At 36.4% G+C, this 57,671-nt stretch carries 48 protein-coding genes (2 of these 48 cut by a window edge); 20 read left to right on the top strand and 28 right to left on the bottom strand.

What is annotated here, in order from left to right; all coding sequences use genetic code 11:
- From CQ022_RS17345 to CQ022_RS17330, 4 genes are all read left to right on the top strand, one after another.
- On the top strand, positions 1-742 hold the 3' portion of the coding sequence (locus tag CQ022_RS17345) for a DegT/DnrJ/EryC1/StrS family aminotransferase (RefSeq protein WP_105683570.1). 383 nt of this gene lie to the left of the window's left edge; 742 of the gene's 1,125 nt are visible here — the last part of the coding sequence; its start codon lies beyond the left edge, outside the window; its stop codon occupies positions 740-742.
- Positions 742-1,152, top strand: a complete 411-nt coding sequence (locus CQ022_RS17340) for a hypothetical protein (protein ID WP_105683569.1) — start codon at positions 742-744, stop codon at positions 1,150-1,152. Before CQ022_RS17345 ends, CQ022_RS17340 begins: the two co-directional genes overlap by 1 nt.
- 9 nt (positions 1,153-1,161) lie before the next feature.
- Positions 1,162-2,184 carry a UDP-glucose 4-epimerase GalE gene (gene galE / locus CQ022_RS17335; RefSeq protein ID WP_105683568.1) on the top strand — a complete coding sequence of 341 codons (1,023 nt, stop codon included), beginning with the start codon at positions 1,162-1,164 and terminating at the stop codon, positions 2,182-2,184.
- 144 nt (positions 2,185-2,328) lie between these two features.
- Positions 2,329-2,781, top strand: coding sequence for an adenylyltransferase/cytidyltransferase family protein (locus CQ022_RS17330; RefSeq protein ID WP_105683567.1), 453 nt, complete (start codon positions 2,329-2,331; stop codon positions 2,779-2,781).
- Positions 2,782-2,829: 48 nt separating this feature from the next.
- On the opposite strand, the gene CQ022_RS17325 is transcribed toward CQ022_RS17330, so the two are convergent.
- The 5 genes from CQ022_RS17325 to pnuC all read right to left on the bottom strand — a co-directional run bounded on the left by CQ022_RS17325 (position 2,830) and on the right by pnuC (position 8,835).
- The gene (locus CQ022_RS17325; protein WP_105683566.1) at positions 2,830-5,439 is read right to left on the bottom strand and encodes a TonB-dependent receptor; all 2,610 of its coding nucleotides are present in this window, start codon (positions 5,437-5,439) and stop codon (positions 2,830-2,832) included.
- A gap of 131 nt (positions 5,440-5,570) precedes the next feature.
- The gene (mltG, locus tag CQ022_RS17320) at positions 5,571-6,596 is read right to left on the bottom strand and encodes an endolytic transglycosylase MltG (protein WP_105683565.1); all 1,026 of its coding nucleotides are present in this window, start codon (positions 6,594-6,596) and stop codon (positions 5,571-5,573) included.
- A 31-nt stretch (positions 6,597-6,627) separates the two neighbouring features.
- On the bottom strand, positions 6,628-7,395 hold the full coding sequence (dapF, locus tag CQ022_RS17315; protein WP_105683564.1) for a diaminopimelate epimerase: 768 nt from the start codon (positions 7,393-7,395) through the stop codon (positions 6,628-6,630).
- Positions 7,396-7,484: 89 nt separating this feature from the next.
- Complete coding sequence (locus CQ022_RS17310; RefSeq protein WP_105683563.1) at positions 7,485-8,159, bottom strand: hypothetical protein; 675 nt, start codon at positions 8,157-8,159, stop codon at positions 7,485-7,487.
- Between the two features lie 4 nt (positions 8,160-8,163).
- Positions 8,164-8,835 carry a nicotinamide riboside transporter PnuC gene (gene pnuC, locus CQ022_RS17305; protein WP_105683562.1) on the bottom strand — a complete coding sequence of 224 codons (672 nt, stop codon included), beginning with the start codon at positions 8,833-8,835 and terminating at the stop codon, positions 8,164-8,166.
- Positions 8,836-8,999: 164 nt separating this feature from the next.
- Here pnuC and CQ022_RS17300 point away from each other — a divergent pair, with 164 nt between their 5' ends.
- The 3 genes from CQ022_RS17300 (at position 9,000) to hemN (ending at position 13,117) form a co-directional block, all read left to right on the top strand.
- Positions 9,000-10,517, top strand: coding sequence for an amino acid permease (locus tag CQ022_RS17300; RefSeq protein WP_105683561.1), 1,518 nt, complete (start codon positions 9,000-9,002; stop codon positions 10,515-10,517).
- Positions 10,518-10,566: 49 nt separating this feature from the next.
- Positions 10,567-11,580: a WD40/YVTN/BNR-like repeat-containing protein gene (locus tag CQ022_RS17295; RefSeq protein ID WP_105683560.1), complete on the top strand. Its 1,014-nt coding sequence runs from the start codon at positions 10,567-10,569 to the stop codon at positions 11,578-11,580.
- Positions 11,581-11,758: 178 nt separating this feature from the next.
- Positions 11,759-13,117 carry an oxygen-independent coproporphyrinogen III oxidase gene (hemN, locus tag CQ022_RS17290; protein WP_105683559.1) on the top strand — a complete coding sequence of 453 codons (1,359 nt, stop codon included), beginning with the start codon at positions 11,759-11,761 and terminating at the stop codon, positions 13,115-13,117.
- Positions 13,118-13,252: 135 nt separating this feature from the next.
- Here the strand turns inward: hemN and CQ022_RS17285 are convergent, their stop codons facing one another.
- On the bottom strand, positions 13,253-14,620 hold the full coding sequence (locus CQ022_RS17285) for a PQQ-dependent sugar dehydrogenase (RefSeq protein ID WP_105683558.1): 1,368 nt from the start codon (positions 14,618-14,620) through the stop codon (positions 13,253-13,255).
- 217 nt (positions 14,621-14,837) lie between these two features.
- Here CQ022_RS17285 and secD point away from each other — a divergent pair, with 217 nt between their 5' ends.
- The 5 genes from secD to CQ022_RS17260 all read left to right on the top strand — a co-directional run bounded on the left by secD (position 14,838) and on the right by CQ022_RS17260 (position 22,402).
- On the top strand, positions 14,838-17,747 hold the full coding sequence (gene secD, locus CQ022_RS17280; protein WP_105683557.1) for a protein translocase subunit SecD: 2,910 nt from the start codon (positions 14,838-14,840) through the stop codon (positions 17,745-17,747).
- A gap of 412 nt (positions 17,748-18,159) precedes the next feature.
- Positions 18,160-18,732, top strand: a complete 573-nt coding sequence (locus CQ022_RS17275) for a hypothetical protein (RefSeq protein ID WP_105683556.1) — start codon at positions 18,160-18,162, stop codon at positions 18,730-18,732.
- An 86-nt stretch (positions 18,733-18,818) separates the two neighbouring features.
- Positions 18,819-20,084, top strand: coding sequence for a hypothetical protein (locus CQ022_RS17270; RefSeq protein WP_105683555.1), 1,266 nt, complete (start codon positions 18,819-18,821; stop codon positions 20,082-20,084).
- A 160-nt stretch (positions 20,085-20,244) separates the two neighbouring features.
- Complete coding sequence (locus tag CQ022_RS17265) at positions 20,245-21,498, top strand: TCR/Tet family MFS transporter (RefSeq protein ID WP_105683554.1); 1,254 nt, start codon at positions 20,245-20,247, stop codon at positions 21,496-21,498.
- A 103-nt stretch (positions 21,499-21,601) separates the two neighbouring features.
- A complete protein-coding gene (locus CQ022_RS17260) occupies positions 21,602-22,402 on the top strand; it encodes an arylamine N-acetyltransferase family protein (protein WP_105683553.1) in 801 nt (266 codons plus the stop codon).
- Between the two features lie 86 nt (positions 22,403-22,488).
- On the opposite strand, the gene CQ022_RS17255 is transcribed toward CQ022_RS17260, so the two are convergent.
- The gene (locus CQ022_RS17255) at positions 22,489-23,433 is read right to left on the bottom strand and encodes a hypothetical protein (RefSeq protein ID WP_105683552.1); all 945 of its coding nucleotides are present in this window, start codon (positions 23,431-23,433) and stop codon (positions 22,489-22,491) included.
- A gap of 379 nt (positions 23,434-23,812) precedes the next feature.
- Here CQ022_RS17255 and CQ022_RS17250 point away from each other — a divergent pair, with 379 nt between their 5' ends.
- From CQ022_RS17250 to CQ022_RS17235, 4 genes are all read left to right on the top strand, one after another.
- On the top strand, positions 23,813-24,154 hold the full coding sequence (locus CQ022_RS17250; protein WP_105683551.1) for a twin-arginine translocase TatA/TatE family subunit: 342 nt from the start codon (positions 23,813-23,815) through the stop codon (positions 24,152-24,154).
- Positions 24,155-24,157: 3 nt separating this feature from the next.
- On the top strand, positions 24,158-24,724 hold the full coding sequence (locus CQ022_RS17245) for a phosphatase PAP2 family protein (protein ID WP_062670736.1): 567 nt from the start codon (positions 24,158-24,160) through the stop codon (positions 24,722-24,724).
- The gene (locus tag CQ022_RS17240) at positions 24,721-25,533 is read left to right on the top strand and encodes a tetratricopeptide repeat protein (protein ID WP_105683550.1); all 813 of its coding nucleotides are present in this window, start codon (positions 24,721-24,723) and stop codon (positions 25,531-25,533) included. Before CQ022_RS17245 ends, CQ022_RS17240 begins: the two co-directional genes overlap by 4 nt.
- A 69-nt stretch (positions 25,534-25,602) precedes the next feature.
- Positions 25,603-26,055: a tRNA (cytidine(34)-2'-O)-methyltransferase gene (locus CQ022_RS17235; protein ID WP_105683549.1), complete on the top strand. Its 453-nt coding sequence runs from the start codon at positions 25,603-25,605 to the stop codon at positions 26,053-26,055.
- A gap of 137 nt (positions 26,056-26,192) precedes the next feature.
- Here CQ022_RS17235 and CQ022_RS17230 read toward each other — a convergent pair whose 3' ends face one another.
- A complete protein-coding gene (locus CQ022_RS17230; protein ID WP_047376769.1) occupies positions 26,193-26,666 on the bottom strand; it encodes a 23S rRNA (pseudouridine(1915)-N(3))-methyltransferase RlmH in 474 nt (157 codons plus the stop codon).
- A 307-nt stretch (positions 26,667-26,973) separates the two neighbouring features.
- Here CQ022_RS17230 and CQ022_RS17225 point away from each other — a divergent pair, with 307 nt between their 5' ends.
- A complete protein-coding gene (locus tag CQ022_RS17225) occupies positions 26,974-27,987 on the top strand; it encodes a YihY/virulence factor BrkB family protein (RefSeq protein WP_105683548.1) in 1,014 nt (337 codons plus the stop codon).
- Here the strand turns inward: CQ022_RS17225 and nhaA are convergent.
- The 20 genes from nhaA to CQ022_RS17125 form a co-directional block, all read right to left on the bottom strand.
- The gene (nhaA, locus tag CQ022_RS17220; protein ID WP_105683547.1) at positions 27,984-29,162 is read right to left on the bottom strand and encodes a Na+/H+ antiporter NhaA; all 1,179 of its coding nucleotides are present in this window, start codon (positions 29,160-29,162) and stop codon (positions 27,984-27,986) included. The two genes, CQ022_RS17225 and nhaA, sit on opposite strands and share 4 nt — an antisense overlap.
- Positions 29,163-29,164: 2 nt before the next feature.
- Positions 29,165-31,375, bottom strand: a complete 2,211-nt coding sequence (locus CQ022_RS17215; protein WP_105683546.1) for a RelA/SpoT family protein — start codon at positions 31,373-31,375, stop codon at positions 29,165-29,167.
- Positions 31,376-31,484: 109 nt separating this feature from the next.
- Positions 31,485-31,850, bottom strand: coding sequence for a hypothetical protein (locus CQ022_RS17210; RefSeq protein WP_105683545.1), 366 nt, complete (start codon positions 31,848-31,850; stop codon positions 31,485-31,487).
- A gap of 237 nt (positions 31,851-32,087) precedes the next feature.
- Positions 32,088-32,447: an enoyl-CoA hydratase gene (locus CQ022_RS17205; RefSeq protein WP_105683544.1), complete on the bottom strand. Its 360-nt coding sequence runs from the start codon at positions 32,445-32,447 to the stop codon at positions 32,088-32,090.
- Positions 32,448-32,850: 403 nt separating this feature from the next.
- Positions 32,851-33,771 (bottom strand): RHS repeat-associated core domain-containing protein, encoded by a 921-nt coding sequence (locus CQ022_RS23350; RefSeq protein WP_410492644.1) that lies wholly within the window; start codon positions 33,769-33,771, stop codon positions 32,851-32,853.
- Positions 33,772-33,872: 101 nt separating this feature from the next.
- A complete protein-coding gene (locus CQ022_RS17195) occupies positions 33,873-34,202 on the bottom strand; it encodes a hypothetical protein (protein ID WP_105683542.1) in 330 nt (109 codons plus the stop codon).
- A 30-nt stretch (positions 34,203-34,232) separates the two neighbouring features.
- Positions 34,233-34,760: a hypothetical protein gene (locus CQ022_RS17190; RefSeq protein ID WP_105683541.1), complete on the bottom strand. Its 528-nt coding sequence runs from the start codon at positions 34,758-34,760 to the stop codon at positions 34,233-34,235.
- A 136-nt stretch (positions 34,761-34,896) separates the two neighbouring features.
- Positions 34,897-35,601 carry a barstar family protein gene (locus CQ022_RS17185; protein ID WP_105683540.1) on the bottom strand — a complete coding sequence of 235 codons (705 nt, stop codon included), beginning with the start codon at positions 35,599-35,601 and terminating at the stop codon, positions 34,897-34,899.
- Positions 35,592-39,182 (bottom strand): DUF6443 domain-containing protein, encoded by a 3,591-nt coding sequence (locus CQ022_RS17180; RefSeq protein ID WP_228421763.1) that lies wholly within the window; start codon positions 39,180-39,182, stop codon positions 35,592-35,594. The genes CQ022_RS17185 and CQ022_RS17180 overlap by 10 nt, the downstream gene beginning before the upstream one ends.
- A 5-nt stretch (positions 39,183-39,187) precedes the next feature.
- A complete protein-coding gene (locus CQ022_RS17175) occupies positions 39,188-41,995 on the bottom strand; it encodes an RHS repeat domain-containing protein (protein WP_105683539.1) in 2,808 nt (935 codons plus the stop codon).
- Between the two features lie 5 nt (positions 41,996-42,000).
- Positions 42,001-43,641, bottom strand: a complete 1,641-nt coding sequence (locus CQ022_RS17170) for a T9SS type A sorting domain-containing protein (RefSeq protein ID WP_105683538.1) — start codon at positions 43,639-43,641, stop codon at positions 42,001-42,003.
- A gap of 272 nt (positions 43,642-43,913) precedes the next feature.
- Entirely contained in the window at positions 43,914-45,821 is a 1,908-nt protein-coding gene (acs, locus tag CQ022_RS17165; RefSeq protein WP_105683537.1) for an acetate--CoA ligase, read from the bottom strand.
- A gap of 407 nt (positions 45,822-46,228) precedes the next feature.
- Entirely contained in the window at positions 46,229-48,115 is a 1,887-nt protein-coding gene (locus tag CQ022_RS17160; RefSeq protein ID WP_105683736.1) for an AMP-binding protein, read from the bottom strand.
- A 113-nt stretch (positions 48,116-48,228) separates the two neighbouring features.
- Positions 48,229-48,588 carry a response regulator transcription factor gene (locus CQ022_RS17155; RefSeq protein ID WP_105683536.1) on the bottom strand — a complete coding sequence of 120 codons (360 nt, stop codon included), beginning with the start codon at positions 48,586-48,588 and terminating at the stop codon, positions 48,229-48,231.
- A gap of 9 nt (positions 48,589-48,597) precedes the next feature.
- Positions 48,598-51,300 carry an ATP-binding protein gene (locus tag CQ022_RS17150; RefSeq protein WP_165791685.1) on the bottom strand — a complete coding sequence of 901 codons (2,703 nt, stop codon included), beginning with the start codon at positions 51,298-51,300 and terminating at the stop codon, positions 48,598-48,600.
- Positions 51,293-51,487: a hypothetical protein gene (locus CQ022_RS17145; RefSeq protein WP_034696262.1), complete on the bottom strand. Its 195-nt coding sequence runs from the start codon at positions 51,485-51,487 to the stop codon at positions 51,293-51,295. Before CQ022_RS17145 ends, CQ022_RS17150 begins: the two co-directional genes overlap by 8 nt.
- Positions 51,488-51,549: 62 nt before the next feature.
- The gene (locus CQ022_RS17140) at positions 51,550-51,777 is read right to left on the bottom strand and encodes a DUF6814 family protein (RefSeq protein WP_034696261.1); all 228 of its coding nucleotides are present in this window, start codon (positions 51,775-51,777) and stop codon (positions 51,550-51,552) included.
- A gap of 43 nt (positions 51,778-51,820) precedes the next feature.
- Entirely contained in the window at positions 51,821-53,401 is a 1,581-nt protein-coding gene (locus CQ022_RS17135) for an MFS transporter (protein WP_105683534.1), read from the bottom strand.
- Positions 53,402-53,579: 178 nt separating this feature from the next.
- Positions 53,580-54,959, bottom strand: coding sequence for a porin (locus CQ022_RS17130; RefSeq protein WP_105683533.1), 1,380 nt, complete (start codon positions 54,957-54,959; stop codon positions 53,580-53,582).
- Positions 54,960-55,178: 219 nt separating this feature from the next.
- The gene (locus tag CQ022_RS17125; protein ID WP_105683532.1) at positions 55,179-55,595 is read right to left on the bottom strand and encodes a helix-turn-helix domain-containing protein; all 417 of its coding nucleotides are present in this window, start codon (positions 55,593-55,595) and stop codon (positions 55,179-55,181) included.
- Between the two features lie 160 nt (positions 55,596-55,755).
- On the opposite strand from CQ022_RS17125, the gene CQ022_RS17120 reads away from it, so the two are divergent.
- The 3 genes in view from CQ022_RS17120 to argC are tightly spaced (at most 52 nt apart) and all read left to right on the top strand, a layout consistent with a single transcriptional unit that may run on beyond the window.
- Positions 55,756-56,442, top strand: a complete 687-nt coding sequence (locus CQ022_RS17120; RefSeq protein WP_105683531.1) for a GNAT family N-acetyltransferase — start codon at positions 55,756-55,758, stop codon at positions 56,440-56,442.
- Positions 56,414-57,610, top strand: coding sequence for an argininosuccinate synthase (locus CQ022_RS17115; protein WP_105683530.1), 1,197 nt, complete (start codon positions 56,414-56,416; stop codon positions 57,608-57,610). The genes CQ022_RS17120 and CQ022_RS17115 overlap by 29 nt, the downstream gene beginning before the upstream one ends.
- Positions 57,611-57,662: 52 nt before the next feature.
- Positions 57,663-57,671 carry the start of an N-acetyl-gamma-glutamyl-phosphate reductase gene (argC, locus tag CQ022_RS17110; RefSeq protein ID WP_105683529.1) on the top strand. Its footprint extends 957 nt past the window's final position, so only the first 9 of its 966 coding nucleotides appear in the window; it begins with the start codon at positions 57,663-57,665; its stop codon lies beyond the right edge, outside the window.

Here is a 57,671-nt window from a genome sequence, read left to right as displayed (position 1 = left end):
AATTATTCCTGTACATATTTTCGGACAGTGTGCCAATATGGAAGAGATTTTGAAAATTGCTGAAGAGCACAACTTATATGTTATCGAAGACAACGCTCAGGCAATCGGTTCAGAATATACATTCTCTGATGGAACCGTAAAGCAGGCAGGAACAATGTCTACGGTAGGAACAACATCTTTCTTCCCTTCAAAGAATCTTGGATGCTACGGAGACGGAGGTGCTATTTTTACCAATAATGATGAGCTTGCTCACCGTTTGAGAGGGATCGTTAACCATGGTATGTATGAAAGATATTACCATGATGAGGTAGGAGTAAACTCCCGTTTGGATAGCATTCAGGCTGCGGTTTTAAGAAAAAAACTTCCTCACCTGGATTCTTACAACGAAGCAAGAAGAAGAGCTGCAGACTTTTATGATGAAGCATTTGAAGGAAATCCAAATATTCTTACTCCAAAAAGAGCAGAAAATTCTACGCACGTATTCCACCAGTATACTTTAAGAATTCTGAACGGAAAACGTAATGAGCTTCAGAAGTTTTTGACGGAAAAAGAAATTCCTGCAATGATCTACTATCCGGTAGCATTAAGAAAACAAAAAGCTTACTATCAGGAAAGTAATGATGCCGATTTTGTGAATACAGACAAACTTTTGGATCAGGTAATTTCGTTGCCAATGCATACAGAATTAGACGAAGAACAGCTGAAGTATATTACGGATGCAGTGCTTGAGTTTATGAAATAATGAAAAAAAAGATATTTAAGTATAAGTTGGTATACTATTTAGCAGTAATCACAAGCTTATTACTTTTTATAATATCAGCTTTTTTGATTCTTGATATATTTAATGATTTTAGTTTATTTAAAACATTATTTGTAGGTATATCGTTAGTTATTAATTCATTTGCATTTGTCAATTTAGCTGAAAAATATGATAAAGCTATTTTGTTCCTAAATCTTAGTTTATTTTTATCCATAATGAATTTAGGTTATCCTTTATTACTTGGATTTTTGAATGGATATTATGTTGTAGGGCATTTTACCTTTAAATTTTTAATTGTATTGATATTGAGTTTACTGATTGTAAACATGTTTAAGGTGAACAGATATAAAGATGCTAACGAAATAGAAAATATAGGAAAACGCGAAGATTAAAAAATAAAAATGGCAATACTTGTTACCGGAGGCCTTGGATATATTGGTTCTCATACCGTAGTAGAACTTCTTAATAACGGCTTTGAAGTAGTTATTATAGATGATTTATCCAATTCGGAAAGGTTTATTTTAAAAAATATCGAGGAAATTACAGGTAAGAAGCCGGTTTTTTATCCTTTTGATTTGAGAAGAAAAGAACTTCTTACTCAGGTTTTTGATGCTCATCAGATTGATGGATGTATCAATTTTGCAGCTTCCAAAGCGGTAGGAGAGAGTCAGGTAAAGCCTGTGGACTATTATGAGAATAATTTGTTCTCTTTGATTAATATCCTTAAGGAATTTAAGGAAAGAGAGATTTCTAATTTTATTTTCAGTTCATCCTGTACAGTATACGGACAGGCAGATGAAATGCCAATAAATGAAAATACTCCGTTAAAAGTACCTGAAAGTGTATATGGGAAAACAAAGCAAATGGGAGAACAGATTCTGATTGATTTTGCCAAAGCCTATCAAAGTAAAATATCATTATTAAGATATTTTAATCCCATCGGAGCGCATCCTTCCGGAAAACTGGGGGAATTACCAATCGGGATTCCTAATAATTTAGTGCCTTATGTGATGCAGACGGCTTCGGGTGTGCGTGAAAAACTGAACATCTGGGGTGATGATTATGCTACAGAGGACGGAACGGCCGTTCGTGATTATATCTATGTTGTAGACCTGGCGAAGGCACATGTTGCAGCATTAAAAAAACTGATGGAAGATCCATCAACGGATGCTGTGATAGATACCTACAATCTGGGAACAGGAAATGGTTCATCTGTGCTGGAAGTGGTAAAGGCATTTGAAAAGGCCAATAATGTAGAAGTACCTTATCAGATCTGCGCCAGAAGAGAAGGGGATATTACTATCGCATATGCCAATCCTGAAAAAGCGGAGAAAGAACTCAACTGGAAGTCTGAAACGTCTCTGGAAGAATCTTTAAGAACCGTTTGGGAATGGCAGAAATATTTGAACAGTAGAAATTCATAGACTTACGTATTGAGAAATAGTAATGTCATATGAAATAATAATTTAAACGATCATAAAACAAATTACAAAACACCTTCCCTGAATATTCAGTGTTTTATTTTTTTAAGAACATGTATTTCAGCGGAGCTTTAATTTACAATTAGTATGAAGACACAGAGAATAGGTATTACATTTTCATCATTTGACTTATTACACGCAGGTCACATCAAAATGCTTGAAGAAGCTAAAACGGTATGTGATTATTTAATCGTAGGGCTTCAAATCGACCCGTCACACGATCGTCCTAACAAAAATAAGCCAAGCCAGACTATTGTTGAAAGATATATTCAACTGAAAGCAGTGAATGCTGTAGATGAGATCATTCCTTATTATACAGAAGAAGATCTTTTGGATATTCTTAAATCATTTGTAATTGATGTAAGAATTATCGGAGATGATTATATGGACAGAGATTTTACAGGTAAAAAATACTGTGAAGAAAAAGGAATTGAGCTTTTTTACAACAAAAGAGACCATAGGTTTTCCACCAGTGATCTGAGAAGAAGAATCTACGAAGCTGAAAAAGAAAAATACTCGAAAGCAGAACCTGTAAAATAACAGGAATAAAAAAAATCCCGAAAGTTACTTTCGGGATTTTTTGTTGTATTACATTGGACCGCCTTGCTGGTCGTCTCCTGCTGCATTGGAATTGATATCCTTTTTCTTTTTAGGCTGTTCAATTTTCTCTCCCTGCTTGAATCTGTAAGTTAATGATATAGCAAACTGTCTTGGCTGCCATTGCATATAGTTTCTTCGTGTATAATCCTCGTTGAAACTGAATACTTCTCTGCTTCTTGTGTTGAATATATCCTGAATATTGAAGGAAATTGTTCCGTCTCCTTTCCAGATTGTTTTAGAAGCACCAAGGTTCAGCGCATACATATCCTGAGTATTTTGGTTGGCTGATTTCTGTGCTCCTCTATAGAATCCTTGCAATTGTACGCTTAACGTTTTGTCAAGCCTAAATGTTGTATTCAGACGTGCTCTGGTAGAAAAGCCGTTTCCTGTAAAATCCATATTACGGGTTTGCTGCTGCTTATTTTTATCAATAGCATCATAATAAGCAATTCCGCTGGTTTTATATCCGAACATGTCAAGACTTCCCATTATTTTCAACCAGGCGAAAGGATCGTAGGTGAAGTTCAGATCCAAACCGTAACGATCATCACTTCCTAAATTGATAGGTTTCGTATAGAATACTCCCAGGCTTTCATCAGGTCTGTAGACTAACATTTTAGTATCATCAGTAGCATGTCTGTAGTATAGGGTAGGATTAATGGTAAACTTTTTTCTTGTAATATTATATCCTACTTCAAATGAATCTACATATGATGGATTCAAATCTATGTTTCCTTCAAAAATATTCTGGCTGTTGCTGTAATTCGGGAAAGGAACCATGAAGAATGATCTTGGTCTGTCTATTCTGCGGGAATAATTAAGCAAAATCTGATTGTTTTTAGAAACATCATAGCTTAAGAATACACTCGGAAATAAATTATTGTAGTTTTTAGTTTTATCAATCCTTTTATCATTAGGATTTTGATTGATATAATTGATGCTGACATTTGAAATCTCATCTCTTAACCCCAGCTGATAAGCAAATTTTTCTCCGATTTTACTTTTAAACTGCAAATAGAAAGCATTGAAAACTTCCTTATAGTCAGTATTATTGTTATAACTAGGAATATAAGGATTGTTGGAAGTACTGCTTACAAAGTTATCATACGTATTATCATTGACATCCAATCTGTATCCTGCTTCAAGCTTTGATTTTTCTCCTATAGGTAGTTCATAATCAGCTTTACCAATAATTGTTTTGCTTGACGAATGTCTTCGTGTAACATCTTGCACGTCAGGACGAAGGTCATACGTTTCAAGAATGTCTGCATTATTATTACTTCTGTTCTTTTGCAAGCTCAATGATACGGCTAAATTCTGTCCTTTATCATCAAATTTGTGATCCAATCCCAAATCTCCCTGGAAAGCAAGATTATTGAATACACTTTTAGAATCTCTTCTTCCGGTAGGGTTTAATAAATTCCATTGCCCTGCAATAGTGCTTGGATCCGGGGAATCTCTGAAGAACCTGTAAAAGCTGTCATAAGTATCCAGAAGTTCATTCCCGTCTCCTTCAAATGTTCTCACCAATCCTGTGAAATTGATTGACGTCTTATCAGATAAGTCATGTACAAAACCTGCACTTACATTATAATTTTTATTATATGTTTTATTGGTTGAGTTCTGCAGCTGATGTGCAAGGACATCATTCGGCTGCTGAAAAGGAAGGATTTTAGGGAATGTAAGATTATGATAAGTCGTTTCCGAATTATTCTTGGTTTTATTTTCTGTGTAGCCACCACCACCGTTCAGAAACCAGGTCCAGTTGTTTTTTCTCCAGCTTAGGTTGGTATTAAGAGACGTTCTTGGAAAATATCCTAACGATCCTACCACGCTTCCATTAAATCCAACTTTTTTGCTCTTTTTAAGGATGATGTTCAGAATACCGGATGTTCCACTCGCTTCAAATTTAGAAGAAGGGTTGGTAATTACCTCAATTCTTTCAATCTGATCAGCAGGAATACTTTGCAATGCATTGGCTCCATCATCAATTCCCAATAGGGCAGAAGGTTTACCGTTGATCAGAAATTTTACATTGGTACTTCCTCTCATAGAAACGGTTCCGTCTGTATCTACAGAAACTGAAGGAACATTGGTCAAAACATCCTGAAGGTTTCCTCCTTTGCTCACGATGTCCTGTGAAGGATCATATGTTTTTTTGTCAAGTTCTACTTTATAAGGTTTGGCTGCTGAAGCGGTAATAACAACACCTTGTATTTCCTTTGTTTTACCATCCACAGTTGAGGTAGGCTCTGCTTCAATAGATAGCGCGCCGATATTCCCTGCTGTAGCAATATTTTTACTGACTACACTTTTTTTGTAATCAATCGCTTCTACGGTAATATCATAATCTCCCGGCATAAGCTGAAGCTGATACTGTCCCTTTTCATCAGTCAGTACAGCATCACTTAATGTTTTGTTCGCTTTATTACTGAAAGTTACAGAAGCGTAAGGAACCGGCTGATTTTTTTTGTTGACAATGATTCCTGAAACTCCAGCTTTCTCCTGTGCAAAAGCCATCGCTGCCGCTGAAAGTACTAATGTAAGTCCTAACGTTTTTCTGGTGAAAATATTGACAATTTCTGTCTTATTCTTCATAGGTTATTTTTTTGTATAAGATCGTGAAAGAATAACCCTTAATATTTTGAATATCCATATCAATTTGATCTTCAAAACATTATGGTTTTATGTTTTTTCTAACTGTATAAATTTTGAGGTGCTTTCTAAACTTATTTTATATTTTTTGAGTTGAGCCAGTTCTGGTAAGCTTTTGCGTTCACAGCGTGTTCTTCTGCACTTGCTGTAAACTTATGGTATCCAAATCTTGCCGGATCAGCACACATAAATATATAATTGTTGTTTTCAGCATTTAAAACAGCATCTATTGAATTTTTATCCACTACACAGATAGGTCCCGGAGGAATCCCAGCATTGGCATAGGTGTTATAAGGTGATGGTGTAGATAAATGCTTATATAATACCCTTTTTATAGGTTCTTTAAAATTAGTCTGCTTATTGATTGCATAGATTACCGTAGGATCAGACTGAAGTTTCATTCCTTTTCTGTAACGGTTTAAATATAATCCGGCAATCGTTTTCATTTCATCCTTTTTTCCTCCGGATTCCTTATAAACAATAGAAGCCATGGCATAAATCTGATCTCTTGTAAGGCCAGACTGCTGTTCTTTGTTTTTTCTTTCAGTCGTCCAGAAATCATTATACTGATTCTCGAACTTTGCAAAAAATTCTCTTGGGCTTACAGTCCAGAAAAAATTATAAGTATCAATGAAAAAGTATTTTTTTAAATCTTCAACATTTTTATAGCCTTTCTCCTGTGCAACGGCATCCAGATCATTCACAAAATGCAGTGAATCAATTTCTGTTTTTTTAGTCACCTTACCGATCATTTGATACATGTCCCCAAAATCACCGATTCTGTAAGAATTTGCGGCTTGGTTACCTGCTTTGATCATATTGACAAGGTTCTTGTTGCCTGTTCCTCTTTCGATATGATAACGCCCTGCTTTAAAATTGGTATCAAGACCTTTCTCTTTAGCTACCGCTTCAAAAGATTCTCTGTCTTTAATATAAGGAGCAATAGAGTCTAGGATCTGTTTAAAGCCTGCTCTGTGAGGAATCAGAACATAGCCGTCCTTTTCTACATTATTCCCTAAATATTTATTATAAAATCTCAAACCAAAAAATCCTGCGACTACAAAAATCAGCAGAATGACAATGAGAATTGCTTTTTTCATTCTTATAAATGTTGATTAAAAGTTTTTGTTTTTAAAGAAGATCACTCTTACCTCTAAAAACTTGCTTTGCTGGACCTTCCAGCCAAATATTCTGGAATGCGTCACCGCTTTTTTCAGCATATACTTTAAGATTTCCGCCTAAAGTTTTAACTTTTACAGAGGTTAGATTATGTTTTTGCAGAAAAGTTAAAGCAGAAGCTGTAACTCCGGTTCCACAACTGTAAGTTTCGTCCTCAACGCCTCGTTCATAGGTTCTTACAAAAATCTCATTATCGGAAATTTTTTCTACAAAGTTCACATTGATTCCTTTTTCTTTATATTTTTCAGAATTTCTGATGCCATATCCTTCGTCATACACGTGATAATCTTTCAGATTTTCTACATATTTTACATAATGAGGAGATCCGGTATTCAGAACGAAGTCATTTCCGTCATGTGAAACGGTATCTACATTGATCATTTTTAATTTAATGATCCCGTTATGGATTTCAGCTTCATGTTCACCGTCTGTTGCAATGAATTTGCATTTATCTTCAAAGATGTCCAGGAAAAAAGCAAAAGCAACAAGACATCTTCCTCCGTTTCCACACATGGTGCTTTCTCCTCCGTCAGAATTGTAGTACACCATTTTGAAATCATAGTCAGGATCGTTTTCCAATAGAATAAGACCGTCAGCACCAATTCCGAAGCGTCTGTCACATAATTTTTCAATAATGCCTTTATCTTTAGTAAACTGCAGATCACGGTTGTCTACCATTACAAAATCATTTCCTGTTCCCTGATATTTATAAAATTCCATATTTTTTTGTTAAATGAAGCAGCAAAATTACTATATTTAAAATGAAAAACGAACAGTGTTAACTGTTCGTTTTGTTATTTATAATCGTTTTATCTAAAGCCTCCGCCACTGCTTTGCTGTCTGCTGGAACTGCTGCTTTGGCTGCTCGAACTGTTTCTGAATCCACCACCGGAAGATTCTGACCTGCTGCTGCTGCTTCCAGAATTTCTGAAACCACTGTTATTCTGGCTTCCCTGGTTGCTCTGATTACCGCTGCTTTGATTTCTGAATCCGCTGTTACTGTTGGAGTTTCTGAATCCGCTGTTATTCTGATTACCCTGATTGTTTTGAGAACCACTATTTTGGTTTCTGAATCCACTGTTGCTGTTGGAGTTTCTATTATTATTGAATCCTCCGCTATTATTATATGAACCGTTACTATTCGTGGTACGTGTATTCTGGAATCCGTTTTGAGGTCTTGAAGAAGATGAAGATCTTCTTTCTACATAGACTTTTCTTCTGGAGTTATTATAATTGTCATAATAATATGGAATGCCATTATCATAGTAATAATTAACGTTGTTTCTGTAATAATAGCCGTCATTGCCCCAATATCCACCGTTTCCGTAGTATCCTGAAGGAGCATAGTAATACCCGTTGTTATAGTAAGGATCACCATAACCATAACCTCCATTATTGCTTCCGTATCCGTCGGTATATGCTAAACAAGATGTTAAACTGGCAATAGCAAAAATACTGACTGCTATTTTAAATAAATTTTTCATGACTTTATTGTATTTTTTTTTCTTTAAAACTTTTTTTCCAATTAAGGTATCCTAAGATAGCCATTATAGTAAATACCAAATATTGCACCGAAGTGATTCCAAGTCCCTTAAAAATCATCATAGGAATACAAATAATATCTCCGATAATCCAGAAAATCCAGCTCTCAATGCGCTGTTTGGCCATCAACCACATTCCTACTAAAAATATTGATGTGGTGACAACATCCATCCAATTGGCCCAGTCCAGATGATACAATCCGAGACTGGTTCCTTCCATAGAAAATTGATTATCAATATAAGGTTTGTAATAATAAACAAGAGTAACAAGTGCCAGACTCAGTATAAAAAGCAGGGCAGCATAGAACCATTCCTTTTTAGCAGCCCAGGTGACATCCACATGAATATGATCTTCGGAATTTTTGGCCCATAGAACCCAGCCATAAATACTCATGACGGTATAATAGAAGTTAATCATACAGTCTCCTAGCAGCCCGGCATTGAAAAGAAGGTATACATAGATCAGCGTTGAAATAATGCCGGTAGGATATACCCATATATTTTTCTTTATGGAAAAAAATACGCTCAGTATTCCGAAAATTGTACCTGATGCTTCCAACGTAATTTGTAAAGAATCATAGCTTTCATAAGGCTTTACAAAAAGATCATATAAATTCATGCAATCAAAAATAAGCAAAAATATGGACTTTTTAAAATGGATTATATAATGTGTTGCTCAGGTTTTTAAACCTTTAATGTAAAATAAATGAGGAAAGTTTAACGATAAACGTGGGAGTTCCTAAATTTTTTATATTTTCGTAAATCCTTAATAAATAAAAAAACATGTCGAAAATTTGGGTTAAAAAGCCACTAAGTGCCTATGAGGCAGATATGAAGAAAAGTGAGCTGAAAAAAGTCCTTGGAAAATGGAGTTTAACAGCAATTGGAGTGGGTGCTATCATCGGTGGTGGAATCTTTGTTCTTACGGGAACGGGAGCCTATTATCATGCAGGACCAGCACTTGCAATTTCCTTTATCATTGCAGGTATTGCCTGCGTTTTTGCTGCACTATGTTATGCAGAGTTCGCATCCATTATTCCTGTAGAAGGTTCAGCTTATGCTTATGCGTACGGAACTGTAGGAGAAATTTTTGCATGGGCCATGGGGTGGTGTCTCATCCTCGAGTATGCCATGGCAAGTATGGCAGTTTCCGTGAGTTGGTCCGGATATTTTAACAAGTTTTTGAAAATTTTTAATATTCATTTACCTGCCTATCTGACATCAGATCCCTCAAGTTATACGGGAGATGGTTTTTCAATGAACCTGCCTGCATTCATTCTTGTTCTTTTAATTACAGCATTATTGGTAAAGGGAACTAAAGAAGCTGCTGGCGCTAATAACCTGATCGTATTAATGAAAACTTCAGCTGTTATTTTTGTAATCATCGCTGGGGTGTATATTATTTTCTCTAATACTGATCTTTATAACGCTGTAGATGGTGTTAAAAACTGGAAGCCTTTTATTCCAGATCCAATACAGATTAAAAACTCTGAAGGAGATATGGTATCCGCTTATGGTATTAAAGGTATTATTTCCGGAGCAGCCGCTATTTTCTTTGCTTATATTGGTTTTGATGCTGTTTCTACACAGGCTGGAGAGGCTATTAATCCTAAAAAAGATGTTCCTTTCGCGATTATTGCTTCATTATTAGTATGTACGGCTTTGTATATCTGCGTATCTCTTGTATTGACGGGGATGATGCATTATACAGACTTTAACCCGGAAGGAAAATATCCTGATGCTATCAAAGCACCTGTAGCGTATGCTTTCGAAATTGCCGGAAAACACTGGGCGAGTAACGTTGTCACAATTGCAGCTACTGTTGGATTAATTTCTGTAGTAATGGTAATGATGATGGGACAGTCAAGAATATTCATCGGAATGGCAAAAGACGGATTGATTCCTAGATTCTTTGGTGATCTTCATCCAAAAACAAAAACCCCTTATAAAGGGATCATTTTGCTAGGAGTTGTAGTGGCATTGATCGCTGCATTTACACCGATTTCGACATTGGCAGATATGACAAGTTTTGGAACCCTGTTTGCGTTTACACTGGTTTGTATTGCTGTTTGGGTAATGAGAAAAAAAGAACCTAATTTGATCAGACCTTTCAAAGTTCCTGCTTATAAAATAGTAGTAGCATTGGGTGTATTCATCAATATTTACTTGATCTTTAACCTAAGTGCTCATGCATTGGAACTTTCTGCAGTATGGTTGTTCTTAGGAGGTTTAGTATATTTCCTTTACGGAAAATCAAATAGTAAATTGAACAATCCTGAAAAATATCAGAACCAAGATTAATAATAATATAAACCGCTTCGGCGGTTTTTTTTGTCCCAAATATTATAATATGAAAAATATTTTCACCCTTTTATTTCTGTCCATAGGACTTACTGCGTTTTCCCAACAGGTGGAAAGCCTTGAAACAATTCTTACTGATAAAATCAGTATCAGAGCGCTTGAGTTGTATGATCATAAAGTTTGGTACAGTGGTACAGACTCCAAATTTGGGTTTGTAGATCTTAAAGACTATAAAAATCAGAAGCAGATAAAACTAGCTGAAGAAAAGCTTCAGTTTAGGACATTAGGACAGAATAACACTCACTTTTACGCCATCAATATTGAAAGTCCCGGACTTTTTTTTAAGATTGACAAAAAAGATCTGAAGTATCAGGTTGTTTTTAAAGATACCGCAAAAACAGCTTTTTATGATGCTCTACATTTTGTGAATGATAAGCTTGCCTATACCTTTAGTGATGCTGATAAAGACAATGTGCTGAAGTTGGCTGTATTTAGAGACAGGAAGTGGAGTATGCTTAAAAATAATGTTTCTTTAAATGAAGGAGAAGCCGCGTTTGCAGCAAGCAATACCAATATTTCTTCCACTAAAAAATATCTATGGATTGCAACGGGAGGAAAGGCTTCAAGAATCTTAAGAATGAATCTGAAAGATGAAAAAATAGAAGTTTTCAATACCCCTTTTATTCAGGGAGAGTCTTCACAGGGAATGTATTCTATTGACTTTTTTGATGACCATTTCGGGATTGCTGCAGGAGGTGATTATACAAAGCAAGATGCCAATATCAATAATATTGCCACCACGAATGACGGTGGTGAAACCTGGCAGATTCAGGCTTCAGGGCAGAATGCAGGATATACAACCTGTGTGAAAATAAAACCGGGTTCCAAAGGGAAAGAGATTGTTGCAGTGGGAGACAGGCATATCAGCTATTCCTCCGATTTTGGGAAAACATGGAAGAAAATTTCTGATGAGAAAGGCTTCTTTGTCTGCCAATGGATTGATGGTAACAAGGTTGTTCTTGCCGGAAATAATAAAATTGCCGTTATGAAATTAAAATTTTAAATAGCAGAGATAGAATTTATCACTATTGGGCAAAAGCCTGATCATACGTATTTAGACTCATTATAAAATAGAACCTAATATAATTCATAGGTTAAAATTCATAACTAATGGTTAATTTTGTAAGATGAAATTTTAATGAGGTAAAATTTCATACCCTTATTAAATTTTAATTTTCAAAATGAACTCTTTAATAGATAAGTATAATATTCCCGGACCGCGTTACACTTCTTATCCTACCGTTCCATATTGGGATGAATCAACATTTTCACCGGAAAAATGGAAGGAAACCGTAATCAGGTCTTTTCATGAGAGCAATGCAGAGGAGGGGATTTCTATTTATATCCATTTACCTTTCTGTGAGGCTTTGTGTACGTTCTGTGCATGCCATAAGCGTATTACAAAACAACATAGTGTTGAAGTTCCTTATCTGGAAAGTGTTTTAAAAGAATGGAAATTATATCTTAATCTTTTCAACGAAAGACCCAAACTGAAAGAATTGCATTTGGGAGGCGGTACTCCTACGTTTTTCTCTCCTGAAAACTTAAGAACATTGTTAGAAGGAATCTTCTCAACAGTAGATATTGCAGAACACCCGGAATTTTCTTTTGAAGGACATCCTAACAATACCACAAAAGAACATCTTCAGACGTTGTATGATCTTGGTTTCAGAAGAGTAAGTTTTGGGGTTCAGGATTATGATCCTAAAGTTCAGAAAGCAATCAACAGAATCCAGCCTTTTGAAAACGTAAAAAATGTTACTGAATGGGCCAAGGAAATCGGGTATAGAGGAATCAGCCATGATCTGGTTTTCGGATTGCCACACCAGAATTGGGAGGCTATGGAATACACCATCAGAAAAACGATGGAATTGAAACCTGATAGATTAGCTTTCTATTCTTATGCACACGTTCCATGGGTAAAAGGAGTGGGACAGAGAGGTTTTGATGAAAATGACCTGCCAAGTGGTGAAGAAAAACGCCGTTTGTATGAAGATGGTAAAAAACTTCTTCAGGATTTAGGATATATTGAAGTAGGGATGGATCATTTCTCTCTTGAACATGATGATCTGTACCAGTCTTTGATTCATAGAAAACTTCACAGAAATTTCATGGGCTATACTTCAAGCAAAACCCAGCTGATGGTAGGGCTTGGTATGTCTGCGATATCAGATTCATGGTATGCTTTTGCACAGAATGTAAAAACTGTGGAAGAATATCAGAAGATGGTTGAAGAAGGTGAAATTCCTGTTGTAAAAGGACACGTTCTGAGTAAAGAAGATCTGATCGTAAGAAGACATATTCTGAATCTGATGTGTCAGCTTGAAACCACTTTTGATATAAACAACTCTTTCCCTGAGCTTGAAAATGCACTGGAAATGTTGAAAGAAATGGAAAATGACGGATTGGTTGAGATCAACGGAACTGAAGTTAAAATTACAGAAGCCGGGAGAGCATTCACAAGAAATGTGGCAATGGTTTTTGACCTAAGAATGATGAGGAATAAGCCGGAAACAAGAATTTTCTCAATGACAATATAAAACAAAAGCGGTTCAGATCTGAACCGCTTTTTTATTGACTTTACAATTTTATTTGAAGAGCCTGTTACCTACACAGGGGCTAATTGATTTACTGTCTGCTGAGCGAAGTCGAAGCTTTTTCCGCTAAGGGGCTCTTTATTTAATAATCAATTTCTGACTGTAAGACTTCAGTTCTCCGGATTTTAGATTGATATAATATACTCCGGCAGGGATATGTGAGATATTAATACTTTTACCATTCGTAATCTGATTGGTTTCCAGTATTTTTCTTCCTTCCGCACTGATGATTTCCAAGGTTGCTTTTTTATCTTTCATACCTTCAATAAAAATCTCTTTTGAAGCAGGATTAGGATAGATTTTAATGCTGGCTAACGTATTTTCCTGAGTAGCCAGAGTACCCGTTGATATTTTAAAGATTTTTCCACTGTTCACGGCAGCTACATATAATCCTTTTTGATAGTCTTCTCCGAAAGTAGAAAAGTTATTTCCGGAATAAGGAGTCGTCCAGGTGATGGCATTATTGCTATCCAATATTCCAATTTGGGTAGAACAGTAGTCCGCGAAGAAATATTTTCCCTGAAGTGAAGGATATTGAGTTCCTCTGTAGACATAACCGCCCGTTATAGAACATTTTCCTCCGGAATGATCATAAACTGCAATAGGAAAGGTCATGGTAGACTGCGCAGCGCATCCTGTTGGATTGTAAGAATTATTTCCTTCATAACAGCGCCATCCATAGTTTAGGCCAGCCTGAGTAATCGGCATTTTGTTGATTTCCTCAATAGCTCCTTGTCCTACATCGGCAATCATAGCATTTCCGGTGGTCAGATCAAAGGAGAATTTCCATGCATTTCTGAGGCCATATGCCCATATTTCATCGGCACCAGCTACTCCGGCTCCGGCAAAAGGATTGTCAGGAGGAATATTGTAAGGACCGGTAGCATCCACATCTATTCTCAGCATTTTTCCAAGCAGAACATTTTTGTTTTGAGCATTATTGTTGGGGTCGCCACCACTTCCTCCGTCTCCGGTGATGATCCATAGTTTTCCGTCAGGAGCAAAATGAATGCTTCCTCCGTTGTGATTGTCGAATGGTTTGGGAATATTCAGAAGGATTTTTTCTGAATTGGGATCGGCAACATTGGGATCTGCTGAACTTACACTGTACCTCGCGACGATAATATTTCCTGAAGGATTATTATAATACACAAAAAAATATCCGTTAGCAGGATATTGAGGATGAAATGCAAGACCAAGAAGGCCTCTTTCGCCACCAAAAATAATTTTCGTTCCGATATTCAGGAAATTTATGGCATTAATTGTCCCATTGGGTTGAATAATTTTAATGATACCATTCTGTTGTACAACAAAAAGTCGGCTGTCATTGGCGTTCGTAATCTCTACAGGACTGGTAAGTCCCGTGGCAAATTCTTCCAAATTAAGGCTTTGAGAATTAACAATTAAGGAAGAAAAAGTACTGATGCAAAAAAGTAGTTTTCTCATAATATTGTGATAGTTAGTGTGTTGATGGAATGAATGAAAATTTTATACCAATCATATTTTGAAAACTTCATTATGATAGCATGAAAAAATTGTTAAATCTTAAATAGAAATCACAATACCAATATATCTGGAAATAAACCATTTCTGTTGTTAAAAATTCATAAAATACAAGAAAATCATTATATTTGCCGACTTAATTTAACGTAGTTATAACAAAATGCAAGGAAAAGGACTTATTACAATTGTCGCTATTGTACTAGGGTTGATTTGCTTAAACGAGCTATTACCAACATGGTACGCCAGCAAAATTGAAAAGCAGGCAACTGCTATTGCAGGAGACAATCCGGAGAAGTATCAGAAAGAAATCGCAAGACTTTCTAAGGATACTTTGAATTTAGGATTCACAAAACTTTATTACACTAAAGCCAAAGACAAGGAAATGAAACTTGGTCTTGACTTGAAAGGAGGGATCAACGTTCTTTTGGAGATTAACCAAAGAGATCTTGTGAATGATTTAACCAATTATTCTACAAATCCTGTTCTGATTGAGGCTTTAAACAAAACTGATGAAGCACAGAAGAATTCTACAAGACCTTACATCGACAATTTCTTCGAACAGTTCGATGTAATTAACAAAGCTAAAGGAACAAACCTTAAGTTGGCAGATCCGGAAATTTTCGGAAACACAACCCTTACTGAGGTGAAGTACAACACTCCTGATGAACAGGTGAAAAGCATTGTTAAAAGAAAAATTGATGCGTCTGTAGGAACAGCTTTTGAGGTTATCAGAACGAGAATTGATAAGCTTGGAGCCATCCAGCCAAACGTTCAAAGAGTACCTGGTACGGCAAGAATTTCTGTGGAGATGCCTGGTATGAAGGATATCGACAAAGTGAAGAAAATGCTTCAGACTTCCGCAAAACTTCAGTTCTGGGAAGTGCAGCAGGTTCCTGAAATTGCACCTTATTTCCAAACATTGACCACTATGGTTGCTGCAAAAGGAGATTCTATGGGAGTAGCAAAGAATGTGAACTTCATGAGCCTTTTACAGCTTGACAAATTAAGAACGAATGGTGTTGCTAACGTAAAATTATCTGATACTGCAGTTGTAAATAAAATTTTAAACAGCAAAGTAGGGCAGTCTTTACGTCCGGCTAACATTAAATATACACAGTTCATGTGGGGTTACAAACCTGAAGCTACAGATGCTGAAAGCTTAGTATTGTATGCCATCAGAGGTAACATTAACCAAAAAGCTCCGGTAGACGGTGCTGTAGAAACTGCAAATATCAGCTACGACGAACTAAGCAGAGTAGTGGTAGATATGCAAATGGACTCCAAAGGAGCAAAAGAATGGAAAACATTAACGGAGAAAAACGTAGGGAAACCTGTTGCAGTAACTCTTGATAACAGAGTATACACTGCTCCAAACGTTGTAAATGCTATCCCTAACGGTAGAACTCAGATCTCTGGTAACTTCTCTCAGGAAGAAGCTAAAGAATTAGTAGATGTTTTAGGGGCTGGTAAACTGCCTGCAGGAGCAAAAGTAGTTCAGGCTACCGTTGTAGGTCCATCTTTAGGACAGGAGGCTATTGACTCTGGTTTAATGTCGTTTATTATTGCATTCGCGATTATTATTGTTTATATCATTTTCTACTACGGTGGAGCTGGTGTTTACGCTGTAATTGCAATGGTAATCAACTTATTCTATATTTTCGGTATTATGGATTCGGGTGACTTTACCCTTACGCTTCCAGGTATCGCTGGTATCGTTCTTACGATGGCAGTAGCGGTCGATACGAACGTTATCATTTATGAAAGAACTAAAGAAGAATTATTTGCAGGAAAAAGTATTCTTGAAGCTTACAAAGATGGTTTCAAACATGCATTGAATGCGATTATTGACGGTCACACGACAACATTCTTAACGGCGGTTGTATTGTTCTTCTTCGGAACTGGACCTATCAAAGGTTTTGCACTGACGTTAATGATCGGTATTTTAATGACCTTGTTTACGTCCGTATTGCTTTCAAGAGTAATGATCTTCTCAAGATTAAATAAAGGAAAAGGACTTTCTGTTTGGACTCCGGCTACGAAGAACTTATTCAGAAATACCTGGATTGATTTCATTGGAAAGAGAAAATATGCATACATTGTTTCTGCTGTTCTTACAGTTATTTGTGTTATTTCAATTGCAACTCACGGTTTCAAATACGGTATCGACTTTACTGGTGGTAGAAACTATGTGGTAAGATTTGATAAAGATGTAAAAGCTGAAGATGTTGAAGACAAATTAGTCGCATTATTCAAAACGGAAGATGGTAAAAACTCTTCTGTAGAAGCTAAAACTTTCGGAAACAATAAGCAATTAAAGATTTCTACGGATTACCTTATCGAGGATGAATCTTTAAAAGCTGACCAGATTATTGAACAGAAATTATTTGAAGGTTTAAAATCAAACTTACCGGCAGGAACTACATTGAAAGATTTCAAATCTGCTGATAAAGACCACGCAGGAATTGTTTCTTCTGAGAAAGTAGGACCTTCTGTTGCTGATGATATTCAGACTCACGGTATCTATGCGGTATTGGCTGCATTAGCAATGATCTTTGTCTATATCTTGGTAAGATTTAGAAAATGGCAGTTCTCTCTTGGAGCGGTTGCTGCTCTATTCCACGATGCGGTAATTATTTTAGGAGCGTATTCATTGCTTCACAAATATATGCCATTCAACATGGAGATCAATCAGGATTTCATCGCTGCGATTCTTACGGTATTAGGATACTCAATCAACGATACGGTAATTATCTTCGACAGAATTAGAGAATACCTGAGAGAGAAAAAATCTTTAACATTAGCAGGTCTTTTTGATGACTCTATTTCAAGTACATTGGGTAGAACATTCAACACCTCATTTACTACGATTTTGGTGATCCTTGCGATCTTTATTTTCGGTGGTGATAACCTGAGAGGATTCATGTTTGCAATGTTAATTGGTATTGGATTCGGTACTTACTCATCTATCTTTGTTGCGTCTGCAATTGCTTACGACTTCCTGAAAACAGGAAAAGAAGAAGAGGTACATGGAAAGTCTACTTCTGCAAAAGAAGAGCTAGCTTCAAAGTAATACAAACTACAATAAATTAGTAAAGACCGTTTCTTTTGAAACGGTCTTTTTTTATTGCTCCATTTTCTTTTTTGATATCTCACTATAACTATTTGTATGTTTCTGTTTTAATGGTTGAATTTTTATTGAGTTTTTAATTATTTTATCTCTTTTCTATTGGTAATTAGTTATTGGTATTTTTTCATTTTATTTTTGTTATTTTTTTTATTGAAAGTTGATTTTTAAAATTTCAATAAATTAGAATTATATACATTAAGTCTAATTTTAGAGAATAATTTGATTATGTGTAATCATTGAATAATAAAGGATATTTTTGAGTTTATATCAAAATTACCATTCTGTTTAAAAATTGTTAAAAAATAAGAGTTTTATGTAGTAAATTATTTTATATTTACATAAAACAAAAACAAAAATGAAAGCAGAAAAATTATTCGTTGCTGCGGCATTATGTGCTGGCAGTTTCCTTTACGCACAGGTAGGCATTGGGATTCCTGATCCTGATAAAAGCGCAGCATTAGATGTTACCAATACCACTAAAGGGGTACTGATCCCAAGAATTTCCAATCTGTCAACAATAGCCGCTCCAGCAAACGGTTTGCTGGTTTATGATCTCCAACGGCAGGCATTAACCCAGAATATCGGAACACCTTCCAGTCCCAACTGGATTCCGATCAGCGGTAATATTGTTAAATTCTTCTATATGCCGTCCATCAGTATTGATACATCTGCTTTAGGGACGGGAAGAACAAAAGACTTGTTCCAGCTTTATAAGACACAGTTTTCTACCCCAAAAGTCTCAAGTACGGGAGCTCCGGGTGCAATACCTTTCTTTGCCAATGCCTCAGATCTCTATTATTATGTAACCGATTTTGACAATACCGTATTAAGCAGTGTAAGTATTGATACCAACGGCATATTGAAATATGATGTGGTGGGAACGGCAACGTCCTGCTCTTTTGTCAATATTGTATTTGTAATCAAATAGTTTGAAATGACATGCAGTCATTATTATCATCCTTATCCAGGGATGAGTATTCTCCGTGTATAATTAACTTTAAAAAATTATTGATGATGAAAACAAATTTAATATTGCAGTATGTGCTTATAGCAATAGGTCTTCTGGTATCAGGTAAAATGACATCTCAGGAGATGGTAACCCTTCCCAATGGCGGATGTGGGAGAATATTGGATACTAATACTTCAAGTTCAAGTGATGGTGGTTTTCTTTGTTTCAGATTGGGAAAGGAAGCGGCTAATCCTAATAATATGACGGATACTGATGTCAATTCATTTGCCTCTTTGAAGCCGGGTACAGGCGCTGGCCTTTTCTGCAGTATGTATGTAGGAGTAGGAACCAGTGGAGCAGATTTTCAGGCAAATAAGCCGGTTTATATTGACTTTGCCTCAGATGGATTCAATTTTAACCCAAGTTTTAACGGTGGAAACTTTGTTTTCTATAACAATGGACAGGAGGTCTATCGTACAGGGATTAACGGACATTTTTTCTTTGATTTTGGTGATAACCAGGAACGAAGAATCATTAAAGTAATTCCTACGGCAGCCTGGGATGAAGTACAGCTTGCTTTTGGTGAAGCTATAGGCATTGGATTCTCATTCAGCCAAATGAGGGTGTACAATATCCTTTCTGAGTATTATCTTGCCCCGATGACCTTTCTGTCTCAGCCTACTGATAAAACGGTAGCTGTTGGCGGATCTACAACGATGACTGCTGTGATTAATAATACACCTACAGATGAAACACCGGATACTATAACCTACCAGTGGCAGGTTCTTATCGGAAGTACATGGACCAATCTGACCAATGGACCAAACTATGCGAATGTTACTTCATCAACCCTAACCATTAACAATGTTCCGGTAGGTTTTAATAATAATCAATACAGAGTGGTGGCCAACTCCAGTTTTCATACATGCTCCTTCCAGGCAATCTCTACTGCTGGTCGACTTTTTGTAAACTCCGTAAATGTTCCCGGGACTATTGCCGCAGACCAGACCGTGTGTATGGATATCAGTAATGATCCTGCAGCATTTAGCCAGACTGCTGCTGCACAGGTGAGTGGTGCTGCAGAATATCAGTGGCAAAGTTCCATAGATAATATAACATTCTCGAATATTACGAATGCAACATCTGCAGCCTATGATGCTCCGCCAGTTACCCAGTCCACCTATTACCGTAGAGGAGTGAGATCTGTACTGAACGGAAATACAACGGCTTATCAATACAGTAATGTGGTTAAGGTAACTTTAAAACAAAGCTGTCTGATCAAATGTATCATCACCAACAGAGTGCTCTATACAAAGCTGAACAGCAATTAATACATGTGGTTTCTAATTGATAATTACCTGCTTCAGCAATGAGTTTGAAGCAGGTATTTTGTTCTTATCAAATATATGGGCTTACTTTTACTATTATACTTCTTTAATACGATGCAATTTAGAATCATTATTTTCCAGATTTGATTAATTTTGCACCATCATGGAAAATTCAAAGAAAAAAGCAGCTATAGGCTTCATATTTATTACTTTACTGATAGATATTACAGGATGGGGAATCATCATTCCTGTTGTTCCTAAATTGATTGAGGAACTCATTCATGCAGATATCAGCGAAGCTGCAAAATATGGTGGCTGGCTGGGATTTGCCTATGCATTTACCCAATTTATTTTCTCTCCGCTTGTTGGAAACCTGAGTGATAAATACGGACGAAGACCCGTTATTCTGATCTCTCTCTTTGGATTTGCAGTAGATTATATCTTCCTTGCCTTAGCTCCTACCATCTGGTGGCTGTTTTTAGGAAGGGTTATTGCCGGAATTACGGGCGCTAGTGTCACAACGGCCAGTGCCTATATCGCAGATATTTCCACTGATGAAGACAGAGCCAAGAATTTTGGACTGATAGGGGCAGCTTTTGGACTTGGATTTATTATAGGACCTGTTCTGGGTGGAGTTCTTGGACATTATGGTGCCAGAGTTCCTTTCTATGCTGCAGCAGGTCTGTGTTTGCTTAATTTCCTTTATGGGTATTTCATCCTTCCTGAAAGTTTGGATAAAGATAAAAGAAGAGAATTTGACTGGAAGCGAGCCAATCCTATAGGTTCATTTAAGTTTTTAGGGAAGCACCCTGAAATTTCCGGAATGATCGTTTCATTAATATTAATTTATATTGCAGGTCATGCTGTACAAAGTAACTGGAGTTTCTTTACGATGTATAAGTTCGGCTGGACGGAAAGAATGGTGGGAATCTCATTAGGAGTTGTAGGATTATTGGTAGGCCTTGTACAAGGTGGTCTTATCCGGTGGACAACACCAAGACTGGGGGAACAGAAAAGTATTTATTACGGATTGGCTTTCTATGCGGTAGGAATGTTGTTGTTTGCTTTTGCATCAGAAGGCTGGATGATGTTTGTGTTTTTGGTGCCTTATTGTTTAGGAGGAATCTGCGGACCTGCTTTACAGTCTGTTATCACAAAAAGTGTTCCTTCCAATGAACAGGGAGAGCTTCAGGGAGCATTGACAAGTTTGATGAGTGCTACCTCTATTATCGGGCCTCCGATGATGACGAATCTGTTTTACTATTTTACCCACGATGAAGCACCATTCAAGTTTTCCGGAGCACCTTTCTTTTTAGCATTTATTTTAATGGCTGCCAGTGTAGTGATTACGTATTCTGCTTTTCAGAAAAAAAGGAAAGATGGAGTTGATTTAGCATCGAAAAAAGATTTTCATTAACAATAGATTTGCTCTATTCTGAACATGTCTACTGCTTTGGGTTAATCTATTCAATAATTTTACAGAAACAGTTTTGCTCACTTTTGAAACAAAAAAACAAATTATGAATATAGTAGACCTGGAAAAATATTTTGAACGGATTCATTTTACCGGAATTCCGGAGTTGAATATGGAGGTGTTGAAAAAAATACATCAGCTTCATCCTAAGTATATTCCTTTTGAGAATATTGATTCTTATACAGGAAAGGTTCCTTCTCTGAATTTAGATGATATTTTCAAAAAACTGGTTATAGAATCTCGCGGTGGATATTGCTACGAACAAAATCTGCTTTTAAGTGAAGTTTTAAAATATTTAGGATTCAACGTAAAGCTTCAGTTGGGAAGGGTGGTATGGGGCAGACAGGAAGACAGTGTTGCTGCGCAAACCCATTTGTTACTTATTGTTGATTTTGAAGGAGAAAAGTATATCATAGATTGCGGATTTGGAACGGCTACACTTACGGCACCGATTCTTTTAAATGAAGAAAAACAGCAGAAAACTCCCAATGGAATATTTAAAGTTTCCCATCAAGAAGAAACCTACACCCTCTGGATGTTAAAAGAACAATGGTTTCCGGTATATCGCTTCATTCTTGAGCATGTAGAGCCCATTGATCTTGAGATCTCTAACTGGTATTTATCTACTCATCCGGATTCTCATTTTAAGAACAAACTGATCCTTTCAAAAGTAGATGAGAATGTCCGCTATACATATACAGACCATGTGTTGAACATCCGTTCTGATCATGGTGAAAAAGAATCCATATCGATAGAAAATGATATGCAGTTGTATGAAATACTGACTAATACTTTTGGACTAAAAGAAAATGCAATAGAGGCTTTAAAATCAAAAGCAGGAGCTTAGCAGGATGTGATACAGCCTTTGTATAAAATAAAACGGGAAACTCAGCGAGCTTCCCGTTTCTGTTGAAATCTGATTTTTATGAAAAATTATGGATAAAGGGATTTTGTCCCGTTACTTACAATATTACTGCCTAATCCAGAGAATGAAACAGAAAAATTAGTAGAATTAAAGCTTAAAGAGCCCGTAGGCGTACAAAGTCCTAATGCATAACGACATTGCCCGTAAGCACCTGTTTTTTTGGTAATCTTACTTTCGCTTTTTGCTTTTCCTAAACTGATATATCCCCAGTCACTTACATCTGCATTGGAAACTGTAGATCCTGAATAATAAATGGTAATCTGATATCCTGCTTCACCTCTCTTAGAGCCCCATAGCCAGTTAGCAGTCCACCACTGCTTATACCATTTAGATGCTACCTTAGAAGCTTCGTCAGATGCTTCGGAATTTCCACGAGTATCCATCATAACAAGACCTCCAAAGAGATTATCCCAGATAATTCCCGAATCACCATAGAAACATAATGTGGTAAATTTCCCGCTTTTGCTGTTCCATGTTACTTCCATCACATTGATGCCTGGTTTTACTTCTTCAGTGACAGCCTCTTTTAATCCCTGTTGGGCAGTTGTCAGATCATCGCCGCTATATAAATCTCCAATTTTCCCGATTTTTACAGAGGATGGTTCCAGTATGTTTCCGGATGCAATGAACTGATCTTTATCTGTAATAAGGCTTTTGGAAAGTTCAATACCTTTCTGGCCTGAAATTTTTCCAAGGACAGTTACCCCAACAATCTGTAAATCATTTTTTAAATACAATTCAAGATTTTTGCCGGATTCATCCAATTGAATTTGTACCGCTTCAGGAACAGTCTGTGAAGGAAGAGAAGTGATCTCTTTTTTCAGGTCATTTACCGTTACCTTAGCCTGAACTATTTCCTGCTGGCTCATTTCGTTGTTTTCATTCTGGCAGCTGTTGAATGCCAATACCGATAACACGGCGAAAACTTTAAAGGTAGTCACTAGTTTTTTCATAATTAATATCTATTTGGTTGTGTGTTATAAATATACATAATTGTTGCGTAATTCTCATTGTTTTGAATTAAATATTTGTTAATTAGTAGGTAGGAGGTGGCAGATATTAGGCAGCAGGTTATAGGGACTAGAGAGTTTAAGGTTTTGAGCTAACGAGCAGCAAAAACAACCAGCAACAAAATAACGCTCAATCAGGCAACTCTTACCTCGTAACAAAATAAATTTGAAACTCGTACCAACATCAAAAACTCGCCACCAAACAACTCGCAACAAAATAAACCTCGTAACCCGAACCGCTAGAACTTTATAAAATCTTAAAATTTGTTTAAATTTTTAGTTTACAGTCCATAAATGCAATAATCTTTTGTAATTTTACGCCATGGAATTAAGCATTGGAGAAATGGCACTCATTGCCATTGCAATCGTTGTATTATTCGGTCCGGATAAACTGCCTCAGATTGCGCGTGACCTAGGTGCAGGCGTTAGAAAAATGCGTGGAGCAGTGGAAGATATTAAAACAGAAATCATGAAGGAAACAGATAATCCTGTTTCTGAAATCAAACGTGAGATTGAAAAGGTAAAAGATGCTGCAAAGGATTTCAACCCGATGAATGATATCAAGAAAGATATTCTGACAGAACCTACTTCTGTAGCTTCTAATGAGCCTCCAAAACCGAAGCCGGCAGATGATGAGACTTATGAAGGACCTGTAAGCAGATAATCTATGGAGGAAATTATTCAGGAAGATAAGAAGGTATTTCTTTACCTTAATAATCTAGGAGATTCATCCTTCGATCAGTTTTGGATGTTGATTTCAAGTACCTGGATCTGGGTGCCTCTATACATTATATTTCTTTATTTTTTATACAAAAATCATAAACTAAGATCTTTAGTTTTTATCCTTATATTTTTGGCTATTGGGGCAACGGTTTCTGACCAGTTGGCCAGCGTTTTCAAGTATGGTGTGGCAAGGCTGAGACCCTGTCATGATCCTACGCTGGAACATCACATGAGAATCGTGAAATGTGGCGGACAGTTTGGCTTTTATTCTGCTCATGCTTCCAATACATTCTTTTTGGCTTCCTTTTTAAGTATTTTATTAAAAAATAAACTTAAATGGTTTCCATATGCTATATTTGTGTGGGCTATAGTAGTTTCCTACAGCCGTATATATTTAGGAGTGCATTTCCCGATAGATATTTTGGTGGGGGCGTTTGTTGGATCTTTATTGGGAGTGATATTTGGTGCACTCGCCAAAAAAGTCATCAACAAACAAACTATAACTTCATGAAAAAAACTTTATTAGCAGTAACTTCCCTCTGTTTCTTTATTAGTTCTTATGCCCAGGATAAAAAACTGGCTGAAGAATGTTTTAACAAAGCCGACTATAAATGTGCTGAAGAGCAGTATTTAAAACTGGCAGAGAAAGAACAGATTCAAAAATTTCAATCGGAATATTACGACTACCTTGGTACAGCCCAGAGAAGACTTGGAAAAACGACCCAGGCTTTTAAATCCTACGAATCTGCACTGAAAGCAAATCCTATGTCGGTTTCCGTATATGCAAATCTCTCATCACTTTACAGTCAGAAAGGAAATAAAATAAAAGCATTGGAGTATATAGAAAAGGGACTTCAGGTGAATGCTGAAACTCCGGATTTATATCTTACGCGTTCCAAAATTTATGACAGTCAGGGAAAAAAAGATCTTGCTATCAAAGACCTTAATCAGATTCTGACCTTTGCTCCTGATAATCTTTTTGCAAAAACAGGATTGGCCAATCTGAAAAAAAATAATGGCGATCTGGATGGCGCTTTAAAAGATTATAATAAACTTCTTGCCGAAAAACCGGAATCATTGCTTTATAACGGGAGGGCAGATGTTTATTTTAAAATGAAAAAATATAAGGAAGCTCTTGCAGATGCCAACAAAGCGATCTCTATAGATCCTAAATTTGCTCAGTCTTATGTGAGCAAAGCCATGATTCTGATGGATACTTCCAAACTTAAGGAAGCCTGCGAAAATTTCGATAAAGCAGTAACTCTTGGGTATGAAAAAGCGGTATTGACGGATGTTTACGCTAAATGTATCAAGAAATAAATAATAGCACCCCATCATTTAAATAAATCCTTACCTAACAGTTTAAAAAACGAATAAAGAGATAGAGAGATGTTGAATATTGTTCTTGTAGAACCTGAAATACCTAATAATACAGGAAATATCGGAAGGCTGTGTGTAGGAACCGAAAGCAGATTACACCTGATTCATCCGTTTGGATTTGTAATTAATGATAAAAATCTGAAGCGTTCGGGATTAGATTATTGGGTACACCTCGATGTTTCTGAATATGCGGATGTTGATGAATGGGTTAAAACGATTCCTGATCAGTCACGCGTTTTTCTAATGAGCTCACATGCTGAAAAGTCATATCTGGAAACTGATTTTCAGGATGGAGACTGGCTGGTTTTCGGAAAGGAAAGTGTAGGTTTAAGCAAAGAGGTTCTGGACCGTTTTGAAAACCATTTAACAATTCCTATGTCGAAACTTATCAGGAGTTTTAATATTGCGAACTCCGTGGCATTCGTCGTAGGAGAAGCAAAGAGACAAATCAGTTTGAAATAGAGATAAGTTGGCTCAAAAGTCAAATTATTTGGCTTTTGTTATTCTGAACGAAATGAAATGTAGTGAAGAATCTCATCCTTTTGGTTATCAATGAGATTCTTCCTTCGTCAGAATGACATTCTTGAGAGCTTCTTTCTTTAATCGTTATGATAAGGTTTTCCCTGTAGTATCTGATCAGCACGGTAAAGTTGCTCTACGATAAACAGACGGATCATCTGGTGGGTAAAAGTCATTTTGGATAAAGACATTTTTTCATTCGCTCTGCTGTAGATTTCTTCAGAAAATCCATAAGCTCCTCCAATCAGAATATGTACTTTCTTTACAGAAGAATTCATCCAGGTATCAATTTTCTGTGAGAATTCACGGCTGGTAAACTGTTTTCCTTTTTCATCAAGAATGACCACCAGATCGTTTTTATCAATATGATTTAAAAATAGCTTAGCTTCTTCTTTTTTAAGAAGGTCTGGAGATAGGTTTTTGGCATTTTTAACATCCGGAATTTCAGTAATCTCAAAATTCCAGTGCTTGGGTAAACGGTTGAGATAATAATTGATTAAAGAGGTAATTTCCTTATCGTCTGTTTTGCCGATACAAAGTAAACTGATTCGCATTGTAAGAAGTTTCAGACCGTAAAGATAGGGTTTCGCAGTTAATTTGTTGCTGGTTTTTTGGTTGCGAGTATATTTTGTTGCTAGTTGTTTGGTTGTGAGTTTCGGGATTCAAGTTGCAAGTTATATTAGTTGCGGGTTACCTTGAACCTTGAACTTTAAACCTTAAAATTTAAAGCCCTCCGACTCTCAAACTCTCAAACTCACCCCCCTAATCCCTAAAACCTGCCACCTGCTACCTAACATCTGCCACCTATCTTTTCCCTATTTAATTTAATTCCCCTACATTTGTATAAAGACAAACAGATCGATGAGTGTAAAGGTTCCTAAATTTATTTTGAAGATTCAAGAGTTTTTTGACAGCATCCATATTCCTGTTTTGGGAATATCGCTTTGGCAGATGTTTCAGATTTATATCTCCGGGATTTTCAAAGGAAAAATAGGACGAAAAGCGGCGGCAATTTCCTGGAGCTTTACCATCAGTTTGTTTCCGTTTATTCTGTTTTTACTTTCCGTTTTACCTTATATGCCACATTATGATAAACTGCAGTTCTATATTTTTGATGTGCTGATGCATAATGTTTTTCCTTCGAATATGGAAGGTGATGTAAGAGGGTATATAGAGAATAATATTATCCCGAATATGAAAGGGATCAGTAATCTGACAATCGTTCTTGCACTTGTCTTTGCCACCAATGGTACCTTTTCTCTCATTAATGGTTTCAATGAGAATTCCGATGAGAAACTGAGTGATGTAAAGGAATTTATTCTCTCATTCTTTATTACGATAGGCTTTATCACCATTGTTTTTTTAGCGCTTTTTGGAGTATATTATGTAGAGGTTGTAATGAAGCTTTTTACCCCGGCTTATGATGTTTCCTGGCTTGTAGATAACCTTTCCAGCATTATTGGATTCGTTTCTTTTCCGCTTTTTTACTTTATACTTTTAACGTTATTTTACTGGCTGGGTACTGTGAAAATTACCAGATTCCGACAAGCGGTTCCCGGCGCTATTTTAACAACTGTTCTGTTTGTGGTTACCACTTATATTTTTGCCATTTATGTAAAGGATATTGCACGATATAACGTTCTGTACGGATCCATAGGAAGTATGATTCTGCTGATGGTTTGGGTGAATGTAAACGTATATCTCCTCTTATTCGGAAACGAACTGAATATGGCGATCAGAAAACTCAGAATAGAAAAGCTGCTGTCTGATGAGATCCAGAAAGAAGCCTCAGGATATCATGCCCAGATTGCTGAACCTGATTTTGAGGGTGATGAGGAACATAAAAGAAAGCTGGAGAACCAGAAGAAAGATTAATTCTCTTCCAGTTCAGGGTTTTCTTTAGAGCTTACACTTAGAATGGTAAATCCTGCAATTGCAGCAATAAAAGAAGCAATTAAAATGGCAAATTTCGCTTCATCCTGAATAGGGATTTCCCCTTTAAAGGAAAGGAGGGCAATAAATATGGACATGGTAAACCCGATTCCGGCCAATAAGCCCACTCCAATCATTTGAAGCCAGTTACTGTTTTGCGGAAGTGAACTCAGCTTTAATTTGATGGCAATCCATGAGAATAAATTGATTCCAATCAGCTTACCCAATACCAATCCACAGATAATTCCCAATCCTAATGTACTTGTTGCTCCTGCTACCATTTCACTGGAAAAAGTGATATTGGTATTCGTTAAAGCAAATATCGGCATAATCAGAAAACTTACCGGAATATGAAGCTGATGTTCCAGTTTTTCCAATGGTGAAATTTCTACATTAGAAGCATTGGTAGGAATGGAAAATGCAAGTAAAACACCTGCTATCGTAGCGTGGATTCCGGAATGATGAAGGAAATACCATAAAAACAGTCCCGGAATGATATAAAATATAGTTTTGGTTACTTTTAAGAAGTTTAAAATAAAAAGCAGAGCTGTTACCCCAAAAGATAAGAGAAGGTAGGTCCAGTGAATCTGGTCTGTATAGAATACGGCAATCACCAGAATAGCTCCCAGATCATCTACAATAGCTAATGCAGCTAAAAATATCTTGATAGAGTTAGGAATCTTTTTCCCCAGCATTGAAATGATCGCCAGAGAAAAGGCAATATCTGTAGCCATAGGAATTCCCCAGCCATTGCTGTATTCCGTTCCTGTATTGAAAATGCTGTAGATTACAGCGGGAATCAGCATTCCCCCTACGGCAGCAAAAATTGGGAGAGAGGCATTTTTAAAGGATGAAAGTTCACCTTCAACAAGTTCACGTTTTATTTCAAGCCCTACCAAAAGAAAAAATACGGCCATCAGTCCGTCATTGATCCAGATACTGACAGGATATTCCAATCCAAAAAGATGGGTGCCCACTTCCTGGTCTAAAAAATGCTGAAAGTTTTCTGCAGCGGACGAATTGGCAATAAGCAATGAAATCAATACACAGAAAATAAGAATAATTCCTGAGGACTGGCTGTTGTTGAAAAATTTTTTAAAATAAAGAGATAAATTCATGTCTATGATTGTACTCGTCTCACTCTGGAAACACCATTAATATTTTTAAGTTTTTTAAAGGTCTCTTCTAACTGACCTTTATTTTTGACTTCGAGGTTGATATTTCCTGTGAAAACACCATTGTTGGATTCAATAGACATGCTTTTCATATCCATTCCCATACTTCCACTGATGACCGTTGTAATATCATTGATCATTCCCATTCTGTCAAGTCCTTCAATTTCAATTTTCACTCTGTTTTTGAAGCTTTCCGCATTCACCCATTTGGCAGGGATGACACGGTAATCATACTGTGCTCTCAGATTGATGGCATTCGGACAGCTGTCACTATGCACCTTGATTCCATCTGAAATGGTAATGAATCCGAAGATTTTATCTCCGGGAATCACGGTACAGCATTTTGCATAGGTGTAGTTAAGCTTTTCTTCGTCCTTTCCAAAGACAATCATGTCAAGGTTTTCCTCTTTCGGATCCTCAAAATGCTGGTTTTTTGAAGGTGATTTTCTAAATCTTGAAAGTAAGTTATTGAATACGTTTTTACTTTCTATATATTTTCTCAGGCTGCTTACATCCAGTTCATTGCTTTGGAATTTAAGGAAGAGCTCCTGAGATGATTTTAAATTAAAGAATTTCTGAAGTTTATTAATTTCGTCATCATTGAAATTGATTTTTGCATGACGAAGTTTTCTTTGCAGGATTTCTTTTCCTTCTTCTACCAACTGGTTTTTCTGAGAGTTCAGATAACTTTTAATCTTTGATTTGGCTTTTGAAGTCACTACGAATTCCAGCCAGTCAGATTTGGGTTTCTGATTCTGTGAAGAAAGAATATCTACCTGATCTCCATTTTGAAGGATGTAGGAAATAGGAACCAGTTTTCCGTTGATTTTTGCTCCTAAACATTTCATTCCCAGATCGGAGTGAACAGAGAATGCGAAATCCAGAGCCGTAGCATTGGTTGGCAGAATTTTAATTTCTCCTTTCGGCGTAAAGACAAATACTTCTTTGGAATATAAGTTCAGTTTAATATTATCCAAAAGTTCCGAAGTAGAAAGGTTCTGCTGCTGTTCCAGTACTTCACGGATCTCGGTTACCCACTTTTCAAAATTTCTGTCATCAGAACTCTGTTTGTAACCTTCTTTGTATTTATAGTGAGCGGCAACTCCTTTTTCGGCAATTTCGTCCATTCTTTCGGAACGGATCTGTACTTCAATCCATTTTCTATCCGGACCTAAAACCGTTAAATGTAAACTTTCATATCCTGTAGAACGGGGCTGAGTAATCCAGTCACGCATTCTTGAAGGGTTACTGTGGTAAACATCCGTAACGATAGAGTAGATTTTCCAGGCGAGGAATTTTTCATTTTTTGCATCTGATTTATAAATAATCCTGATGGCATAGTTGTCAAAAACCTCTTCAAAGGAAACTCCCTGCTTCAGCATTTTTCTGTAAATGGAAGAGATGGCTTTTGCACGGCCTTTGATTTTAAAGTTTAAGCCTTCTTCATTAAGCCTTTCTGAAACTTCTTTTTTAAATTCTTCGATATATCTTTCACGACTTTCCTTGGCCAATTCCAATTTTTCCGTGATCTCGTTGTATACTTCGGGGCTGTTGTATTTTAAGGAAAGATCTTCCAGCTCAGATTTGATGTTATACAATCCCAGACGGTGAGCCATCGGAGCATAGATATAAACTGTTTCTGAAGCAATTTTTTTCTGCTTATCCGGTGCCATGCTTTCCAGAGTCCTCATATTATGAAGACGGTCAGCAATTTTAATCAGAATTACTCTGAAATCCTCAGATAATGTCAATAACAGTTTTCTGTAATTTTCAGACTGCACAGAAATATTCTGGTGGTTCATGATGGAGATTTTGGTCAGTCCATTCACGATATTGGCAATCTTTTCTCCGAAGATTTTTTTCAGGTCTTCGTAGGTATAATCAGAATCTTCAATCACATCATGCAAAAGGGCACAGGCAATAGAAGTTGCCCCCAGACCAATCTCTGTTGCTACAATTTTAGCAACAGCAATAGGGTGGTAGATGTAAGGTTCTCCGGATTTTCTCCTTTGATCCTTGTGGGCATCCAGCGCGATATCGAATGCCTTTCGGATGAGTTTATTGTTTTCCTCATCCAATGTTCTGTATGTATTAGAAATCAGGTCCTTATATCTTGCAAGGATCTCTTTATTCTCTTGTTCTAAATCGTAGCTCATTTGTGCACATGCCTATAATAAGACGAAAATACGAAATTTTTTAGTTTTTTCAAAGATAAAAGATCCGCAGCATACACTGCGGATCTTCGGCTATTAGATTTTATATCGATTAGAATTTCACTTCAGAATTCATACCATCGCTTGATGTTTTGATTTTAATATCAGGGCTGCTGTGGATTTCTGCTCTGTTTCTTGCATCAATATACTTTTTAATGGTATCGTAATTGGTTTCATGGATCTTCATGTTTTCAAATAAATAGGATTTCAATGCTGCATTCTGAACAAATACATTTCGTGCAAGGTCAATCTGATTAAGATCATTAACGGTAACACTTGCCAAATATTGGGAATTACCGGAACCATCATTAAGGTATACGATGTAATCTGAAGTTCCGAATCCTGAATTTTCCAGATCACTTTCCAGTTTTTTGTAGTCGCTGTGATGACCAAATACTCCAGCTAATATATGTGACATAGTTAATTGGTTTTAAAGTTCTCATTAAAGTTAGTAATAATTTTCTGATTATCATTGCGTTTAAGCCAATAAAATTTGTTAATTAATATTCTGTTTTCAATAGAGTGGAGCAATATTTAAGAATAATTATTGAACAGGTGTTTAATTTTAACAATTGAATAATGTTGACTGAGGTTGGATATTCTATTTTTATTCATACATATGAATATTTTTGTATGATCTTCAATGTTTATAATACTATCCTTGCTTCATTAAATCAAATTCGTTAGTATCAATTTCTCTATCTAGATATCCAATAACTTTATTAAAATCTTCAGTCAAATAGAAAATTCCATAATATTTTTCTCCTAGCAAGGTTACGAATCTTAATTTATTTCCAGGATAATTTTCTAAGTTTAAGATTAGAGTGCCTATTTCATCAGACAAATTATTATTTCCTGTTCGAATAGCAGTATATTGTCTTATTTTATATACTCCAATTAGATTTTCTCTTTCAAAATGATTACTATCGCTTATCTTAATTTTATAATTTTCAAAAGTTTCTAAAAATCTCCTTTTCTCTTTAATTAAATTAAAAATTTTTTCTTCAGTTAACATATTTTGAGATTTATATTTAGGTAAAATATACTCAACCTTTTACCTTGCAGAGTATTTTTATAATCATAATTTCCAATACATATTCATCAATACAATGTAAACTTTTGTTCTAGTTATACGTACTATTATTTTAAATTTCTATTCATATTTTGAAATTAGAGTATTGATTATCAATACTCTAATTTACTATTAGGACATATTATATATTTACTTATTTATATTATTCTTGGTTAGTTTTTTTGAGAAAAAACCTATAGTAAATATATACTATACTAAATAATATAATAGAAACAAGTGACACTAAATTGGTATTGTCTAAATTAAATACTACATTAATGACAAAAAATGTCATAAGATAAATTACTATGAAAGTAATTATAGAACTTATTAATAATCTCATATTTTAAGGTTTAATTGCTTTAATGTGTACATTTGAATTACTTGGATCATTTACATTAACATATCCCGTAAATTTATAAGGGAACTCAAAAATTGAAAACCCTCCTGAAACTCCGTTTTTAGAAAATGAAAAGTCTAACAATTTCAAAGTTCCATAAGTTTCGAAAAATATATAATTTCCTCTTACTGTATAAATAGGTTCTTCTTCCATACTCCCATTTACATTCTCACTCCACGAATCAAGCGGACTCCATTTATCATTAAGATTTGTATGCATTTTAATATCAGAAACTATAGTTTTACCATCTTTTACTTCATAATCATATGATATTGAAAATTTCCCAGTAAAATTTTTACTTTTCCCAGAAAGTGTTACTTTTTGTTGACTTTTTTCTTTATCCCCAGGTCCTCCTTCATCAGAACTGAATTCTGCAAAATTAATTCCTTTGAAATATTCAGTACGAGGCCCGGCGAGATAAACCATTATATCTCTATAAGCTTGTGTTTCTCCAAATGTCTTCGGAGTTGCCCCACCACCATTTCGTTTCCCAAGTCCACCTTTTTCTACATATTCGGGAGTGAAATTCCCATTTACCCCGGCAAACCACCATGAACCTTCAGAAACATTAGTACTAGGTCCTCCTTCATAAGGCACACTTCTCATTCCATCCGGATCAATAAACATTACAGGATTATCTGCTGCATAATGATAAGGGCTAAATCGTCTGAATGCTTCTGCAAAGGGATCTGTTACGCCCCATCTTCCAAGATCCGGCATATACGTTCTGGCTCCGTAGTCATACATTCCGCTTTCCTGGAGTTCTTTTCCATTGTATTTATAGCTGTAAAAGCTTCCGAAACCTGAATTGATGAACGAGTTCGAGATATGGTTAAGCCCAAAAGGGTAGTAGTTGTTGGTATCAATAATTTCAGGAGCACTTGTGCTGTTTTTTTAAATTAGAGTATTGAAAACCAATACTCTAATTTTCACTAATATGTTTGGAATATTTCCCTTATTTATATTCTTTAATTAGATTCTAAATTATTTTCAGTTGGAAATGTAAAATCAAAAAAAACCTTTGAATAATCTGCTGCAAAAACAAATAGCCTACTCGTAATATCATATCTTACAACAACAAATTTTACATATTCAATAGATTCATTTTTAATTAAAAGAAAGTTATTTAAAATATTAGATGTTAATTCTTTTATACTTTCACTTTTAGCCATCTTATTTCTTCCCTTATACAAGGAAACTAAATCATCAAGAATTAAATCATGATTTGAATATGAAATTTCAAATTCATTTAATTGAGGATCATATTCTTTTATTTTATGTTTTATCAATTCTTTCATTTTTATAGTAAATTATTAAATTAAATCTATTTATTGTCCAGATCTAGGGAGAACATATTCTACTTTTGCACCATAAACTACTCCAGGAACAAGCCATTCGCTTTCACCTAAAGTGTGGGGATTAGGATTTGCTACACCAATCTTAAAACTTTTTGACATTATAATTCCTGGTACTGCTTTTCCAAAAGCTATTCCTGTAGCAAAATCTCTAGCAGTTTCCTTACTAGTAGTCCAGCTTGTCCAAATACTAAGGTTATTTCCTGACGCATGATCAAACATATCACTATGAGGCCCTTCAAGTGAACTTACTTGATAATATCCTTTCGGAATAGCAATTCCAAAATGTGCATTTATATATTGGCTGTTATCATTATGAAATATTTTTGATGAAACCCCTCTATATAAAGTAATTGTTTCTTCTGGGTCTGATTCATCAACTGTTGTAGTAACAGGAATATCAATAGCACCTGTAATCGGTTTAGAATTAGCAGAAAACCCACTATCTCCATTAAGTATTAAAGGTAAACTCCATAAACTTAATCTTGCATAACCCGCCAATCTTGCTACAGTTGGACCAAATTCTACCGGAGGAGCAAAACCTTCAAATGTAGCAGCTCCTACAGAGAGAACACCAATAGTTGCACTTTTGTTAGCTGGGTGATTCTAAGTCTAAATTTTCTAGTATTTTAAAAGATTATTTGGAATTTATTATTTCAAAATTGCTCGTGGATAATTCTTTATAAAAATCATGATAGAAATTATTATTATAAAAATACTTTTTAAAGTTTGAATATCCTTTTATTTTTAAAATTGGCATTTTCTCTCTTTTCTTCATTGATTCATCAATATTACATAAACAATCTATAAATGAATTTATTTCGGTTCCAAAATAACCATATGAATTAAAAAAAGCCTTTCCAACTTCATAATATACATCTAGATCTGTTTTCACTTTTGATAAATCAATTATGATGATAGAATTAGTATTGTCAATAGCTTCCTTAACTCCACTTAGTAATGCCAATCCTCTTAAATAATAATACTTTTGTTTATTATTTAATTCATACCAGTCTATTTTACCCTTTTTATCAGTAATCAGTTTAAAATTATCTATATACCCCTGATTATATATGCCTAGGGGATCATTAAGACTTCCTATTAGAGTAATTGTTCTATTGTTATTGAATATATCTGAAATATTAAAAATATAGTCATTGGTAAAAGTTCTAAAAGAAACTCTAATTATTATATCTTGCTTATAAATTTCTCCAAACTGTAGATTGATATGTTTAATATCTTGTTTATTGATCATTATTTTGTCAAAATCTTTTTTATTAATGAGCTTTATATATTTAGTTTTCAATAATATCTTTTCCTTTAATAAAAATTTTATTTCCATTTTACTGCTGTACTTGTCGGTATTTGTATAATTTTTGTATAGTTGTGATCAATAACTAATCCCCATCTACCATCTGGATGTTGAACAATTCTACAGCTGTTTAATCCACTAGTTCCAGGAACATCTTTTATTTTCCATTCTAAAGCTCCAACCCATTTAGCATTATGTCTTACTGTTTCCTGTGCCCCATTTCTTATTATTGGGTTTCCTCTTCCCGCCAAAATTTCGATCATATCTTCTGTTACATTTTTTGGTAGGTTTTGTGGATCAATCCTGACATTCGTGGCACCACCCCTAATCGTGACCATTGCAGATCTTGAAAGAGCTTTTCTTTCTAACCCCTCAGCAGCAGCCTCGGGATTAATAAAGATCATAGCAGCCATACCTACATTTTCTCTTTCCTCGGCATAAGGTCCTACGCCACTATTTCCAATCGCAGAATAAGGGTCTGTGCTGTTAAACAACAAAGCACTAACAATTTGCCATGCACTAATCTCCTTTGAAAACTGTTCTTCAGAAATTTCTTCGGCGGGGCCAACTTCTACTTTGTTTTTGTTCTTACTTCCCCCAAATAATTTTCCGAAGAAACTACCTATCCTACTAAAAAGATTAGGTTTAGTTCCTTTTGCATTATCATTTTCACCTTTACGACTTCCACCACCGGTACGACTCCCTTGTTTAAATTCAGGAGTGGAAATAAAACTTCCATTCATTCCGGCAAACCAAAATGACCCCTCAGGAACATGATTGATAACCCCTCCATCATAAGGCACACTTCTCATTCCATCCGGGTCTACAAACATTACAGGATTATCTGCTGCATAATGATAAGGGCTAAATCGTCTGAATGCTTCTGCTAAAGGATCTGTTACGCCCCATCTTCCAAGATCCGGCATATACATTCTGGCTCCGTAGTCATACATTCCGCTTTCCTGAAGTTCTTTTCCATTGTACTTGTAACTGTAGAAACTTCCAAATGGAGAAAATGTATTTCCGATATGGTTTAATCCAAAAGGATAATAGTTGTTGGTATCAATAATTTCAGGAGCGCCTTCGCTGTCTTTTGCAAAACTTACCCTGGTATTTCCAAGATGGTCTTTATACTGGTAAATATAACGGTTTTCTGTGAAACTGTAATAGCCTTCTGCTGTCACTACAAAATCAGGTTTCCATTGTGGTGCGATTACTTTTCCAAGCTCAGAAATCCCTTTGTAGGCCTGCTGTTCATAAGCATTAGTGGTTCTACATGTTAGACAGGTACTTCCTTCTTCAATAGTATATTGAAACCCATCCAGATAATCTGTCGTTTGGATGGTAGTTCTTGCTGCCCTTCCTGTTGTTTTAGTGGTATAGATTTTTCTGAATTTAGTTCCATCAGCACGATACAAATAGGTAAGCGTATTATTAATAGGATTGCCAAATGCATTCTGTACAATATCAAAAGTATCGGGTAGGTTCAGAAAATTATAACTGATAGACTGTATTCCTTTGTCCAGCATATCTTTCATATTCCCATTCAGGTCATAGGTAATGGAATTATTCCCTCCTTCATATCCCGCATCATTCAGTGCATTCTCCGTCACTTTAGTCAGGCGATTTCCGCTATAATCGTAGGTCAGATCATCTACCTGTGTGGCAGTAGTTCCTGTGACCGGGAAGGCATTTCTTTTTAAAGTTTTAATATTTCCGTTCAGATCATAAGTCAGATATTCATTATAATAATTATTAAACGGTGCGGTAGAAGCAGGTTCAGAATAAACGGCATCCTTCAGTCTGTTCAGTCCGTCGTAGGTATAAGTATATCTTTTCTGAATATTTTCAGAAGCATTCTGCCAGTCAATTTCAGCAATATTCCCATTGTATTTTCCCGGGCCTACATTGCTGTATTCCGGATTGGTATATTTAATTCCGTATCCGAAAAGTTTTCCATTCAGATTAACAGGATCATTGATCTTAATAAGGGAACCTCTGATGTTGTAGGTATAGTCTATGCTTTGCAGAGGGGCAGCAGGTGCTGTTCCTCCTACTTTTTTTCTTTTCAGTTGGGATAATTCATTATACTCGTTTTGAGACAGAATTTCGACAGTATTATTATCAATCTGGTGTTTGTGTACCAACAGCCTATTTTGATTATCATATTCAAAAAACTGACTGATCACTCGTTCCGGGTCACTTTGCAGTCTTTTGTGGTAGACTTTACTTTGAATTGTAGTGCCTGCAAAATCCAGTTTTATTTCTGTTTTCGTATATCCTCCCAAATGATTGATTGTATGGCTTCCTATTACCCTGGATTTAGCATCATACCAGTTCCAGTTATAGGTCCAGTTATCATCATTAATATTCTTTATATAGGATGCTGTAGAAAGGTTTTTGGTATTCTGGGAATTACTCATATTATCTCCTGTAACTTCCTGTCCAAAAATAAGAGCAGGCTTTGTTGGAGAGCCTTGTGGATAAGTATCATAGTAATTGACACTTAAAATTACCGGTGTTTCGCCGCTGAAATAATTCTCAGTGTAATAAACGGTAGTCCCGCTTCTGGAAAAACCGGTTGTACTTCTTTTCTCTGTGATAATAAGGTTTTTCAGGTCGTTTTGCCTTGTAGCTCTGTCTCCTCCGGTTAAAAAACCCGTATAAACTGGTCTTCCCAATTCATCATATTTGGTCATCAGCCATTGATTGTTCTGCTTTATATTGGTATCACGGGAAAGAATCATTCTGTCTGCTTTATCATACACCATATATTCCCAATCTTTTCCCGGCAGCTTTTTTTCGACCAGTCTTCCTAAGCTGTCATAACGGTACTGATAGCAGAGGGTATTTAACGCATTCAGATCTACCGTAGTTTTTGCGGCTAATGGGGTAATGACAAAAACCTGCATTCCAAAGTCATTGTAAACGTAGTAGGTATCTACATTCTGGGTTCCATCATTTTTACGGATTAAAATAGTTTGTCCATCCGTGTTTTTAAATTCAGTGGTCGTATTGCCGTCACTATCTGTGGTGGAGGTCTTCATCAGCTGGTTAGCCCCATAGGTTCCATTTTCGTTCAATTCAGAAAGGGTGGCGTCATTTGCCCATGAATTGGTTGCGGTATATTTTTTCACCTCTCCGGCTATATTTGCACTATATCCCATTTGTATAGGATGGAGTGTCCAATCATTTCCTAAAGGCTTAATCTTGTCAATCCTGCTTAAAGGGGAATTTTCAAACTGGTTTTCAGAATAAATTTTTTCCTGTCCGAATATTGCCGGAGCATTCAACAGGGGAGAGGTATAGATTGCCCCGTTCTGAGTATTGTTTTGCGGGATTGGAAGGTACTCTTTTGCGATCCTTCCATATCCATCGTATTCTATATGATTAACGACATCGTTGCCGGATGGAGTGGCTTTGATGGCTACTGTTTGTTTTACTTTTCCCAGTCCGTCAAAATACTGTATAGCTTCCGACTTTTTAATGCAGTCTCCATCCAGACAGGTCTTCGTGTATACATAGTTTTCAGTAGTGGTAGCATTTAGGGTCTGGGCATACGAATATCCCGATATCCATAAAATACTGAGTATATTTAAAATTCTTTTCATCGGTATTAGTGTTTATAGTTATATTGATATTCTTTAATTGTTTTTCCCTCTGAATCTGTTGTTTTTATTAATCTGTTCGATGCGTCATACCCATAGGTTAGTTTGATTCCATTGGCAGAAACCGATTGTGTAATCCCAATGAATGGATCATAGGTATAAACTGCAACTGGTTTAGATTGTAATGCGGGATCTTTACGCAGGTTTTCCAAAGCTTGTAACAGGGATGTCTCATTGGCGGGATTATCTGCATCTGCATTGGATGCATTTATAGCAGCAATAACGGATGGCAGGTTAGCTATCTGATTATAAGTGACTCCTGTAATCTGTGCAATAGGCTGAGTCTGGTAATATCCCCAGATGGTAGTAGTAGGAATACCATTTTTTCCTGTAATTTCAACCAGATTTCCTTTACTGTCATATTTATTAAATGTCATCATGGTGATAGGAGTAAGGTTCTTCAAATCATAAGTAACCACAGAGGAAGGGTTCAGATGATCAGCAGAATCATATCTGGTTTCTCCTTTGCTGGTAACATTTCCGTTTATTTTGGTTTCTAACAGAAGAGGAACGGAAAGCATATTGGCATTGATTAAGCGGGTATTTGACAGATCTGATGGATATTTTATACTTTTTTCTGTAATTTTTCCATCCGGAGCTGTGTTTTTTGTATAAGCGGGCTGGAAGTTGGAAGCATTAAAAACTGTTTCGGTACGATCTTCCAGGCTACTTCCATTGGCATAAAATGTTTTGGATGTCGTTGTAGTTGATTTTAACCATGCACTTTTAGATTTGTAATACCCACAGATAATATATTCCTGTACGCCACTGATCTCATCAAGCACATAATCTGTACTTTCACTGGAAAGCACCTGATTCTGCTGATTATACATTTCTTTTTTTGTCAAAAGGCCAGTAGAGGTAATGTTATAATAAGGCTTATATAAATTTATATTACTTGTATAGTCATCGGGAGTTTTAAAATAATATTGGGTATATCCAAGGTTTCCGGCAGTTCCTTCGTAAATTTCCTTTACGTTTTTATATAATACTGTTTCGTTTAGATTTCCTAATTCTTCATTACAAACTTCTCCGGTAAATATGCTGCCGCTTGAACCGCTATTATCCAATGAATTATATTGATAGGACATTGCTTTTTTTACGGTATGATCAGCATCATAATATTTTATATTCGCAATGCGGGCTCCTGTTTTTGATTGAGAAGTGTTTTTATAGGGAGCAGCAAGGTTTTTGATTATATAATTTTGAATGTTTCCATTCCCGTTTCCGCTGATTGTAAAGGTATATGTTCCTGGCGTTAAGTCATAGTATTTCACATTTTCTGAACAGCCGTTAGCGACTCCATTGACTTCAGTTCCTGATGATCTTAACAATTTATAGGTGGGAGGAATAATAATATTGCCATGAATATTGATGATTTCATAGCCCTCAACAATTGAAAATTTGATAAAAAATCTTTGTGCCGCTGAAACCTGAAGCGTATAGCTTCTGCTATTATTTGTGTCGTAACTGACTATATTAACTAGGTTTAAATATTGTAAAGCTGGATCCGCAATCTGATTGGTGCTAAGTTGTACCGTACTTTTATTCTCATACACTTCATTGGCTTCAAAATTATATACAACATATCCGCCTTCCGGCAACGTCATTTTTTTGAGTAACCCTAGTGTGTAGGTTTGGGGATTGTTCTTTGTAGTATCAGGACACAGAAAGTTTCCATATTCATTAGGATTTGGAGATGCTCCGTAATGGGTTTCTGATCCTGTATCATCATAAGTGAATGCTCTGGCTTCTGTTACCGTTTGACTTCTGTCAAGTTTCTGAACATTTGATAAGATTCTTTTCCCTTTATTAACATTAACAGGGTAAGCGGAACTGTAAAAGCTATCATAAATCAATCTGTATTGGGTAATAAGATGAGAGGATTTATCCCATAAACTAAGACTTCTTATAATGTAAGGGTCATCATCACTAATACCGACATAAAAATTTTCAAAAGTAATTTTGCCGTAAGAAGTAGAGATACTTTCTGTTTTACAATTCTGATATAAAAGAATAGTACTCGTACTGCTTACATTTTTACTGTATTTCTGATAATTGAATGTGGCTATCGTAATATTATTTTCATCAATAACCTTTGTTAAATAGAATGCAGATTTATAATTAAAACCTTTAGAACTTGTATCAGCTCTTGCAACACTGTAATCCTCAAAAATATATTTAAATCCTTTGCTGTCAGTTATTTTGAAGGAATTAAGAATAAGTGTTGCTGTATTAGAATCTCTGGTATATTCTATTTTAACGTTGCTTCCCGAAATATTATTCAAGGTAAAAGTATTGTTAATGGTATCTCTGACAAATTTGAATTTTCCTGAATTACCAGGTAAATCATAGTAGTAAATATCATCAAATAAATTCTTTTTATAACTTGATTTCGTAGCATCATAGTTATACTCATCTACAGAACCATTAATTATCCTTGAAATGACAGCCCCACCTTTAAATAAAGACCAGCCAAGTCCTACTTCACTGGAAGGCTTACCTTCACCTGTATTATAGGGATGGTAGCTTAGTGATGTAGCAATCTCAAAATCTTTATTTCCTGTTGGTAATGATAATAAAGGAATGCCAATATTGGGAACTCCGGTAGATAAAGAGACCGGAGTATTTACATAGGATGAAAAAGATGAGGCTGATGGAACAGGTTGAGCCGTGTCCCCATAGTTCCTTTCAATTTGTGATTTTCCTAAGTTGAAAATCAGGAAAATTATAATTACAACAAATTTCTTACTCATGGTTTTTATTTCTTAATTAATTTGGCATTCGCCGTTTTGTTGGTATCAGTTTTTATCGTCACCAGATAGGCTCCCTGAACCAAAGCCTGGGTATTGATCTTCGTTACTCTGTTCTTTGTTTTTATACTCTGAAGCTGTCTTCCACTCATATCATACAAGAGAATATCAGCTTCCTTGAAATCAAAGCCGATTTCTACATAAGCATAATCTGATACGGGGTTTGGATAAATCTTGATATCATATTTTTCAATCAGTTGATCAACCTGTTTATCACCCAGTTTTACAATCTTCCAGTTTTCTTTGCCCAGTTCTTCTGCACTGGTTCCGGCCAAAATAATAGAGCCATCTCTGTTCAGTTTTAAATCTGAAAGTCTTTCTTCTTTTTGTCTGGATTCTCCTTTCACGTGTTTTCTCCACTGCTCATTTCCATTCTGATCCAGATAGAGCATCCAGAACGTTTCATCATCAGTCTGTATTCTTCCTTCAGCTTGGGTATAACCTCCCAACAATATTCCTTTTGTAAAGTCTTGATTCTTGGTTCTTGTATCCTGGCTCTGAATCACACTCATTCCCATCAGAATATCTCGGTTCTTGAAATTGTAGGATTTCTGCCACTGTTCATCCCCTCTTTCATTTAGGGAAATCAACCAAAGGTCTGTCCCTTCTTCCAGGCCTACCGTTTTATTGCCTGATCTTTCTGATCTGGATTCTCCACCAATGATAAAGCCCGTTGAAGTTAAGGCAAGAGTTCTGATGTGGTCATCACCTTTTCCTCCAAAGTTCTTTTCCCATTCTACTTTTCCGTTTTTGTCTAACTTGACAATCCAGTAATCGCCTTCACCGAAATTATCGCTTTGCTTTGAGGTTGCAGATAGTAGGTTATGGGTTGCCGTTCTGTCAGACGGAATATTAGTGTTAGTCGTTGATGGCTGATTATTTGTTTTAACAGATGTGCTTCTTGAATAAATTCCCAGCAATGCACCGCCGTCTTTCGTAGGAATCATTTTTTCAACTTCATCCAAGCCTTTTCCACCTAAGATTAATTGGGACAATTCTTTTCCGTTTTTATCCAATTTTGTGATCCAGACATCTTTGGAGCCGTAGCCTTTTGACGAGCCCTGTACATTCCCGGCGACAAAGAATCCTAAGTCTGTGGTTTGAATCACCGCTCTGGCTTCTTCATCAGAAGTGCTTCCTAAGGTTTTCTGCCATAATTCATCGCCAAATTCATTGATTCTGATCAGCCAGATATCTGAACCTCCTTTGGAATCTTCTTTTTTGTCTAATCCTTTTCCTGAATAGGATGTTCCGGCCAGTAAAAATCCGCCATCCTGAGTGGTGACAGTTGCGGATAAATAATCATGGTTGGTTCCTGAGAAATATTTCTCCCAGACTTCTTGTCCTTGTTGATTGAGTTTTACCAGATGGAAATCGTAACCGTTGTTTTGCTTACTTCCAGCCTCCAGCTTCCCGCTTCCTGACTGTATAGAACTTCCTGTGATCAGATATTGCTGATCGATGGTGGTGGTTACCTGGCTTAGAAAATCCTGGGTAGAGGATTTGATGTCTTTCTGCCACACCACTTCCTGAGCGAATAAGCCCAAGATTGTGCATAGGGTGAATGCACTGATGTAGAATTTTTTCATTCTATGTTTTTTGAGTTAGTAATTAGTTTCTTAAAACGTGACGAATTTAATATTTTTTAAGATGCGAAAATCACTTTAATGCAGTGTGAGGTAAATCCTACTATTAATAATTTAATTCCCGTTATTTATATTACATTTCATCTTATTCTGATGTAAAATTATCTACGTGGAGCGACAAAACTTGTCGCATTTTTTTTAATTATAAAGAGAACAATAAAAAAGCCCTGGAAAATAATTTCCAGGGCTTCTATTGGTTAAAAAATTGATTAAATTTAAATTCTTTCGTTTTTGATCTCCTCTACAATTTCAGGATTTAAAAGCGTACTGATATCTCCGAAATTACTGAAGTCACCTTCTGCAATTTTTCTTAAGATTCTACGCATAATCTTTCCTGAACGTGTTTTTGGAAGTCCTGAGACAAACTGAATTTTATCCAGCTTGGCAATCGGGCCGATCTGATCTGAAATGAGCTGGTTGATCTCTTTTTTCAGATTTTCTTTATCACGTCCTTCTCCGGTTTCTTTGAGCATAACATAACCATAGAGCGCATTTCCTTTGATATCATGAGGATAACCTACAATAGCAGATTCTGCTACAGCCGGATGTTGGTTGATGCTGTCTTCGATAGGTGCGGTTCCAAGATTATGTCCTGAAACAATAATTACATCATCTACACGGCCTGTAATTCTATAATAGCCTACTTCATCCCTTAAAGCTCCATCTCCGGTAAAATATTTTCCAGGGAACGCTGTGAAATAAGTTTCTTTATATCTTTGATGATCGCCCCAGATGGTTCTTGCAATTCCCGGCCATGGAAAGCGGATGCAAAGATTTCCGGTCACCTGGTTTCCTGTAATTTCATTTCGTTTATCATCCATTAAAACGGGCTGTACACCTGGCAATGGGAGCGTAGCATAAGTAGGTTTTGTGGGGGTTACAAAAGGAAGTGGTGAAATCATGATTCCTCCTGTTTCTGTCTGCCACCATGTATCTACGATAGGACATTTTTTCTTTCCAACATGATCGTTGAACCAGTGCCATGCTTCATCATTGATAGGTTCTCCTACAGATCCGATAACTTTCAGAGAGCTCAAATCATGTTTATCTACCCATTCTGCACTTTCTTTGGCTAAAGAACGGATGGCAGTAGGAGCAGTGTAAAACTGAGTGATTTTATGTTTCTCAATCACTTCCCAGAAGCGATCCGGTTCAGGATAGGTAGGAACTCCTTCAAAAATTACGGTGGTAGCCCCATTCAATAATGGTCCGTAAAGGATATAAGAGTGTCCTGTGATCCAGCCGATATCTGCAGTACACCAATAAATATCATTTTCTTTATAATTAAAGACATTTTTAAAGGTATAGGCTGTGTAAACCATATAACCGGCGCAGGTATGAAGCATTCCTTTAGGTTTTCCGGTAGATCCGGAAGTGTATAAAATGAAAAGCGGATCTTCAGAATCCATAATGACGGTGACAAAGTCAGGAGATGCCTTTTCATACAGGTCAGACATCCAGTAATCTCTGCCTTCCTTCATGGTAATTTCGTTGTGGGTTCTCTTTACGACAAGCACTTTTTCAACAGTCGGCGTTTTTTCCAATGCATCATCTACAATGCTTTTCAGGTCAAGAACCTTATTTCCTCTGTAGCTGCCATCTGAGGTGATGACCATTTTTGCCTCGCAGTCATTTACCCTTGAAGCCACTGCTGAAGCCGAAAATCCGGCAAAGATCACGGAATGAACAGCTCCCAGTTTTGCACAGGCAAGCATCGTAACGGCCAGCTCAGGAATCATGGGAAGATAAATGCAGACTCTGTCTCCTTTTTCAATACCCATATCACGTAAAACATTGGCTGTTTTATTAACGCGCGTGTATAATTCATTGTAAGAAATGTGTTGAGCTTCTTCCTTAGGATCGTTGGGTTCCCAAATAATTGCTGTTTTTTCTCCTCTTATGGTAAGATGTCTGTCGATACAGTTTTTGGTAATATTGAGTTTTGCATTTTTGAACCAGGTGATTTTAGCTTCATTCATATCGTACTTAACAACCTTGCTCCATCTTTGGTACCACACGAAGTTTTGATCCGCTACCTTATCCCAGAATTTTTTAGGGTTTTTGATAGACTTTTTATAGTCTTCAAAATATTGTGGTAAATCTTCTATTAAGTAATTTCTCATATCCCTTTCGTTTTTATTGATTTTATTTTGATAAATATTTTTATGTTCTGATTTTTAGGCCATTAAATTTTAAATGGAACTTGTTTAAATTTTTTTGAACCATTAAGATTGCATTAAGGTGTTTAGAGTATTAAGATGAGCTTCGCTTTAAGCTTAAAAATCAGAATGATTTCTCTTAACTTAACTATGCTTTACTATTTAAATCTTTCTTAATGGTTTAAGAAATATCCAATATTTTTGATAAGTTTAAACAACTCCATGATTTAATATCGTTAAGATCATAGAGTAAGCTATTTATTTTATTCATCTTTGATGAACTTAATCTTTCTTAACATCTTTATTTCTCTTAATAGTTTAATTTTTATATTGAATTAAACATGTATTTAAATTTATGTTTAATTTCCCGTTTAAGCCCTATATTCCTTGATTTTTTCCTGGATTTCATCAATGATTTTCTCGTCATCAATCGTAGATGGAATCTGAAAATCTTTACCGTCAAGTAACGTTCTGATTAATTTTCTCAAAATTTTCCCGGATCTTGTTTTGGGTAAGCGTTTGACAACCATTATGTTTTTCAGAAAAGCTACGGCTCCGATTTTGTCGCGAACCATCTGAATGATATCTTTTTCAATGTCTGTTTCAGAAATCGCTGAACCATTCTTCAACACCACCGTGGCAAAAGGAACCTGTCCTTTTAAATCATCATCAATACCTACCACAGCGCATTCGGCAACATCAGGATGTGAAGAAACAATTTCTTCCATTTCAGAAGTAGAAAGTCTGTGGCCTGCCACGTTGATTACGTCATCCACTCTTCCTGTAATGAAAATATAGCCGTCTTCATCCTGAATAGCGCCGTCTCCTGAGAAATAGTACCCTTTATACTGAGATAGGTAGCTGCTGTCAAAACGGGCATAATCTTTCCAGATTCCTAACATGGCACCGGGTGGGAGAGGGAGTTTGATCACCAGATAACCTTCATGGTGAGGATCAAGCTCCAATCCGTTTTCATCAAAGATTTTAATGTCATATCCCGGAACTGGTTTTCCGGCAGATGCTCTTTTGATCTGATAATTTTCATCGTGAGTAAGTAATCCAAGCATAGGCCAGCCGGATTCTGTCTGCCACCAATGATCTATTGCCGGAACACCAATATGCTCTGCAAACCAGTCCAGAGTGGCTACATCACATCTTTCGCCAGCCAGAAACTGTTTTTTGAAATGGGACAGATCATATTTTTTCACGAGTTCTCCGTTGGGGTCTTCTTTCTTGATGGCTCTGATAGCGGTAGGTGCGGTAAACATTACCGAAACTTTATATTCTGAAATAATTCTCCAGAAAGTACCAGCATCGGGAGTCATAATGGGTTTTCCTTCAAAAATTATCGTTGTGTTTCTGTTGATTAATGGCCCGTATACTGAAAAACTATGTCCTACAGCCCATCCGAAGTCTGAAGCTGCCCAATAGGTTTCACCGGGTTCTACTCCATAAACATAAGTCATTGAGAATTGTAATGCAGTAGCATATCCTCCGGTATCGCGAACAATACCTTTAGGCTTACCTGTAGTTCCGGATGTGTAAAGTAAATAAAGCGGATGAGTGGATTCTACAGAAATGCAGTCTGCCGGAGCTGATTTTTCTACTAATTCTTCATAATCAATTAATCCATCAAACATTTCGTCCTGATTATCTACCAGTTTTCTATTGTATACAACGATATTGTCTACTTTATCCTGTGCCAGTTCAATGGCCTTTTCCACTAACGGAAGGTAGGGGATTCTTTTTGCAATTTCTACTCCGGCAGTGGCAGTGATTAAAACTTTAGGTTTGCAGTCATCAATTCTCACAACAAGCTCATGAGGAGCGAAACCTCCGAAAACTACATTGTGAATAACCCCAATTCTTGCACATGCCAGCATCGCAAAAAGTGTTTGCGGAATCATAGGCATATAAATGACAGCGGTATCTCCTTTTTTTAACCCCAAAGAAACCAATCCTCCAGCTAATTTTGCAATTTCCTCTTTCGCCTGACTGAATGTATAGGTTTTCTTCTGATGGGTTACAGGGGAATCATAAACGATCGCAGTCTGATCTCCAAAACCGTCTTCAATATGTTTGTCAATACACAAATAGCACATATTGAGCTTCCCGTCGGAAAACCATTGGGGGTAATCATTTTCGTCTTTGGAAAGAATCTGGTGGGGAAAATCAAACCACTTTATTTGTCTGGCTTGTTCTTTCCAGAAGTCTTCTTTATTCTCTATGCTTTGTTTAAATAATATATCAGTATTCATATCAATAGTCTTGTGTTTGTTTTTTGCTTGCGGCACGCAGGCGAAGCCATAAGATTTTTTACTAAGTCGTTGTCTGAAGTCTTATATCTTGATTCTTGGCTCTAGATTCTTTTTTAAAACATTTCCTCAATCTGCTGCATCAGTTTCTTAATCGAGTAGGGCTTTGTGACATAAGCATCTGCTCCCATTTCCAATCCTTTTTCAATATCTCTGGGATTGTTTTTAGCACTCAGAAAGATGACTTTGGTGTCTTTCAGTTTCTCATCCTGCTTAATAAGATCCAGGGTGCTGTAACCATCAAGATTAGGCATCATAATATCGAGAAGGATTATGTCCGGAACCATTGTTTTCAAAAAGTCCAGGACTTCCATTCCGTCACGGGCAATATAGACATCATATCCGTTTTTCTTAAAACTGTATTCGAGCGACATTAATATTTTGTGTTCGTCATCTGCAATGATTATCTTTTTCATAAAAGTGGTTTAATGGTGTTCAACTTCATGGGTATTCTCTTTTTTTATTTCTCCGGGAATGCTTATGGTGAAAGTTACTCCTAATCCGCTGTTTTCGGCTTTTATACTTCCTCCGTGTGCCTGTACAATTTTTTTGGAAATGGCCAGGCCCAGTCCGCTTCCCGTAGGTTTTAAAATATTTTGGTTTTTCGACTGATAAAACTTGTCAAAAATCATTTCCAGATCCTCTTCCGGGATATGTTTCCCGGTATTGAAAATAGTAATGATCAGCTGTTGATCTTTTTCAAATAATTTGGTTTGAATTGTTCCCTGTTCTTCAGTGAATTTTAAGGCATTGCCCCAAATGTTCTGAAACAGCTGAATCATTCTTGCTTCATCATATTCAAATATAAATTGATTCAGAAGATTAACCTCACTTAAATGAATGTTTTTCTGCTGTATCAGATGAAGGAGCGGATTTAATGCTTTTTTATAGGTTTCAATAATGTTATTTTCCTGAATATGTAAAGAGATTTCACCATGCTGTAACTTGTCCAGATACAGAATATCATTGATGATTTCACTTAATCTGTCGGATTCTGTGATGATATTGTTCAAAAATTCCTGTTTAATGTCAAAGGGAATATCATCATCATCAGCCAGGATTTCTCCTGCAGAACGGATTGCGGTAATCGGAGTTCTTAATTCATGGGCAACAGAATCCAGAAAGTCGTCTTTTTGACGGTCTTTGATGATCAGGCTCTCGTTAGCTGTTCTGAGGTCATCGGAAAGTTTCTGCAGTTCTTCAGACTGTTCGGTAAGTTTTTTATTTAAGCTGATATTTTCTTGAGATTCTTCGAGGATATTTAAAACCTCTTTTAATGATATTTTATCTTCCTTCGTCACTCCTTCGATTAATATTTTGGCCGAAGCAGTACCGATTCTTCCAGCCAAAAGATTTTCTGAAAATTTAATAAACCTTGAATCGGCAGTTTCAGTCTTGGAGTCTATATTATATTTTAAATTAAAAATTCTTAATGCCTGCTCTGTTTTGCTTTTACCTAAAAAACGTTCCAGAATATTCTGAATATCTGAAATATAGGCTGTTCCCCGCCAGATAAAAGCATTTTCATGATTTTGAATGTATTTGTCAATGTCTACATACAGTTCAGCAAAGTTTCTTTCCCGGTAATTTCCTTTTGAACTTACGGAAACAATCGTAAACAGGCTTGTATTCACCAGCATTGACCAGAAAAAGATCTGCGGAATTCTCCCCAGATAAGGAATGGTGAAAAAGCCGAAAGCATCATACATATCCCTGATTACGCCTTTAAATTCCTGGTTATAGGAAAAATAATACTGTGGAATAATCAATCCGAAATAACAAATCACTAATCCGGCTATAAGCCCTGTTACAGCACCTTTATAACTTCCTCTTCTCCAGAATAAGGCTCCGAAAAAGGCCGGTGCAAGTTGGGCAATAACAACAAATGATATTAATCCTACGGAATCCAGTGAAGTCTTCAGGATGAAATATTTATAGAAGGCAAAAGCCATAATAATCAGGGCGAAAATGCTGAATTTTCTGATATTGGTAATACTTCTCGTATTTTGCTCCTCACTTTCAGATTTTAATTTTCCTAATAACCCATAGGGAATGATGAGGTTGTTGGAAAGCATGATAGATAAAGTAATGGCAGAGATGATAATCATTGAAATGCATGAACTTAATCCGCCAAGAAAAACCAAAACTGTAATTAAGGTATTATCAAAATGCTGCGGAATCAGAATAGAATAGAACTCCGGATTTACTTTTTGTCCGTCAAAAATCAACCTTCCTCCCCATGCAATCGGGAAAATAAATACAGTGAATATTAAAAGATAAAGAGGGAAAAACCAGATGGCGGTTCTGATATGTTTTTCCTGCCTGTTTTCAACAATAGCTGTGTGGAATTGTCTGGGAAGAATGCAGATGGCTGTTGCGGAAATCATACACAGAACCATCCAGTTCATTGCACCTTCAATTCCGTTGAAGGTGTTTTTTTCTTTAAAATCTTCAAATTTGCTGGCTTTCTCATAAATGTCTGAGAAGCCATCAAAAGCAAAATAGATCACGAAAAACCCAAGAATGATAATAAAAAACAGTTTTAAAAAGCTCTCCAGTGCAATAGCTGAGATGATTCCCAGACGTTTTTCTGAAGCATCTACATATCGTGTTCCATAATAAGAGGAAAACAGGGCAATTAAAACCACTACAAAAGTGGCGTTGTCTGTTAGGATATCTTTAGACATCGGAGTTTCCGTTACCAGATGAAAGGTTTCCGAAATGGCTTTGATCTGTAGTCCGATATAAGGAACAATTGCCAGAAGGCAAACCACAGTAATAATGGCACTCAGACTTCTGCTGTTTCCATATCTCAATGAAATAAAATCGGCAAGGCTGCTTATTTTGTTGACTCTTGAAATCCTCACAATCCGTGTGTTGATATAGATCCATGCCGGAATAATCATAATAGGGCCAATGTAAATCGGAAGATAATTTAATCCGCTTGTAGCTGCCACGCCAATACTCCCATAATACGTCCAGGCAGTACAGTATACAGCAAGAGACAAGGCGTAGATGTAAGGATTGTTGATCCAGCGTTTACTTCTTTTCTTCTCTGCTAAATGGGCAACTAAGAAAAGAAGAGCGAGGTAAAACAGAACTACAAAAAATAATGCGAAACTATTCATCATGCCTTTTTACAATTACAAAAGAAATCACAATGGAGATCATCCAGATCACGAACAGGTAGATCAGAATCATAGGATAGCCCAAAACTTCCCTGTCACTGTTAAAAAGCAATGAAATAGGAATGCTGAAAGCAATCATAAGTCCTACGCTCAGGATGATAAGTTTTTGTTCGTGTCTTTTTTTCATACATGATTTTTGATAAAAGATAATTGATGAATGCAACCATTCATCAATTATCCCTATTGTTTTTAAATTTTATCGTCAGAATATTCTCCTTTTAAGGCATAATACCCGAAAATGGCCATTCCGCCTGAGATAATCGGCATCAGTACAAAAAGGATGATAATGCCAAAAACCAGATCTTCCTGTTTTCCGGAAGCAATTTTTGGGATTCCCAATACTGTAATTCCGAAATATCCTACAATCACCGCAATAGCGATCCAGAGAATACCTAATATTTTTTTTAGTCCGTTCATTTTAGTTGTTTTAAAATTAATAAAAATTTGAGTGATTCAGTACCTAATCGTGAAGATTATTGTTCTTATTTTTAAGATAAAATAATCCGATAACCAAACATACTGTTGCAACCCCAATCGGGTACCAAAGCCCTTCCAGATACCATGTTGCATGTCCTGCTTCTTTTCCTGTGGTGACCAGATAAGTTGCCACTGCCGGAAGAAGCCCTCCGAATACTCCGTTTCCAATATGATAAGGCAATGACATTGAAGTGTAGCGGATTCTCACAGGGAACATTTCAACAAGAAAGGCTGCAATAGGGCCATACACCATTGTTACAAATAGAACTTGGATAAATACCAGGAAGATCAGATACCATTTCGTGTCATCACTGAGCTTTAAACTTTGAGAAACTTTAGGTTCTTCCGCTTTTCCATCTTTCATTACAACTCCCGAAGGTGACCAGTGAACGACACTGTCTTTTTTGATCAAGGTACCATCTGTATAAAGAGTTTCTTTGTGAAAAGTAACCAGGCTGTCTGTTGCGATAGCATTATGAATTTTGGCGGTTCTTTTTTCTGTAATTCCATTAGCGGCAAGAGTTTTACTTTCCAGATTCACACTCTTGAACATGCTGTCGTATATTGGTCTGTAGGCTAAAATAGCAACCAGCATTCCGGTCATCATTACTGCTTTTCTCCCGATTTTATCGGACAGCCATCCGAAGAATACAAAAAACGGAGTTCCTAAAAATAAAGCGGTGGCCATTAATGAATCAACCTGTGCGGATTCTACATTCATTACTTTTTGAAGGAAACTCATCGCATAAAACTGTCCTGTGTACCAGATAACACCTTGTCCCATGGCTGCTCCGAATAAAGCCAGCAATACAAATTTGAAATTGTATTTATTTCCAAAACTTTCTTTTAAAGGATTTTTGGAAGTTTTCCCCTCACTTTTAGCCTTGGCAAAAAGAGGAGATTCCTTCATGTTTTTTCTGATGACATAAGAAACGGCAACCATTAAAATCGAGATCCAGAAAGGAACTCTCCATCCCCAGGTATCAAATTCTTCAGCAGAAAGGGTTGTCTTTGTGATTAAAATAACGATTAATGAAATGAAAAGTCCGGCAGTTGCAGTAGTTTGGATCCATGATGTCCAGTAACCTCTTCGATGAGGTTGGGCGTATTCTGCAACATAGGTGGCGGCACCTCCATATTCTCCTCCTAGAGCAAGTCCCTGTAGTAATCTTAAAATCAAAACCAAAACAGGAGCCATAAATCCAATGGTTTCATAACTTGGAATACACCCGATCAGGAAAGTGGAAAATCCCATGATCAGTAAAGTGACAAGGAAGGTATATTTTCTCCCGATAATATCTCCCAGTCTCCCGAAAAATAATGCTCCGAAAGGTCGTACCACAAATCCGGCAGCAAAAGTAGCCAGCGTGGATAAAAATGCTGCGGTAGGATTATCAGCAGGGAAAAATTTTGTAGCTAAAACAACGGCTAAACTTCCAAAGATGTAGAAGTCATACCATTCTATCAATGTACCTAGGGAAGAGGCAGTGATCACGCTCCAGATGGTGCGGTTTTTCTGCCTGTCGGTCATATTTTCGTAGCTTTCGTGATGATTTTCGCTCATATTGATTAGTTTTTGATGTTATTGGAATAGGATGTTAATTTGAAATTGCTTTTAAACCATTAAGAGATTTTAAGTTGATAAGAATATTTAAGATTTTTATTAAGCGATAATCTTTTTATTCATCTTTGATGGTGCTTAACTTATCTTAATTTCTTTACTATTCTTAATGGTTCAAATTTTATAAGTAGATCTGAAACTGGACAATAAATTCCCCTTTTGAAGAAGGGCTTTCCGTTGGGCTGGTATACACCGGTCTTGTTGAATATTGTGTTGTTATTTTGGCATGATGTCCGTCTATGAACCAGTTGGCTCCCACATCAAACTGAGACGAAGATTTATCGAAGGCCTCGAAACTTTTGTGGGTATAGGCTGCAAAAGGCTGTATTCTGATTTTTGGCTTTTCTGCCTGACTCGGTAAAAGTAAACCAGCCTGTGCGTAGATAATATTACCTGTTCCGATAGTGGGTTGTAGATTTCCTGGTCCTGCGATGGCTTTATTTCCGATAAAATTAGGATCGGAGGCTGCGATATTCATTGTTCCCAGATTTCTTACATAATTAGGTCCGAAATTGTAGTTATAATATCCGGCATATGCAGAAACGGCCATTTTGTTTTTTGCTTCTCCCAAGGGAATATCTGCGAAAGCATCTACTGCAAAAAGAGTAATGTCGTGTTTCTCAATGTTTGCATTCACGGAAGTTCTTGTTCCGTCAGCCTGATGATAAAAACCTGCGCCCACATTGAAAACCTTTTTTGTCCCAAGGTAAGAGCCTACTTTGAAAGGTAATGTGTTGGATTCTTCGTCAAGAAATTGATATTCAACATATCCTGCTTTTGAAAAACTGGGATTTCCGTTGTTGTCTACTGCGATAGCCTTTGAAGGATCTGTTACATTCACAGGCGTAAGATCAGTAGCGAAAGGTTTATTTAAGCTGAAACGATATTCCAGCTTTCCGTATTTACCTTTGGCAAACATTCCCAGTTGTCTTGCGAACTGGTCTGAATTATCAATCAGTGGCCATGAAAAAACGGGTGAATCTAATGTGAGGAAATTAAGGGTAGAAGCCATGGTCATACGGGAAAGCCCCATGTAGTAATGAAGACCTGCTCCTAAAGATAAACTGAATTTTCCTGCTTCTCCAGGTAAAATAACTGCATATTCATTCCATGCGTCATGAAAAAATAACTGGGTTTTCTTTCCATTTCCATAACCTCCTGTACCCGAGGTTCCTGTAGCTCCGCCATTGATAAAAGTCTGGTTGTTGATTCCGAAGTGAAGGAGAATCATATATCTTTTAGAGATTTGTGCATAGGTCAGAGCACGTAAACGTCTGTTTCCTAAGCTCCAAGAGTTGTCAGTAGGTTCGCCTCCTACCATACTTCCCGGGTTCATGGAAGTGTTTCTTACCCAAAACTGGTCCCATAAAATAAATCGGATGAATTTATCACCGTTCTGGTTGAGGTTTATTTTTAAGCCATTGCCATAATCAGGAGAACCTTGTGAGTATACGGAACTGCTGATTAAAGCTAATCCAATGAATGTAAGTAATTTCTTCATAAATTATCAATTTTTGGCGTTGTTTTTTGTGAATGCCAAATTGTAATTAATAATTTGTTTATGAAAATTTAATATATATTAGTGGTAATAGTATAGTTATTATTTTGTGAGGTTTCGAATTTCGGGATCTTGGGGAATATAAACCGTTTAAGTATTTGATATTTAATACTGTATTAAATATCGTACCTCGTATCTCGCATTCTGTACCTCGTAACCCGACTACTTCTTAAACCGTTCCCACTTGATCAGCATGTATTTATCTGCAAACTGAGTAATGATAATTCCTGAGTTTTTAATGTTTTCTTCCTGAGCGATGTAGTCAATCAACTCGTTTTGTTTTAGGATCTTATAAACGGGATGGAATTCAGAATGAGGAGGTCTTGTGATATTATACTTCTTAATCCATGAACTGATGGTAACATGTGAAACACCGATGATTCTCTCAATTTCGCGATAGCTCAAACCTTCTAAATAGAGCTGCAGGGCTTTGGTTACGTAGTAATCATCAATTTGTTTTCCCAGTTTTTTAACGGTAAAATAATAATTACAGTCTTTGCAGTGGAAACGTTGTTTCTCATTGACGATGCCGCTTTTTACCACTTTAGTGCTCTTGCATTTAGGACAGGTATTTTCCATAACTATATTATTTTAGCAAATATATAATAAATTAGCAAATGTATATTTTCTTGTAAAGATAATTTTACCTGTATAAAATTTTAAAACAAAAAAAATATCTTTTTTATTTGGATTTAAAAGAAATTATATTTTAAATTTGCCAAAAAATTTAGATAAATAAATGGAAATAGAAATTTCCTCATGCGAACATCTAATGTATGTGAGTGAAATACAGCAGGAAATGTATGATTCTGCACAGCGTAGAGGAACGGGGATCGCAAAACGTTCTATAGAATATTTGAGTAAGAAGATTTCAGAAGGCAATGCTGTGGTAGCCACTGAAAATGGTGAGTGGGTAGGTTTCTGTTATATAGAGACCTGGTCACATGGGAAGTTTGTGGCCAATTCGGGACTGATTGTGTCACCGAAATTCAGGAACGGAGGAGTAGCTACTCAGATCAAGCAGAAGGTTTTCCAATTATCTAGAGATAAATATCCGGATGCAAAAGTATTTGGATTAACGACAGGGCTGGCAGTAATGAAAATCAATAGTGATTTAGGTTATAAACCGGTAATCTACTCTGAACTGACTCAGGATGAAGAATTCTGGAATGGCTGCAAAAACTGTGTGAATTATGAAATTTTAATGATGAAGGAACGTAAAAACTGTCTGTGTACAGCAATGTTATTTGTTCCTGAAGATGATAAAAAAAAAGAGGTGGTGAATAATCAGCCTGAAAATAAATATAATGAAATAAACCAGATCGATTTTGAGTATTCTGTACAAAAATCTCTTGGTGAGTTCCATTTGACAACTAAAAAAAATAAAAAGAGTCCAGATGAAAAAGAAAGTCATCTTAGCGTTTAGTGGAGGTTTAGATACTTCCTACTGTGCAAAATATCTTAGTGAAACACTAGGGTATGACGTGTATGCCGTTACTGTAAATACCGGAGGTTTTTCAAAAGAAGAGGAAAAAGAACTGGAAAGAAAAGCTTTAAAGCTAGGAGTAAAGGAATACAGGTGTGTAGACGCTCAGGAAGATTACTATAATTCATGTGTGAAATATCTGATTTTCGGGAATGTATTGAAAAATAATACATATCCTCTTTCAGTAAGTGCTGAGCGTACGATTCAGGCGCAGGAAATTGCAAAATATGCAATAGAAGTAAAAGCTGATGCGATTGCTCATGGAAGTACAGGAGCAGGAAATGATCAGGTTCGTTTTGATTTAATCTTTCAGGTGATGTGCCCGAATATTGAAATCATTACTCCTATCCGCGATATGGCGCTGTCCCGTGAGGAAGAGATTGAGTTTTTGAAGGAGCACGGATATGAAATGGAATTCCATAAGGCACAATATTCAGTGAATAAAGGTCTTTGGGGAACTTCGGTAGGAGGAAAAGAAACTTTGACTTCCAGAAATTATCTGCCGGAAGAAGCTTTTCCCTCTCAGATTAAAGAAACTCAGCCTTCAGAACTGGAGATCGAGTTTAAAAACGGAGAAGTGATCGGAGTGAATGGAGAAAGCTTTGAGCATTCTGTATGTGCAATTCAAAAAATAGAAGAATTAGCTTCAGCGTATGGAATTGGTCGTGATATTCATGTAGGTGATACCATTGTTGGGATTAAAGGACGAGTGGGATTTGAAGCAGCAGCAGCAGCAGTGATTATCAAAGCGCATCATCTATTGGAGAAACATACGCTTTCAAAATATCAGCAAATGATGAAGTCTCAGTTATCCGACTGGTATGGAAACTGGCTTCATGAGGCGCTTTTCCTGGATCCTGTGATGAGAAATATTGAGTCTTTCTTAGTAGATTCTCAGAAAACAGTCAGTGGAAAAGTATTTGTGACTCTTCATCCCTACCGATTTATTTTAAATGGAATTGAATCTGATCATGACCTGATGTCTGATAAATTCGGAAGTTATGGAGAGGCTAACAGAGCATGGACAGGCGACGATGTGAAAGGATATACAAAGATTGTAAGTAATTCTTTAAATATATACCACCAGATTAACCAGAATATCAATTAGTTCCGAAAGAACGATTTAATGTAAGGCAGAATAACATTCTGTAAGAATCAAAATGAAGAAA

It is taken from the genome of Chryseobacterium culicis (assembly GCF_002979755.1).
In the GTDB taxonomy this organism is placed as follows: Bacteria; Bacteroidota; Bacteroidia; order Flavobacteriales; family Weeksellaceae; genus Chryseobacterium; species Chryseobacterium culicis_A.
Note: the sequence above shows the minus strand (reverse complement) of the source record. Positions and strands in the feature narration are given on the sequence as shown.

Bases quoted from the DNA above. Each gene is read 5' to 3' on its own strand.
- CQ022_RS17340 (WP_105683569.1), top strand. From the start codon at position 742: ATGAAAAAAAAGATATTTAAGTATAAGTTGGTATACTATTTAGCAGTA.
- galE (WP_105683568.1), top strand. From the start codon at position 1,162: ATGGCAATACTTGTTACCGGAGGCCTTGGATATATTGGTTCTCATACC.
- CQ022_RS17330 (WP_105683567.1), top strand. From the start codon at position 2,329: ATGAAGACACAGAGAATAGGTATTACATTTTCATCATTTGACTTATTA.
- CQ022_RS17325 (WP_105683566.1), bottom strand. From the start codon at position 5,439: ATGAAGAATAAGACAGAAATTGTCAATATTTTCACCAGAAAAACGTTA.
- mltG (WP_105683565.1), bottom strand. From the start codon at position 6,596: ATGAAAAAAGCAATTCTCATTGTCATTCTGCTGATTTTTGTAGTCGCA.
- dapF (WP_105683564.1), bottom strand. From the start codon at position 7,395: ATGGAATTTTATAAATATCAGGGAACAGGAAATGATTTTGTAATGGTA.
- CQ022_RS17310 (WP_105683563.1), bottom strand. From the start codon at position 8,159: ATGAAAAATTTATTTAAAATAGCAGTCAGTATTTTTGCTATTGCCAGT.
- pnuC (WP_105683562.1), bottom strand. From the start codon at position 8,835: ATGAATTTATATGATCTTTTTGTAAAGCCTTATGAAAGCTATGATTCT.
- CQ022_RS17300 (WP_105683561.1), top strand. From the start codon at position 9,000: ATGTCGAAAATTTGGGTTAAAAAGCCACTAAGTGCCTATGAGGCAGAT.
- CQ022_RS17295 (WP_105683560.1), top strand. From the start codon at position 10,567: ATGAAAAATATTTTCACCCTTTTATTTCTGTCCATAGGACTTACTGCG.
- hemN (WP_105683559.1), top strand. From the start codon at position 11,759: ATGAACTCTTTAATAGATAAGTATAATATTCCCGGACCGCGTTACACT.
- CQ022_RS17285 (WP_105683558.1), bottom strand. From the start codon at position 14,620: ATGAGAAAACTACTTTTTTGCATCAGTACTTTTTCTTCCTTAATTGTT.
- secD (WP_105683557.1), top strand. From the start codon at position 14,838: ATGCAAGGAAAAGGACTTATTACAATTGTCGCTATTGTACTAGGGTTG.
- CQ022_RS17275 (WP_105683556.1), top strand. From the start codon at position 18,160: ATGAAAGCAGAAAAATTATTCGTTGCTGCGGCATTATGTGCTGGCAGT.
- CQ022_RS17270 (WP_105683555.1), top strand. From the start codon at position 18,819: ATGAAAACAAATTTAATATTGCAGTATGTGCTTATAGCAATAGGTCTT.
- CQ022_RS17265 (WP_105683554.1), top strand. From the start codon at position 20,245: ATGGAAAATTCAAAGAAAAAAGCAGCTATAGGCTTCATATTTATTACT.
- CQ022_RS17260 (WP_105683553.1), top strand. From the start codon at position 21,602: ATGAATATAGTAGACCTGGAAAAATATTTTGAACGGATTCATTTTACC.
- CQ022_RS17255 (WP_105683552.1), bottom strand. From the start codon at position 23,433: ATGAAAAAACTAGTGACTACCTTTAAAGTTTTCGCCGTGTTATCGGTA.
- CQ022_RS17250 (WP_105683551.1), top strand. From the start codon at position 23,813: ATGGAATTAAGCATTGGAGAAATGGCACTCATTGCCATTGCAATCGTT.
- CQ022_RS17245 (WP_062670736.1), top strand. From the start codon at position 24,158: ATGGAGGAAATTATTCAGGAAGATAAGAAGGTATTTCTTTACCTTAAT.
- CQ022_RS17240 (WP_105683550.1), top strand. From the start codon at position 24,721: ATGAAAAAAACTTTATTAGCAGTAACTTCCCTCTGTTTCTTTATTAGT.
- CQ022_RS17235 (WP_105683549.1), top strand. From the start codon at position 25,603: ATGTTGAATATTGTTCTTGTAGAACCTGAAATACCTAATAATACAGGA.
- CQ022_RS17230 (WP_047376769.1), bottom strand. From the start codon at position 26,666: ATGCGAATCAGTTTACTTTGTATCGGCAAAACAGACGATAAGGAAATT.
- CQ022_RS17225 (WP_105683548.1), top strand. From the start codon at position 26,974: ATGAGTGTAAAGGTTCCTAAATTTATTTTGAAGATTCAAGAGTTTTTT.
- nhaA (WP_105683547.1), bottom strand. From the start codon at position 29,162: ATGAATTTATCTCTTTATTTTAAAAAATTTTTCAACAACAGCCAGTCC.
- CQ022_RS17215 (WP_105683546.1), bottom strand. From the start codon at position 31,375: ATGAGCTACGATTTAGAACAAGAGAATAAAGAGATCCTTGCAAGATAT.
- CQ022_RS17210 (WP_105683545.1), bottom strand. From the start codon at position 31,850: ATGTCACATATATTAGCTGGAGTATTTGGTCATCACAGCGACTACAAA.
- CQ022_RS17205 (WP_105683544.1), bottom strand. From the start codon at position 32,447: ATGTTAACTGAAGAAAAAATTTTTAATTTAATTAAAGAGAAAAGGAGA.
- CQ022_RS17195 (WP_105683542.1), bottom strand. From the start codon at position 34,202: ATGAAAGAATTGATAAAACATAAAATAAAAGAATATGATCCTCAATTA.
- CQ022_RS17185 (WP_105683540.1), bottom strand. From the start codon at position 35,601: ATGGAAATAAAATTTTTATTAAAGGAAAAGATATTATTGAAAACTAAA.
- CQ022_RS17180 (WP_228421763.1), bottom strand. From the start codon at position 39,182: ATGAAAAGAATTTTAAATATACTCAGTATTTTATGGATATCGGGATAT.
- CQ022_RS17175 (WP_105683539.1), bottom strand. From the start codon at position 41,995: ATGAGTAAGAAATTTGTTGTAATTATAATTTTCCTGATTTTCAACTTA.
- CQ022_RS17170 (WP_105683538.1), bottom strand. From the start codon at position 43,641: ATGAAAAAATTCTACATCAGTGCATTCACCCTATGCACAATCTTGGGC.
- acs (WP_105683537.1), bottom strand. From the start codon at position 45,821: ATGAGAAATTACTTAATAGAAGATTTACCACAATATTTTGAAGACTAT.
- CQ022_RS17160 (WP_105683736.1), bottom strand. From the start codon at position 48,115: ATGAATACTGATATATTATTTAAACAAAGCATAGAGAATAAAGAAGAC.
- CQ022_RS17155 (WP_105683536.1), bottom strand. From the start codon at position 48,588: ATGAAAAAGATAATCATTGCAGATGACGAACACAAAATATTAATGTCG.
- CQ022_RS17150 (WP_165791685.1), bottom strand. From the start codon at position 51,300: ATGAATAGTTTCGCATTATTTTTTGTAGTTCTGTTTTACCTCGCTCTT.
- CQ022_RS17145 (WP_034696262.1), bottom strand. From the start codon at position 51,487: ATGAAAAAAAGACACGAACAAAAACTTATCATCCTGAGCGTAGGACTT.
- CQ022_RS17140 (WP_034696261.1), bottom strand. From the start codon at position 51,777: ATGAACGGACTAAAAAAAATATTAGGTATTCTCTGGATCGCTATTGCG.
- CQ022_RS17135 (WP_105683534.1), bottom strand. From the start codon at position 53,401: ATGAGCGAAAATCATCACGAAAGCTACGAAAATATGACCGACAGGCAG.
- CQ022_RS17130 (WP_105683533.1), bottom strand. From the start codon at position 54,959: ATGAAGAAATTACTTACATTCATTGGATTAGCTTTAATCAGCAGTTCC.
- CQ022_RS17125 (WP_105683532.1), bottom strand. From the start codon at position 55,595: ATGGAAAATACCTGTCCTAAATGCAAGAGCACTAAAGTGGTAAAAAGC.
- CQ022_RS17120 (WP_105683531.1), top strand. From the start codon at position 55,756: ATGGAAATAGAAATTTCCTCATGCGAACATCTAATGTATGTGAGTGAA.
- CQ022_RS17115 (WP_105683530.1), top strand. From the start codon at position 56,414: ATGAAAAAGAAAGTCATCTTAGCGTTTAGTGGAGGTTTAGATACTTCC.